Source organism: Pedobacter sp. UYP1 (genome assembly GCF_040547305.1).
In the GTDB taxonomy this organism is placed as follows: Bacteria; Bacteroidota; Bacteroidia; order Sphingobacteriales; family Sphingobacteriaceae; genus Pedobacter.
In genome coordinates this window covers 1-57,671 of sequence record NZ_JBEPPL010000012.1, presented here as the reverse complement: position 1 = coordinate 57,671, position 57,671 = coordinate 1, and the positions used below count along the sequence as shown (strand labels likewise).

59 protein-coding genes (1 of these 59 running past the window's edge) are annotated in these 57,671 nt (G+C 38.1%); 20 read left to right on the top strand and 39 right to left on the bottom strand.

Annotated features, from left to right (window positions below):
* The 10 genes in view from ppk2 to ABIB30_RS20065 are tightly spaced (at most 15 nt apart) and all read left to right on the top strand, a layout consistent with a single transcriptional unit that may run on beyond the window.
* Positions 1 to 13 carry the final stretch of a polyphosphate kinase 2 gene (ppk2, locus tag ABIB30_RS20110; protein WP_354304831.1) on the top strand. The gene continues 731 nt to the left of window position 1, outside the view, so 13 of the gene's 744 nt are visible here — the last part of the coding sequence; its start codon lies off the left edge, out of view; it ends in the stop codon at positions 11 to 13.
* Positions 14 to 28: 15 nt separating this feature from the next.
* Positions 29 to 1,459, top strand: coding sequence for a F0F1 ATP synthase subunit beta (gene atpD, locus ABIB30_RS20105; RefSeq protein WP_354304830.1), 1,431 nt, complete (start codon positions 29 to 31; stop codon positions 1,457 to 1,459).
* Positions 1,449 to 1,832, top strand: coding sequence for a F0F1 ATP synthase subunit epsilon (locus tag ABIB30_RS20100; RefSeq protein ID WP_354304829.1), 384 nt, complete (start codon positions 1,449 to 1,451; stop codon positions 1,830 to 1,832). Before atpD ends, ABIB30_RS20100 begins: the two co-directional genes overlap by 11 nt.
* A 1-nt stretch (position 1,833) precedes the next feature.
* Positions 1,834 to 2,124: an AtpZ/AtpI family protein gene (locus tag ABIB30_RS20095; RefSeq protein ID WP_354304828.1), complete on the top strand. Its 291-nt coding sequence runs from the start codon at positions 1,834 to 1,836 to the stop codon at positions 2,122 to 2,124.
* 9 nt (positions 2,125 to 2,133) lie between these two features.
* Positions 2,134 to 2,418 (top strand): N-ATPase subunit AtpR, encoded by a 285-nt coding sequence (locus ABIB30_RS20090; RefSeq protein ID WP_354304827.1) that lies wholly within the window; start codon positions 2,134 to 2,136, stop codon positions 2,416 to 2,418.
* Between the two features lie 2 nt (positions 2,419 to 2,420).
* On the top strand, positions 2,421 to 3,122 hold the full coding sequence (locus ABIB30_RS20085) for a F0F1 ATP synthase subunit A (RefSeq protein WP_354304826.1): 702 nt from the start codon (positions 2,421 to 2,423) through the stop codon (positions 3,120 to 3,122).
* A gap of 13 nt (positions 3,123 to 3,135) precedes the next feature.
* Positions 3,136 to 3,405 (top strand): F0F1 ATP synthase subunit C, encoded by a 270-nt coding sequence (locus ABIB30_RS20080; RefSeq protein ID WP_354304825.1) that lies wholly within the window; start codon positions 3,136 to 3,138, stop codon positions 3,403 to 3,405.
* Between the two features lie 7 nt (positions 3,406 to 3,412).
* Complete coding sequence (locus ABIB30_RS20075; protein WP_354304824.1) at positions 3,413 to 4,189, top strand: F0F1 ATP synthase subunit B family protein; 777 nt, start codon at positions 3,413 to 3,415, stop codon at positions 4,187 to 4,189.
* Between the two features lie 4 nt (positions 4,190 to 4,193).
* Entirely contained in the window at positions 4,194 to 5,729 is a 1,536-nt protein-coding gene (locus ABIB30_RS20070; RefSeq protein ID WP_354304823.1) for an alternate F1F0 ATPase, F1 subunit alpha, read from the top strand.
* 11 nt (positions 5,730 to 5,740) lie between these two features.
* Positions 5,741 to 6,634 (top strand): F0F1 ATP synthase subunit gamma, encoded by an 894-nt coding sequence (locus ABIB30_RS20065; RefSeq protein WP_354304822.1) that lies wholly within the window; start codon positions 5,741 to 5,743, stop codon positions 6,632 to 6,634.
* Between the two features lie 87 nt (positions 6,635 to 6,721).
* Here ABIB30_RS20065 and ABIB30_RS20060 read toward each other — a convergent pair whose 3' ends face one another.
* From ABIB30_RS20060 to ABIB30_RS19935, 26 genes are all read right to left on the bottom strand, one after another.
* Complete coding sequence (locus ABIB30_RS20060; RefSeq protein WP_354304821.1) at positions 6,722 to 7,156, bottom strand: hypothetical protein; 435 nt, start codon at positions 7,154 to 7,156, stop codon at positions 6,722 to 6,724.
* 251 nt (positions 7,157 to 7,407) lie between these two features.
* Positions 7,408 to 8,499 carry a glycoside hydrolase family 130 protein gene (locus ABIB30_RS20055; RefSeq protein ID WP_354304820.1) on the bottom strand — a complete coding sequence of 364 codons (1,092 nt, stop codon included), beginning with the start codon at positions 8,497 to 8,499 and terminating at the stop codon, positions 7,408 to 7,410.
* Positions 8,487 to 9,248 carry an HAD-IIB family hydrolase gene (locus ABIB30_RS20050; RefSeq protein ID WP_354304819.1) on the bottom strand — a complete coding sequence of 254 codons (762 nt, stop codon included), beginning with the start codon at positions 9,246 to 9,248 and terminating at the stop codon, positions 8,487 to 8,489. The genes ABIB30_RS20055 and ABIB30_RS20050 overlap by 13 nt, the downstream gene beginning before the upstream one ends.
* A complete protein-coding gene (locus tag ABIB30_RS20045) occupies positions 9,245 to 9,802 on the bottom strand; it encodes a hypothetical protein (RefSeq protein ID WP_354304818.1) in 558 nt (185 codons plus the stop codon). Before ABIB30_RS20045 ends, ABIB30_RS20050 begins: the two co-directional genes overlap by 4 nt.
* A 61-nt stretch (positions 9,803 to 9,863) precedes the next feature.
* Positions 9,864 to 10,256 (bottom strand): type I phosphomannose isomerase catalytic subunit, encoded by a 393-nt coding sequence (locus tag ABIB30_RS20040; protein ID WP_354304817.1) that lies wholly within the window; start codon positions 10,254 to 10,256, stop codon positions 9,864 to 9,866.
* A 206-nt stretch (positions 10,257 to 10,462) separates the two neighbouring features.
* On the bottom strand, positions 10,463 to 10,585 hold the full coding sequence (locus ABIB30_RS20035) for a hypothetical protein (RefSeq protein WP_354304816.1): 123 nt from the start codon (positions 10,583 to 10,585) through the stop codon (positions 10,463 to 10,465).
* Positions 10,586 to 10,605: 20 nt separating this feature from the next.
* Positions 10,606 to 11,085 (bottom strand): hypothetical protein, encoded by a 480-nt coding sequence (locus tag ABIB30_RS20030; protein WP_354304815.1) that lies wholly within the window; start codon positions 11,083 to 11,085, stop codon positions 10,606 to 10,608.
* 33 nt (positions 11,086 to 11,118) lie between these two features.
* Positions 11,119 to 11,598: a J domain-containing protein gene (locus ABIB30_RS20025; protein WP_354304814.1), complete on the bottom strand. Its 480-nt coding sequence runs from the start codon at positions 11,596 to 11,598 to the stop codon at positions 11,119 to 11,121.
* Between the two features lie 4 nt (positions 11,599 to 11,602).
* On the bottom strand, positions 11,603 to 11,776 hold the full coding sequence (locus ABIB30_RS20020) for a hypothetical protein (protein WP_157262347.1): 174 nt from the start codon (positions 11,774 to 11,776) through the stop codon (positions 11,603 to 11,605).
* A gap of 59 nt (positions 11,777 to 11,835) precedes the next feature.
* Positions 11,836 to 12,408 carry a hypothetical protein gene (locus ABIB30_RS20015; RefSeq protein ID WP_354304813.1) on the bottom strand — a complete coding sequence of 191 codons (573 nt, stop codon included), beginning with the start codon at positions 12,406 to 12,408 and terminating at the stop codon, positions 11,836 to 11,838.
* A gap of 555 nt (positions 12,409 to 12,963) precedes the next feature.
* Positions 12,964 to 13,140, bottom strand: coding sequence for a BF3379 family histone-like protein (locus tag ABIB30_RS20010; protein WP_354304812.1), 177 nt, complete (start codon positions 13,138 to 13,140; stop codon positions 12,964 to 12,966).
* 62 nt (positions 13,141 to 13,202) lie between these two features.
* On the bottom strand, positions 13,203 to 14,192 hold the full coding sequence (locus tag ABIB30_RS20005; protein ID WP_354304811.1) for a hypothetical protein: 990 nt from the start codon (positions 14,190 to 14,192) through the stop codon (positions 13,203 to 13,205).
* Positions 14,193 to 14,214: 22 nt separating this feature from the next.
* Positions 14,215 to 15,270 carry a hypothetical protein gene (locus ABIB30_RS20000; protein ID WP_354304810.1) on the bottom strand — a complete coding sequence of 352 codons (1,056 nt, stop codon included), beginning with the start codon at positions 15,268 to 15,270 and terminating at the stop codon, positions 14,215 to 14,217.
* Positions 15,271 to 16,326, bottom strand: coding sequence for a conjugative transposon protein TraM (traM, locus tag ABIB30_RS19995; protein ID WP_354304809.1), 1,056 nt, complete (start codon positions 16,324 to 16,326; stop codon positions 15,271 to 15,273).
* A gap of 26 nt (positions 16,327 to 16,352) precedes the next feature.
* On the bottom strand, positions 16,353 to 16,568 hold the full coding sequence (locus ABIB30_RS19990) for a hypothetical protein (RefSeq protein ID WP_354304808.1): 216 nt from the start codon (positions 16,566 to 16,568) through the stop codon (positions 16,353 to 16,355).
* Positions 16,569 to 16,571: 3 nt separating this feature from the next.
* Positions 16,572 to 17,189, bottom strand: coding sequence for a conjugative transposon protein TraK (traK, locus tag ABIB30_RS19985; RefSeq protein WP_354304807.1), 618 nt, complete (start codon positions 17,187 to 17,189; stop codon positions 16,572 to 16,574).
* Positions 17,190 to 17,202: 13 nt separating this feature from the next.
* Positions 17,203 to 18,393, bottom strand: coding sequence for a conjugative transposon protein TraJ (traJ, locus tag ABIB30_RS19980; protein WP_354304806.1), 1,191 nt, complete (start codon positions 18,391 to 18,393; stop codon positions 17,203 to 17,205).
* A gap of 10 nt (positions 18,394 to 18,403) precedes the next feature.
* Entirely contained in the window at positions 18,404 to 19,039 is a 636-nt protein-coding gene (locus tag ABIB30_RS19975; protein ID WP_354304805.1) for a TerB family tellurite resistance protein, read from the bottom strand.
* A complete protein-coding gene (locus ABIB30_RS19970; RefSeq protein WP_354304804.1) occupies positions 19,026 to 19,679 on the bottom strand; it encodes a hypothetical protein in 654 nt (217 codons plus the stop codon). Before ABIB30_RS19970 ends, ABIB30_RS19975 begins: the two co-directional genes overlap by 14 nt.
* On the bottom strand, positions 19,663 to 20,346 hold the full coding sequence (locus ABIB30_RS19965) for a conjugal transfer protein TraI (protein WP_354304803.1): 684 nt from the start codon (positions 20,344 to 20,346) through the stop codon (positions 19,663 to 19,665). The genes ABIB30_RS19970 and ABIB30_RS19965 overlap by 17 nt, the downstream gene beginning before the upstream one ends.
* 101 nt (positions 20,347 to 20,447) lie before the next feature.
* The gene (locus ABIB30_RS19960) at positions 20,448 to 22,916 is read right to left on the bottom strand and encodes a TraG family conjugative transposon ATPase (protein WP_354304802.1); all 2,469 of its coding nucleotides are present in this window, start codon (positions 22,914 to 22,916) and stop codon (positions 20,448 to 20,450) included.
* Position 22,917: 1 nt separating this feature from the next.
* Entirely contained in the window at positions 22,918 to 23,238 is a 321-nt protein-coding gene (locus tag ABIB30_RS19955; RefSeq protein ID WP_354304801.1) for a DUF4133 domain-containing protein, read from the bottom strand.
* A 2-nt stretch (positions 23,239 to 23,240) separates the two neighbouring features.
* The gene (locus ABIB30_RS19950; RefSeq protein ID WP_354304800.1) at positions 23,241 to 23,573 is read right to left on the bottom strand and encodes a DUF4134 domain-containing protein; all 333 of its coding nucleotides are present in this window, start codon (positions 23,571 to 23,573) and stop codon (positions 23,241 to 23,243) included.
* 52 nt (positions 23,574 to 23,625) lie between these two features.
* On the bottom strand, positions 23,626 to 24,144 hold the full coding sequence (locus ABIB30_RS19945; RefSeq protein WP_354304799.1) for a hypothetical protein: 519 nt from the start codon (positions 24,142 to 24,144) through the stop codon (positions 23,626 to 23,628).
* A 131-nt stretch (positions 24,145 to 24,275) separates the two neighbouring features.
* Positions 24,276 to 25,130, bottom strand: coding sequence for an RteC domain-containing protein (locus tag ABIB30_RS19940; RefSeq protein ID WP_354304798.1), 855 nt, complete (start codon positions 25,128 to 25,130; stop codon positions 24,276 to 24,278).
* A gap of 268 nt (positions 25,131 to 25,398) precedes the next feature.
* Complete coding sequence (locus ABIB30_RS19935; protein ID WP_354304797.1) at positions 25,399 to 26,649, bottom strand: hypothetical protein; 1,251 nt, start codon at positions 26,647 to 26,649, stop codon at positions 25,399 to 25,401.
* A gap of 395 nt (positions 26,650 to 27,044) precedes the next feature.
* Between ABIB30_RS19935 and ABIB30_RS19930 the strand changes: the two genes are divergently transcribed.
* The 3 genes from ABIB30_RS19930 to ABIB30_RS19920 all read left to right on the top strand — a co-directional run bounded on the left by ABIB30_RS19930 (position 27,045) and on the right by ABIB30_RS19920 (position 28,669).
* A complete protein-coding gene (locus tag ABIB30_RS19930) occupies positions 27,045 to 27,647 on the top strand; it encodes a Crp/Fnr family transcriptional regulator (RefSeq protein ID WP_354304796.1) in 603 nt (200 codons plus the stop codon).
* A gap of 242 nt (positions 27,648 to 27,889) precedes the next feature.
* The gene (locus ABIB30_RS19925; RefSeq protein WP_354304795.1) at positions 27,890 to 28,351 is read left to right on the top strand and encodes a MauE/DoxX family redox-associated membrane protein; all 462 of its coding nucleotides are present in this window, start codon (positions 27,890 to 27,892) and stop codon (positions 28,349 to 28,351) included.
* 12 nt (positions 28,352 to 28,363) lie between these two features.
* Entirely contained in the window at positions 28,364 to 28,669 is a 306-nt protein-coding gene (locus ABIB30_RS19920; RefSeq protein ID WP_354304794.1) for a hypothetical protein, read from the top strand.
* A 33-nt stretch (positions 28,670 to 28,702) separates the two neighbouring features.
* On the opposite strand, the gene ABIB30_RS19915 is transcribed toward ABIB30_RS19920, so the two are convergent.
* From ABIB30_RS19915 to ABIB30_RS19900, 4 genes are all read right to left on the bottom strand, one after another.
* The gene (locus ABIB30_RS19915) at positions 28,703 to 30,064 is read right to left on the bottom strand and encodes a TlpA family protein disulfide reductase (protein WP_354304793.1); all 1,362 of its coding nucleotides are present in this window, start codon (positions 30,062 to 30,064) and stop codon (positions 28,703 to 28,705) included.
* A gap of 1 nt (position 30,065) precedes the next feature.
* A complete protein-coding gene (locus ABIB30_RS19910; protein WP_354304792.1) occupies positions 30,066 to 31,445 on the bottom strand; it encodes a RagB/SusD family nutrient uptake outer membrane protein in 1,380 nt (459 codons plus the stop codon).
* A gap of 18 nt (positions 31,446 to 31,463) precedes the next feature.
* The gene (locus ABIB30_RS19905; protein ID WP_354304791.1) at positions 31,464 to 34,670 is read right to left on the bottom strand and encodes a SusC/RagA family TonB-linked outer membrane protein; all 3,207 of its coding nucleotides are present in this window, start codon (positions 34,668 to 34,670) and stop codon (positions 31,464 to 31,466) included.
* Between the two features lie 569 nt (positions 34,671 to 35,239).
* Entirely contained in the window at positions 35,240 to 35,533 is a 294-nt protein-coding gene (locus ABIB30_RS19900) for a hypothetical protein (RefSeq protein ID WP_354304790.1), read from the bottom strand.
* A 646-nt stretch (positions 35,534 to 36,179) separates the two neighbouring features.
* Between ABIB30_RS19900 and ABIB30_RS19895 the strand changes: the two genes are divergently transcribed.
* Entirely contained in the window at positions 36,180 to 36,710 is a 531-nt protein-coding gene (locus tag ABIB30_RS19895; RefSeq protein WP_354304789.1) for a hypothetical protein, read from the top strand.
* Positions 36,711 to 36,915: 205 nt separating this feature from the next.
* On the opposite strand, the gene ABIB30_RS19890 is transcribed toward ABIB30_RS19895, so the two are convergent.
* Together ABIB30_RS19890 and ABIB30_RS19885 are read right to left on the bottom strand one after the other, a co-directional pair.
* A complete protein-coding gene (locus ABIB30_RS19890) occupies positions 36,916 to 37,365 on the bottom strand; it encodes a hypothetical protein (protein WP_354304788.1) in 450 nt (149 codons plus the stop codon).
* Positions 37,331 to 38,113, bottom strand: coding sequence for a hypothetical protein (locus ABIB30_RS19885; RefSeq protein ID WP_354304787.1), 783 nt, complete (start codon positions 38,111 to 38,113; stop codon positions 37,331 to 37,333). The genes ABIB30_RS19890 and ABIB30_RS19885 overlap by 35 nt, the downstream gene beginning before the upstream one ends.
* 254 nt (positions 38,114 to 38,367) lie before the next feature.
* Between ABIB30_RS19885 and ABIB30_RS19880 the strand changes: the two genes are divergently transcribed.
* Positions 38,368 to 38,904, top strand: a complete 537-nt coding sequence (locus ABIB30_RS19880) for a hypothetical protein (RefSeq protein WP_354304786.1) — start codon at positions 38,368 to 38,370, stop codon at positions 38,902 to 38,904.
* 12 nt (positions 38,905 to 38,916) lie between these two features.
* Here the strand turns inward: ABIB30_RS19880 and ABIB30_RS19875 are convergent, their stop codons facing one another.
* From ABIB30_RS19875 to ABIB30_RS19855, 5 genes are all read right to left on the bottom strand, one after another.
* Positions 38,917 to 39,573: a TetR/AcrR family transcriptional regulator gene (locus tag ABIB30_RS19875; protein WP_354304785.1), complete on the bottom strand. Its 657-nt coding sequence runs from the start codon at positions 39,571 to 39,573 to the stop codon at positions 38,917 to 38,919.
* Positions 39,574 to 39,659: 86 nt separating this feature from the next.
* A complete protein-coding gene (gene mobC, locus ABIB30_RS19870; protein WP_354304784.1) occupies positions 39,660 to 41,702 on the bottom strand; it encodes a conjugal transfer protein MobC in 2,043 nt (680 codons plus the stop codon).
* A gap of 10 nt (positions 41,703 to 41,712) precedes the next feature.
* Positions 41,713 to 42,969, bottom strand: a complete 1,257-nt coding sequence (locus ABIB30_RS19865; protein ID WP_354304783.1) for a relaxase/mobilization nuclease domain-containing protein — start codon at positions 42,967 to 42,969, stop codon at positions 41,713 to 41,715.
* Complete coding sequence (locus tag ABIB30_RS19860; RefSeq protein WP_354304782.1) at positions 42,954 to 43,361, bottom strand: plasmid mobilization protein; 408 nt, start codon at positions 43,359 to 43,361, stop codon at positions 42,954 to 42,956. Before ABIB30_RS19860 ends, ABIB30_RS19865 begins: the two co-directional genes overlap by 16 nt.
* 210 nt (positions 43,362 to 43,571) lie before the next feature.
* Positions 43,572 to 43,856: a helix-turn-helix domain-containing protein gene (locus ABIB30_RS19855; RefSeq protein WP_354304781.1), complete on the bottom strand. Its 285-nt coding sequence runs from the start codon at positions 43,854 to 43,856 to the stop codon at positions 43,572 to 43,574.
* Positions 43,857 to 44,554: 698 nt separating this feature from the next.
* Between ABIB30_RS19855 and ABIB30_RS19850 the strand changes: the two genes are divergently transcribed.
* The 4 genes from ABIB30_RS19850 to ABIB30_RS19835 all read left to right on the top strand — a co-directional run bounded on the left by ABIB30_RS19850 (position 44,555) and on the right by ABIB30_RS19835 (position 51,578).
* Positions 44,555 to 45,655, top strand: a complete 1,101-nt coding sequence (locus ABIB30_RS19850) for a hypothetical protein (RefSeq protein WP_354304780.1) — start codon at positions 44,555 to 44,557, stop codon at positions 45,653 to 45,655.
* Positions 45,656 to 45,849: 194 nt separating this feature from the next.
* Entirely contained in the window at positions 45,850 to 46,755 is a 906-nt protein-coding gene (locus ABIB30_RS19845) for a hypothetical protein (RefSeq protein WP_354304779.1), read from the top strand.
* Positions 46,756 to 46,917: 162 nt separating this feature from the next.
* Complete coding sequence (locus ABIB30_RS19840) at positions 46,918 to 47,418, top strand: hypothetical protein (protein ID WP_354304778.1); 501 nt, start codon at positions 46,918 to 46,920, stop codon at positions 47,416 to 47,418.
* Between the two features lie 38 nt (positions 47,419 to 47,456).
* On the top strand, positions 47,457 to 51,578 hold the full coding sequence (locus ABIB30_RS19835) for an NACHT domain-containing protein (RefSeq protein ID WP_354304777.1): 4,122 nt from the start codon (positions 47,457 to 47,459) through the stop codon (positions 51,576 to 51,578).
* Between the two features lie 324 nt (positions 51,579 to 51,902).
* Here ABIB30_RS19835 and ABIB30_RS19830 read toward each other — a convergent pair whose 3' ends face one another.
* Positions 51,903 to 53,660 carry a UvrD-helicase domain-containing protein gene (locus ABIB30_RS19830; protein ID WP_354304776.1) on the bottom strand — a complete coding sequence of 586 codons (1,758 nt, stop codon included), beginning with the start codon at positions 53,658 to 53,660 and terminating at the stop codon, positions 51,903 to 51,905.
* Positions 53,651 to 55,822 (bottom strand): ATP-dependent nuclease, encoded by a 2,172-nt coding sequence (locus tag ABIB30_RS19825; protein WP_354304775.1) that lies wholly within the window; start codon positions 55,820 to 55,822, stop codon positions 53,651 to 53,653. Before ABIB30_RS19825 ends, ABIB30_RS19830 begins: the two co-directional genes overlap by 10 nt.
* A gap of 643 nt (positions 55,823 to 56,465) precedes the next feature.
* Between ABIB30_RS19825 and ABIB30_RS19820 the strand changes: the two genes are divergently transcribed.
* A complete protein-coding gene (locus ABIB30_RS19820; RefSeq protein ID WP_354304774.1) occupies positions 56,466 to 57,038 on the top strand; it encodes a hypothetical protein in 573 nt (190 codons plus the stop codon).
* Positions 57,039 to 57,671 lie beyond the last annotated feature (633 nt).

The window sequence follows — 57,671 nt, the reverse complement described above, 5'->3', positions numbered from 1 at the left end:
AAGGCTCTTTTAAAATGATCAAAAGAAAATGAAGGTAGTCTCAGAACACGATGATAAGGCATTAAACTGTGGCAAAATTGTCTCGGTACGGGGTAGCGTCATAGACGCCTGGTTCGACCATCCCCTACCCCCCGTTTATAGTTTGCTGCATGCCGGAGACCATCAGGAAATTGCCATTGAGGTATTGGCGCAACTGGATGATCATCGTGTCAGAGGTATTGCATTAACACCCACACAGGGCCTGGCGCGTGGTATGCAAATAACAACTAACGGACAAGAGCTAAAAGTACCTGTTGGTAAACGTACGTTAGGGAGAATGTTTGATGTATTTGGCAATACCATTGACCATCTGAAACCATTAGCTGAAGGCGAAAAACGAAATATACATAGGGCGCCACCACCATTGGATAAACGCTCTACCCTATCCCAGGTTTTTGAGACAGGGATCAAAGCCATAGATGTACTAATTCCATTGGAACGTGGAGGAAAAGCAGGATTATTCGGTGGTGCAGGGGTAGGTAAAACAGTTTTACTCACTGAAATGATCCATAATATGGTTGGACAGAATAAAGGTATCAGTATGTTTTGCGGTATTGGTGAGCGTTGTCGCGAGGGCAATGAGCTATATGGTGCCATGAAGGATGCCGGATTACTGGAAAATATGATCATGATGTTCGGACAAATGAATGAACCACCTGGTGCCCGGTTTCGTGTAGGTCATGCAGCTCTAACCATGGCAGAATATTTTCGTGACGATGAGCACAAGGATGTTTTACTGTTAATCGATAATATATTCAGGTTTATACAAGCAGGAATGGAAGTCTCCGGTTTGATGGGTCAAATGCCATCCCGCATGGGTTATCAGCCTACATTGGAAACAGAATTATCTGAATTGGAAGAACGTATCGCTAATACCGATGCAGGGGCCATCACCTCTATACAGGCGGTATATGTCCCTGCAGATGATCTAACAGACCCTGCCGCCGTTCATGCTTTTTCGCATCTTTCTGCAACAATCGTGCTTTCAAGGGAAAGGGCAAGTGAAGGACTTTATCCATCTATAGATTTCCTGCAATCCAATTCCAAAATGGCAACACCGGGAATTATCGGAGACAGGCATTATAAACTCGCCCAACAGGTCAGACAAACCCTGGCGCAGTATGAGGATCTTAAAGATATTATTTCCATGTTGGGCATGGAGCAATTATCTACTGGCGACAGGCTCATAGTTAACCGGGCCAGACGACTGGAACGTTTTCTAACCCAACCCTTTTTTGCTACAGAACAATTCAGCGGCGTAAAAGGTAAAGTGGTTAGCTTAAAAGATGCACTCAACGGTTGTGAACGCATTCTGGCAGATGAATTTAAAGACCAACCCGAGAATGCTTTTTATATGATAGGAAATATTGACGAGGCTTTGAAGAATAAGGAAACAATAGAACAACATCATGGAGCTTAAAATCTTACTGCCATACAAAGTTTTTGCCGACATAAAAAATGTCGATAGCATCGTTGCAGAAACAAGTGAAGGATCTTTCGGGTTCCTCCCGCAAAGGCTGGATTGCATTGTAGTCCTAATGCCTGGTATTTTCTCTTACAAAACGGATAATGTGCATTATTTAGCTGTGGACGATGGAATACTGGTGAAAACCGGAGATCTGGTAATGGTGTCTGTAAGAAATGCGGTTGGCGGCGTTGAGTTGGGCAAGCTTGCCGATACGATACAAAACGAGTTTAAGAACATTAGTGCGGATGAGGAAAAAGTCAGGTATATGGCATCAAAGTTAGAAACCGGATTTCTTTCCAGACTGAGGAAATTTCAACAGGAGTAAAATGGATAAATCGAAAAAGAACGATGGTGATTTTTTTTACCGGCTCATCTCAGAAAAGGAAAACCAAAAGCTAAAATCGCTTGGTGAAAAGAAGAGGACAGAATGGTTTGGCCTGGGTATGTTCGGAATGGTCGGCTGGTCGGTTACGGTACCTACTTTTTTAGGCACCATTGGTGGGATTTGGCTTGATAAAAACTATCCCCAATCCTTTTCCTGGACAATAACCTGTTTGATTTTGGGTTTGGGGGCCGGCTGTTTTATCGCGTGGAATTGGATAAATAAACAAGATTAATTATAAGTTATGATCATAGCATCGATAAGTGGAATAATATTAGGGATGATATTCTTTGGCGGCCTTTGGTTCACTATAAAAAAAACACTGAGAACAAGCTCGGCTGCATTATGGATATTGGGTAGTTCCCTTATCCGTACGGTTATTGTTTTAACCGGGTTCTATTTTGTCGCTCAAGGAAGCTGGCAAAGATTATTACTTGCTATGGCTGGGTTTATTGTAGGCCGATTTTTGGTTATGCGGTTCACCAGCAGGCTTGATCAAAAACAAAACACATCAACAGAAACAAGCTAACCATGAATTTAACACCGGATCAAACTGTCTTCTGGAGCCATGGCTTTATCACCATTAACCTCACCATAGTCACTACCTGGGGCATCATGTTATTTATGATTATCGGGGCAAGGCTGGTTACACGTAAACTGAAAACTACGTATAAAATTTCCCGCTGGCAATGTATGCTGGAAATGATCGTGACTGGGATAAAAGATCAGATACAGGAAGTAGGCCTGGGAAACCCGGACCAATATATTGGCTTTATAGGCACTTTATTTCTATTTATAGCAATGTGCAACCTTTGGATCATCCTGCCCTGGTATGAACCGCCCACCGGATCGCTGTCAACCACAGCTGCATTAGCGATTACTGTATTTCTGGCAGTTCCATTTTTTGGAATTCAAAAAGGGGGTTTCGTTGCCTACCTGAAGACCTATATCAAGCCGACCTTTATTATGCTGCCTTTTAATATCATCAGTGAACTATCGCGAACCTTGGCATTAGCCATCAGACTGTTTGGCAATATCATGAGTGGTGGGATGATTATTGCCATTTTGTTGAGCATATCACCATTATTTATACCGATCGTAATGAAAGCGCTCGGGCTACTTACGGGAATGGTACATGCCTATATATTCAGCATCCTGGCCACGGTTTATATTGCAGCGGCTGTACAGGAAAGCGTCAGGAAGAAAAAATTAATACATCAAAACACCAATTAAAGGAGGATAAAAAATGGATAATGTATCATCAATAGCAATAGCTTCAATTATTACTGCAGGATTTACAACGGGTATCGGCTGTATGTTTCCCGCTTTGAGCGAGGGCAAAGCGGTTGCTACCGCATTGGGTTCAATCGCCCAGCAGCCTGATGCTGCACCAACAATAACAAGAACCTTATTCGTCGGACTGGCGATGATCGAATCAACGGCTATTTATTGTTTCGTGGTATCTATGATATTGATATTCGCAAATCCGTTCTGGACACACATCATCGCTAAATAATCACATCATGCAAATTAACTGGTTCACAGTAATAGCGCAGATCATCAATTTTCTGATTTTAGTCTGGCTGATGAAGAAATATCTTTACAAGCCAATTCTGCAAGCTATTGATGAACGCGAAACGAAAATAGCGGTTGAGCTTGCGGACGCAAAAAGTAAAATGGCGGAAGCAAAAAGTGAGCAGGATGAATTTCAGAAGAAAAATAACGCATTTGACCATCACAAAAAGAAACTAATGGACGAGGCAACTACCGAAGCTGAAAATGAGCGCCAAAAGTTAATCGATGCCGCGAAGACCGAGGCGGCAGAAGTAAGAAGTAAGCTGGATGATGCATCCAGGGAAATGCAGGAGAGTTTAACTAATCAACTGTTAAAAAAGACACAGGAAGAAGTTTTGTCGATCACGAAAAAAGCCCTTTCCGAACTTGCAACCACTAACCTGGAGGAGCAATCCGTTCATGTTTTTATCAGGAAAATTAAAGCAATAACAGAAAAGGACAAAATCAAATTTGTTGATGCTTTTCATTCAGATTCTGCACCATTATCTGTAAAAAGTGCATTCGAGCTTCCTGAAAAAGAACAAAAAAGCATCAAAATGGCTATCACTGGATTACTTGGCCATGATGTTAAGTATGCCTTTGAAATTGACCCGAAAATAATCAGTGGAATCGAATTAGTTGCAAAGGGTTATAAACTCTCCTGGAACTTCGCGGCTTATATAAATTCACTCGAAAAAAGCATTACTTCCAGTTCAAAAAAATCTATCAAAGCGATTAAAAAATAACGATATGCCACCAACTTCCTTAAAAAATAATATAACCCATACATTCGAACAACTTGGCAAAAGGATCGAAGAACATGTATTCGCTTTTACACCCCGAGAGGTCGGTTCTGTTACAAGTGTAGCTACGGGAATTGTAAAAGTTTCCGGGCTTGATGGAGCTGGCTTTGAAGAACTGCTAAAATTTTCAGAGAACCTTTACGGCATAGCCTATAACCTGGATGAAGAAGAGATCGGTGTGATACTACTTGGAGAAGATACGCTGTTGAATGCAGGTGACGAAGTGGAACGTACTGGGAGAGTAATGGATATCCCGGTAGGTGATCACCTGATCGGCCGGGTGATAGACCCAATGGGCATACCTATTGATGGTAAAGGTACTATACCAACCAGCAAAAGACTACCTATTGAAAGGCCTGCACCTGCAATTATGGACCGTATGGCTGTAAATGCTCCATTACAAACGGGTATAAAAGTTATTGACGCATTGATCCCAATTGGCCGGGGTCAACGCGAACTGATAGTTGGCGACCGGCAAACCGGTAAAACACAAATTGCCATTGATACCATACTTAATCAACAGGGGAAAGATGTACTGTGCGTGTATTGTGCTATCGGGCAGCGAGCTGCGGCCGTTGCCAAGGTAATTGCTAACCTCGAAGAAAAGGGAGCCATGGCTTATACCGTTGTTATGGTTGCTGAAGGCAATAGCACAGCTGGATTAAAATACATCGCACCTTATGCAGCGACCAGCATTGCCGAGCATTTTATGGAAGAGGGTCACAATGTACTCATTGTCTATGATGATCTGACACATCATGCACGCGCCTACCGGGAGCTTTCATTGTTGTTGCGCAGGCCCCCTGGCAGGGAAGCTTTTCCGGGAGATATTTTTTACATTCATTCCAGGTTATTGGAAAGATCCACCCATCTAAGTGATAAATTAAAAGGGGGATCGTTAACAGCTCTGCCAATCATTGAAACGGAAGCACAAAATATTTCTGCTTATATTCCAACCAACCTGATCTCTATTACAGATGGTCAGATCTATCTTTCCCCTAAATTATTCGAAGCCGGTATTTTACCGGCAGTTGATGTAGGCAGATCTGTTTCACGTGTAGGTTCTAATGCACAATTACCTGCTTATAAATCCATTGTAAATCTTAAACTACAATATGCTCAATTTGAAGAATTGGAAAACTTTTCGAGGTTTGGCACCCATTTAGACGAAAATACAAAAAAAACAATTGATCACGGAGAACGTATCCGAGCTTGCCTTAAGCAAAACGAGCTTCATCCATTAACGGTCTCGCAACAAATAGTTGTATTGCTTGCATTAACAAACGGTCTTTTTGATGATGTAACTGTTGATCAGGTAAAGGATGCAGAAGCTAATATTCTAAAAAGTATGGATCAGTTTCCCACTGAGTTACTCAAACGACTATTTGCCGACGAACATTTAAACGATACAGATCATGATCTGATCTTGAAGATAGCAGGCGATTTATTAGCTCCTTTTGTGAAAAAGGCCGAATCTGATTAAACCCCAAAGTAATGGATACTTTAGAAGATTTAAACCAAAAACTGGAAGGTGCAAAAGACATAAAATCGGTGGTAAAGGCTATGAAAGCAATGGCAGCTTCCAGGATAACGCAATACGAATTGGCAGTAAAGTCGCTCGGAGATTACTATCATACTGTAACATTGGGGATCAAGGCGTACCTCATAGCAGAAAAGATTCAAACGGTAATTGAAAGACCAGTATTCCAAAAATCCAATGGTCAGGTTGTTTGCGCTATTGTTTTTGGATCTGACCTGGGCTTGGTTGGACAATTTAACGACCTGATCTCTAGATATGTATCACAATCGTTGCAGGCGATTACCGGCGAAAAAGAAATTTGGGTGATCGGAGAACGTGTGCAGGCAATTTTGGCTGATACAGGCCTCCATATTACAAAATCTTATGCCGTTCCAGGTTCGATAGATGCGGTTACACCACTTATCCAGAATATACTAATTGACATTGAAACAACACGTGAAACCGGCAGAATAAAGCAATTTTACGTGTTTCATAACCAGCCTAAAACTGGCGCTGGATACGAGGTTATAATGCAACGTTTGTTACCGCTTGACGAGCACTGGGTACAGGAGGTCATGAAGACAAAATGGCCAACAAATAATATACCTGAAATTACCGGAAATTCGGTAGACACCCTAACAGCACTCATCAGCGCCTATTTATTTGTTTCGGTTTTTAGGGCTTGTGCAGAGTCTTTGGCCGCTGAAAACACAAGCCGCCTGGAAGCCATGCAACGGGCGGAAAAAAGCATCGGTGATATGTTGGACAGCCTTGGTAAGAAATTCCAGAGCTTGCGCCAGAGTATGATTGACGAAGAACTTTTTGATGTGGTTTCAGGATTTGAAGCCTTGAAGAAATCAGACTATTAAGTAGTAGCTATTCCCTCAGGTTCTATACACCAACTTAAATAACTCAAAAATAGTCTGCCACTGTGTGACTAACACCAGAGACTATTTCTAGTAAGTAAGACCTTTTATAGGTATAGGAAATATTAAATTTTCCAATGCATCAAAATGAGCTGCTGAAACATGCTCAGTGAATGATCTCATGCTTTGGTGCATCGTTGCACGATATGTTTCATCAAATTTCAACAATAGTTTTTCAAGTTTTGTAAGTGCAGCTTTTATTGCTGTTTCTCGCTCCTGTTCCCCTTGTGGCAATTCATTGTCAAGTTCTATGATGCTTTTCTCGAAGGCTTTATCCGCCTTACTATAAAAATCAGCAAGTGTTGGGTTACAGCTGTAAGTTTTCATGTGATCGAATGCTATCGCCACTTGTTTTTCCTTTTCATCAGTTTCACCGTCCTTGTTTGCCGCAAGTAAGGAAATATATACAGGAAACTTTAAAAATTCTTGTTGTTCTTTCTGTGAGAGGCTATCAAATGTATTCATAATCTTATTTTTTGTAAATAATATTTTATAACAGAAGAAAGAAATCCTCATCAAATCTTGCAGCACTTTATACTCGAACAATAGAGATAAACAATCCGAGTAACTCTAATATCCAATGACCAATTAATCAAGAGAATGCCTAAAGCGAAAACTCATATGTGACTGTTATCCATAAAGATAATCAATAATTTATAATGAACCGTTAATAAACCCAATGTTATTTCAATATGCCAAAGCTAGCACTTCTTCTATTAATCAGGTTCGGTGAACAAACTTTTGGGAAGATCCAGTCGCGCGACCCCTATCCTGTTATCGGCCATGCCATAATATACATCATAGCGGTCTGGCATATCAATATCATTTCGCTGATCTATTCCAGTTGGAAAAACAACATCAGCAATGGTCCCGACTTTTTCTTCCGGAAGGGTCGGCACCAATATTGGTTCAAATGATCTGAACACAATATCGTAAGGATCATCTGCCGATAAAAACATTACTCCGGCCGAATAGATCAATTGTTGTTTCTCAGGCGTTGACTGAGGACTTGCCTGTACGCCATGATAGATAAACATCCAGCCGAACCTTGTCATCACTGGCGGTGTACCAGAACCTATTTTTATTTTTTCCCAGTCAAATACAGGAACAGCGATAGGCCGGTGAGAAGTAAATTCAGCTGGGTGCCATTTTTCAGTCCCCTGTTTTTCCGGATGTATGTGGCAATAAGATAACCAAATACTTTCGTGGTGTTGATCCACGACTTTATCCCAGGGATGCGCCGCTTTTTCTTCCGGCGACGTACCTGGAAAAAGTGGTCGGTGCAGCATACCCAAAGCACGGTGTCCATGTGGACTTGGTATTTGCATAGGGAAAACACTGGCATCTTTATTATTAATGTTATCGAATCTAATATTTTCGTAAGGTTTATAAGTAGCAAGTCCAAGCCGCTCCCAGGTTAACAAGTCTTGCGATTGCGCCATAGCAATCCTGGGACCATCAGGTGAAAACGCTGTATATGTCATAATGTAGCGCTGTAAATGTTCCACATAGGTCACACGAGGATCTTCGCAACCGCCTCCACCATTTGGCCGTTTTTCATAATCCGCTTCCGGCTCCATTGCAATTCCCAGGCGTTCCACTCCTATTGGGTCCCCATCCTCATTGAATAAAACTTTAACAATGCCAATCCTCGAGTAATTCTCTTTGGTAGCAATTCGGGGAAACAAGTATAAATTCCCATCCTTTCCCCTCGCTGCAGCCGGATTCAAAACGCCGCCCGCCTCCATAGGATTATTCATATCGGGTTCCATGATAGTACCCAGTCGTTTCAATTTTAGTGTTTCCATGAGTTAATTTGGCTGGCGATGATTTTCCGAATAATAATTTTAGTATCTTCAGGGCCACCTACCTGAATACAGTCCGCACCAGTAGTTTTGACCGGATGATCGTTTCCACCTTCAAATAATGCATCGCCGATAAATAGCATATCCGCAATATCGATCTTAAGCACTTCTTCCAGTTTATGTATCCCATAAGCTTTATCTATACCCGGCTGGGTAACATCTATAGAAGTAGCACCACCCAGGTTGATCGCAAACTCCGGTATTAACTTTTCAAGTAGGGTCTTTATTTTTTTTCTTTTTTTGAAATCAGGGTCCCAGGCTTTTTTAGGAACAAGAGGTGCCTGTTGTCCCAAGGCAGAAAAAGTAATCTGGCTGTCCCGGTCTTCTATTTGATCACCCCATGTTTTTTCTGATTTAAAACCAGAACGTTCAACAGCATTTTTTAATGAAGTTTCTATTTTCTGTTTTTGGGCATCACTAAAATTTTCAGCATAAAGTATTTTCCATTTACTTTTTTCATAACTGTAAAACTTAGTACCACAGGTTGGTAAGATTGACAATTTAGAAAGGTCACTTTCTGCTGGCAGATGAGCAATCACCTGTTTTTCAAATTGAGTCCAGGTACCACCGGATATGATAGCGACCCGGGTTACTGTCAATAAATCATGAAATAGCTTCGCCATTTCATGATCGATAGCTGCTTTACTTTCAGCTAGTGTTCCGTCCAGATCAAATACAATTAATTTTTTCATTGAGATTCATTTAGTGGCAAATCTTTAGCAGGTATTGCTATTTCCAGCAACGTGATTTCATTGTCAGGCTGCAAATTACATTGCCCTAATAGTGCTGGCAACAACATCACATCGCCTTTATTTATACTAAAATCATTTTCCTTATAATGCAGTTTCCCAGCGCCTTCGATGCAAACTAAAATTCTTGGTTCATTTTCACATCCTACGGTAAAGGAAGAATCATTTTTTTTACGCCACAAGATAAAGTGCTCATCATCGAATATTTTTTCAGTTTTGGAGTTATTTTCTATTTCCACAGGAATTACAGGGCCGATATTGACCTGGTTAAAGTCAATACAGGCAAGGGCTTCATTTATCTGAAGATCCCGATGCTTACCAGTTTTAGCATCAGTACGATCCCAGTCATACAGACGGAAAGTAACATCACTATTTTCCTGCACCTCAAAAACAACAGCCCCCCGAAGGGTATGTACGGTACCTGAATGGATAAATATACTATCGCCCGGCTTAGGTATGAAACTATGCAGTCGCTCGTCTACAGAATTGGCTTGCACCGCCTTCCGCAAATTCTGCTCGTTAGTCCCGGATTTTAACCCAGCATAAATAAGGCTGTCTTTAGCAGTTTCTAAAACTACCCAGGCTTCTGTTTTCCCCTGTATCTCCGTGGGGAATATATTTTTTCTGATCGTCTGAAGGGTGTACCTGTACTGACAATACTTCTTTACAATCTAAAAATTTCAGCACCAAAGGAAATCGGTCAAATTGATCCTTTAAGTTCCCCATTATCTCATCAGGATACTCCTTCATTAGCTGAGTAATCGTATAATCACGTAATGGCCCTTCAGAAACTTTACTGGCATGATCCTTTCGATCACTTAGTATCCAAGCCTCACCGATAGGTTCGTCATTTGGCAATGGTTTAGAAAGCAGACTTTCTAATTTTCTACCACCCCATAAACGATACTGATAAATAGGATCGAACTTTAAAGGATATAATAAACTTTTCATGCAATGTAATAAGCTTATTTATTCGAAATAGTTTCAATTATTATAGGTTTCTAGCGGCACTCCCTTCCTGGATCTTAAATGTGCCTTTTATTCTTTAGAAACCTTCAATTCTTAAAACCTTAATTATCCCGTTGACAATTTTTTTTTTAGATATATTTCGGTTTGCACGTTTAACAATTTTTGAGGTATGTTCATTTGAATAATCTTCAAAACCTGAAGTCAGCATAAAACGTTTCGATGGCGTTTAGTAGTTTAGGAATTTCCTGTGGAAAAAATCCATGCAATAATTTGGCTTTATCTGTATTGGTATATTCATTTAATGCTTTCATGATAATAGGATTTTAAAAGATTAAAAGTGAATGATCAAGATGCGCTGGTCACGATCTTTATGACTCACCCAAACATGATCCCCACCTCTACCTGTTATAAATAGCTCGGAATAAGGCTCAACAAATACCTGGCAATCTGACAGTATACACTTTAGTATAAATTCAGAGTAAGTTTGACCATCCTTACCATTCATCTGAAAACAGTCCTCCCCTTCTTGATTCCAAAATGTTAGACAATGAACAATCTCATTTAATTGAATTGGCAAGGTTTCAGCTTCCAAGATTCCAACTAAAACTTTATCATAATCAACCTGTTTTGTTGTGCCTCGCAAAAAATAAACAGCGTTTGCCCTTGTCTTAGCATAACTATGGAGCGCGCAAAAGTCATGAGCTTTTTGAATTGATTCATTAAAAAAATCATTCGTATTTAAGAATATATTTAGTCCGTTATAGCTTATAATGCTATATCTAGATTCAGGGCTTTCGGATATAAATCTCATAATAATAGATTTTATGGGGGATTGCTCCCCCGGTTAAACATTAGCTATTTTTCGACGTTTATCAGCTTTTAAGACCTCAGAGCCATATTTTGAGCGGATTTCATCAAGAGATTTCTCGCCACGGCTAGAAACCTGATATTCTCCAGTACGGAAGTACCACGCTAATTTTTTGGAAGCAAAGAAAAAACCCGCATCTTTTAGGATAGCTTTCACTGGATACGTATTTCCAGTGACCCAAATCCAAAAGCCCACCAATTCAATATTGACATCCTCCAAATGAATGACCTTTTCAAGGGCCACACGGTATTCCTCAGAAAATTTAATTTCCTGTTCCGTTTTTTCATCCGAAAAATTAGCACCCTTAATTACCTTCGCACACGCAAAAGCATATTCTTTGTTGATCTCCTGCATAGTTACTGTATCGCCACCTAAATCCGGGTGGTGCTGTTTAGCTAACTTTTTATAAGTTGCTTTGACCTCGTCAAGTGTCTTACATTCATTAAACCATTTCATAACTTTAAGAATTAGGGATTACCGTTTCAAGAATCTGAGTTTCCAAAACCTTTACATTTTCAGTACTTCCAATTTTATAGCTCGTTTGGCTTTCCAGTTCTGTAATAGCTTTAAACAGGTTATCTGCCGTGGTTTCGACTTCAACGCGAACAACTAAAAACAAAGTGTACTTTTTCATAATCAGGAAATTTAAATGAATGAAGTAACGCCCCTGCACCCTGCAAGGGCGGTAAATAACTAAGCGGGAATAAAGATTTCGCTCTCAATTTCGCCCAATTTTTCAGTGCACAAATCGTAAACAGTTGTTGCTACAGCACGAATTATAAAGGAGTTTTTTGTTGTAAATTTCCGGCCATCATCGTCTTTTATTGTCAATTCACAACCCTGAAAATGATTGGTTCCGGTTTCTTCTGCATCATCCTGTTGTATGATTTCAAAGGCTTTCAGGTTATCAATGGTTTCTATCAATTTGCCCCGTTGACTGATCCGGCGGTTTAGATTTAAAACCAGTTCTACAGTAGAATCTAAATTACGTACGGGTTTACTCTCCTGCATATCCTCTTTGAGCTCTACTTTAGATGTTTCTTTAGGAACTTCGGTATTATTCGCTACCTGGTCATCTTGTTTTTTTTGCTGTTCTTCAACTATAACCATCAGTGGATTTTGAGGGTTCTCTACATTGTCAAAATCTTTGTTAGGTACAATTGCACTTTCTTTCGATGACAAGGAAGGGCGAATGGCTGTTTTTTCGGTAACGGCATCATTGTTTACTTTTCCTGTTGTTGCGGTGTTTTTTGCTGTAGTTTTCATGATAATATTTTTAAAAATGATTGATAAAAAAATGATTGATTTGCCTGGTTAAGGAGGTAAAATTTGCGGGAGCTGTATCAGCTCGGTGTTTTTCTGTGGGGGGCTTCTGCCTTTTTTTGTATTCATGGTACTACGGGTTAGAAAAATCAGTCGGCGGTAGCCTCCTGGCCTTTTGTTATCACCCGCGCCTTAATCAATACCCCATTTCTACAAGAATTTGTCAGAAAAAAATACGCTCTCCGAAGGAGAGGAAGATTTTTTTTTGCAAACCCGAAGGGTTCAATCTTTTAGAAATGAGGTATTGTTCAGACCTTTGTATCTCAAAAGGTTGGGGGAAATTTTCCCTGGACTTAAAGCGCTTAAGACGAGCTTAATTAACCGGGAAAAGAAAACAGCGCAATGGAAACACGCTATGTTGCAAGATCAATTTCATTGCAAACAGTGAAGAGAACTAAGGATGATCGAATTTGTGAAATGAAAAAAGGGGAAGGAGAATGAGCGGTAAATAAAAAAGCCTGACTGTTTCCAGTCAGGCCATAAATGATAAGTGTTTGGTTATTTGGAGTTTTTTTTGGCAGAAACTTCATTTCTAATGTCCTGTGCTAAAGTTTTACTCTTTTGTAAAGCAATACGTAACCTAGTGCCTGCTGTCTTGTTGCCTTTTGTAAAGAAAGCGTTAGCATCCTTTTCTAAGGATAATACCAATTCTTTTAATGCTCTGAAATTTTCCATGCTTGTAAATTTAAATGGGTCAATAATTATAACAATTTCGTTTAATCAGATCGGCTCCAACTTTAACGGCCGATACTCATCGCTTTATCGTGTTCTTTATTCTTAGATAGGTTTTTAGCTGTTAAATCAGCTTTAAGGTCTACAGGTTCTTTAAGGAATTTCTCACGCTTTTCATATGTACCTGATTCTGAGAAAAAGTTTAGATTATAAAACCTGGGTACAGGCTCAATAAAGACTTTGATGGCTTTACCTTCTTTTTCCACGGTCACCAAAGCCCGGTTTCCTTGTTTCAAAGAATCTTCCAGCTCTTTCCGGTTTTCTGGTTTTTCAAGTTCTTTAATATTAAATTCATCAAGTTTTTTACTAAGATCAAAACCATAATTTGGATCTCGCCATGCAGAAAATTGATAGTGCCCATTTTTTTTCCCGGATTCCATATCAAATTTGATCCATGCTTTATACGTTTCACCCCTACTGGCATCAAGCATATCATCCCGATAAATGGCCCTTCCCTGAATTAAATTAGCAGATTGTTCTTTTGTGAAACCTTTGCCCCTGTCTACACGGATAGTCTCGGTAATTGGCGGAGTACGAAAAGCGGTAGCGAATGTCTTATCAATAAAATTAATTTTACCTTTTTCCATACTGGCAAGTAACGAGCTTTTTTGAAAAGTTTCGCCCATGGATAATTTACTATTCCCTTCTTGTTCTTTAAAAAGGGCTATAGCATCTGCCCGATCGCCTACCTTTTTAAATTGTTGCTTTCCGTCCTTTTCCGGCAATGTTACAAAGAAGCTCTTACCCTCCTCCAGCGGTTGACCTTTGTGAAAGGAAATATCATATTTATTCAAAAAATAATAATCGGACTGGCTAGATTGTTTAAAGGGAAGGTCAAAGGTCACATACCCTTTTTCGGTAATATGGATGCCTTCTTTTAACTTAAATTCCGGTAAACCAGTTTTCATTTTTTCTTCCATGTCAGAAACTAGCATTTCACTGAAACCTAACTTTCTTAACTCCTCTTTGAGGTTTTCCAAATTGTTTAAATTCATATCTTTTTATGTTAAAATTGATTTAACGGATCATCGCAAGGCTTTGCCTTGGTGAGATGTCCTGTAATTTGATGAGTAGCTTAAATTTATTTTGAGCTTGTTTTTCTGGCTCTTTAATTTTCTCGACTATTGAAGTAAAGCTGATTGGTTTTTTATCCTGGTCGAAGAAATTCAAAGTTTTATGAGCAGGATCAGCATTCAGATAAAATTTACCTTTATCTGGAATTTCAAATGCTATTGTACTCCCCTGTTCTAAGCCCTTGCGGATGCTTTCCTTGGTTAACCCAAAACAATTGAGTTTGTCCGCATGCGCGATGATTTCTTTTTTCAGATCAAAATCATATAAAGGAGAATAGCTAATCAACTGGCTTTCCCCGTTAATTGTTTTCTCCTTAGTATCAACTTGAACCCAACGCTGACTTATAGTACCATCCGAGTTTTCATAGTCCTTATAAACAGGTCTGCCCTGCAATAAATTAACTGCTTCAATGACACTGATGTTATTTTCAATAGGTATCTTGCAGGTGATGGATTCCCCATTTTCAGGTATCAAAGTTGCCGTAAAGCCATTGTAGTGATAACTACCAAATCTGTCTTTTTCTAAATGGATGTTAACCTTTAACTTACTGTTGTCATTTAATTTGTTTAAGGATTCGACATCAATTTTAGGGCTCTCAAAATCTAGTTTGTTATCCAGTTTACCCGTGAATGAACTGAGTCCGGCCTTTTTCAATTCCGCCTGTAAGTACTCCAGATTTTCAGCACTATTTTTCTCGAACAGCCTTAGATGACCTGGTTTGTCAATTAATAAAGATTTGGCACGAACAAGAAGTCTAACGATCAAGTTGGGGTATAGCTTCCTCTGAAGATTAGACGTCACAGTTTTAATGACCTTCAAAAACAACTTCTCTTTATCGGAAGGATTTATGCTTATACGGTAGGCTCCTTTTGTGAGGAAATCGTATTTAAACATTAGCGTGTCTTTATTGTCAGTTATTCCAGTGAGTTCAGCAATTGCTTTTTGGTATTCTTCCCAATTTTTCCAGAGCTGCTCAGCCCGGTTGATTTGGCTGGCCATTTATCGTACTTTCAAATCGTTATTACGTAAAAGGATGGCTCTGCCTGCTTGAAGTTTAACCTTTACATTTCGTAACTTCTTACTCACCAAACCTTTTGCCGCTTCTATTCCAGCACCAGCGACTTGGGTAACGAGTGTTTGATCAAAACCAAAGCCCATCCCACGAATAGCATTATCAGTACCACTATTAAGTGCATCGCCAAACATCGCTTCAGGGGCATCAATACCAATCATCCCGTCTAAGCTATATACAGAAAGGTTTACTGGGATAATAGAAGTACCTAACCTGATCAGCTTGATATCCAATAATAAACGCTGGTTAACAATTTGGCAAGCCCCAAAAAGTGCATGACCTTTTGGGATCAACATACCGTTTATACGCATCGTGTCTTGTAGAATTACTTTAACGGTAGCGCCTTGTACTACTTTTTTATTGTCGGCAATTGTCGCTGGAATTGCTTTAAAGACACTGTCAATTACTACAGGCTGATTTTTGTATTTCTGCTGAATACGCTCAGGATGCTGAATATCCAGTATATTTTGCATCAGTCCATTAAGCTGAGTCATTTCAGGATCTTCGGTTTTATTATCCTGCATAGTCTTCATTAGGTTTTCCAACCGATCAACATCATTTTTAATCGATGATCCCTGTACACCTTGCTGAAATGAACTCGATTTGTAACCAGTTTCTACAGGCTTATTAATTTCTTTGTTCAATGCTTCGAGTTTTGCATTAATTTCTTTAGTCTGCGGCTGGGTTGATTCAGCGGTAAATCCCAAGCGTCCTCCAACGTCCTGAATACTACCAGATTTATTATAACCAGAAGAATCGTTATCTGCTAAGTCGTAGAAGTCCATTTTATCTTTTGGCTGATCCTTGTTGATATTTGCATCTGGTAAATTAGTATTCAGACCAGCTTTAGATGTCTGCTGGTTGAAGCCAAAAGCACTTTTACCACCGCCGAGGTAGGAAAATGTAAAAGCAAGTAAAGGGATAATCAAAACCGGGAGAAATAGTAATATTTTTCCTGTGGTCATTCGTTTTTTAGTTTCCATATAGCTTTTTTATGGTTAAAAATTTATTAATGAAAAGCACTGACAATAAGATAGAGGCAATAAGAACCGAATGCTGCTATGAATATGATCAAAGCGAATAAAAGGGTCTTGCTGCTTAACATGCTGGTCTTACTGTTTAAAAAATCAGCCCATTGCCGCTGCTTACCAAGCACCTTGTTAGAAATTTGTTCACTAAGCAAGTTCTGTTGTACAGCCCGTTTAGTTCTTTTAAAAAATTTCATAAATTAAAGTTTAGGGGGTAAGTCCATGTTTTCCAGAATCTCCCAATTTCGGATTAGAAATCCGTGTGGATTGTCATCCGTCTGATTTTTGATATCGTCAATAAAACCTTGGGTTACTAGCTTACGAAGCGTTGTACTGCTAGATCTGATTAACTTTTGAGTGGCATAACAAGTAAATTGATAGGGATATACGTTTACATCCAGTTTGATGCTATCCGGTGTAATTTCCTGGCTAATGTTAGCAGAAACGAGATTATTATAATAACCAGATTCCCGCAAATTGTCATACTGCTTTTTAGCTGATTCATCGGCTAAGTAAAGGGATTTATTGATCGATGCCCGGATTGCTTTATCGTCGGGACTTAGATCAAAAAAATAATGATGAAATGTCTTGACGTGATCCCGCAGCTCGACTGGTAGGTTGCTCTTTCTATCTGAAGCTACTGCTTCGAGTACTTTACCATTATACAATACAAATATCCTTTGATATGCTTTATCAATTATTCGGTTATTGTTATAAATGGTAAAGCAGATAGTAATTGCATTTGCAATTATTAAAAAGATACTGAATCTTTTAATGTGCTTGAAAGCAGTGTCGATATTCTTGAATTGGCTGAACATAATTTGGATTTAGTTATTTGCCTGAAAGTTTGTCTTTAAAGTAATCCTGGCCTGATGCTTCGGCCATTCCATTAGCTAGATTTCTCCTTGCATCGTCAAAACGGTCAACGATCATCCCTGCTCCAGCACTGGCGCCCGCTAAACTTATTGCACTGACACCCTGCCCCATATTTAAAGATGTACCTGCCATTGAATTGACCTTGGTTAGAATGGAGTTTCCACCCCCTGCATGTATAATGAAATTGGCTACAGTTGGGACACATAGATATCCGGCAATTCCAATGATCAGAAACACCAGGTAAGCTGTATCTGCACTACTGAAAGACGTATCGCCAGATTTTTGTACTTCAGCGATATCCAGCCGGATCATATTTTGCTGTATTTTGCCTAAGATGGCTCCAAAGATGTTAGCTATAGGCAGCCATAAGAAAATATTGATGTATCTGGCAATCCACACAGAAAGTGAATGGTTGAGGCCATCAAAGACCGAAAACCCTAATACAAATGGGCCGAGAATGGCAAGGACAATGAGCATAAAAGTCCGGATCGTATTCAGGCAAAGCGAGGCTGCATAATAAACCACCTGTAAAACTTCACTTAAAAAAGTCTTAAATCCTTGCCGCATTTTGTAATCTTGCTTATCAAGCCAAAACCGCATATTATTCCCAATAGAAGCTAACCAACCCTCTTTGTCCCCCTTCTTGTCATCGGGATGGGTATATTTGTACCATTCTTTCCGATCTCCAAATCCATCTTCGCCAACAAGAAACTTCCATTTATCGGTTTTTTTCAATTCGAGTTCTTTTCGCTTTAAGAGAGCTTTTATAGTAACATCGCTCTTTTCTACCATAGAAGCTGTAGCTGAGATTGTAGGATTAAGTATCCCATTCATTACACCAAGAACTGACGGATAAAGAAGAATAGCAAGACCAAGAGCGAAAGGACGCATTAAAGGATAAAAGTCTATTGCCTCGGCATTTGCAATGTTGCGCCAAACACGGTTACCAATAAAAAAGATGGCACCAAATCCAGCTATTCCTCTAGCCATAGAGGTAAGATCGGAACAAAGTGGGATCATTTCATAATAAACCCCATCTAAGACTTTTTGTAAACCGCCTACATATTCACCTACTCCCTGAGCCATTGAGCTGAAAGGCAATAAAAGTGATATGATCACAACTGTAAAGACTATTTTGTTTTTCATAATGTTAGATTTAAGGGTATAAATCCAGAGTCCCGGCAATGTCTTTTCTTTGAGATTCGCGCTGAAGCGAAAGTGAAAGTGCCTGGCTATTGAAATTTCGCAAGAAAATGAGCTTGTCTTCGGTATCTAAAAATATTTTATCGATTGCTCGCAGACGTTCATCATCACTCATTCTTAATTTTGAAGAGGTGATGATCATTGTCAGTTGATCAAGATTTTCCATGCTCTGATCAAATAGTTGCTTATAAACCCTACCCAAATACTCAATTTCCAAGGGGTTGAAATTATTAGTGCTTTTAAACTGCCTGAAAGCATTCTTATATTCTGAAAGAATACGCTTTTGATAGGTTATAATATCGACTACCCTACGGTATTTTTTCACTTCGGGGCTTACCAGCATTAACCCGTCAAGAAAAACTTCGTGTAAAGAGAAGTTACCCTGAGAAATATTTCTAATGGCGTTATAACCACCTGAAACAATAGAATATCCCTTTTTCATATCACTGAGGATATTTTTTAGCTGGCTTAATTTTTCTACGTTCAAAAGAAGTTGTTGTACCTCTGTAGATTGTGCACGGCCTTGTGATCCGATCACACAAAAGATCATAACAAGCACCATTTTGAGATTGGATTTAATTGATTTCATAATTCCTCCTGAGCTGATTGATCCATAATTGTTGTTGTTCTGATTGCCGGATAAGTGTACCTATCTGTCCTACAAAATCCATTGTAAAGGCATATTTGTCTATCATAGAATCATATAATTTATCCAGCCGCTTTAATCTTTCTTCATCCCTCATTTTTATCTTACCGGAAGTAATGATCAAAAGCAGTTCTTCCAGATCATTTCCACAATCTAGTATTACCTGAGCCTGAACATCGCTAACGTAGGATTGATTAGGAATAGAGAGTAGCTCATTATATTTTACCGATGCAAAGGCTTTACTGATACGGATCTGATAGTCGATTATTTCAACGACTTTGTAATTTTTACGAACGGCAGGGCTGACCAATTTTAGAGAGTTAATGAAAGCAGAATGCAGGTTAAACTCACCGCCGGTAATGTCCCTGACCGTTTGAAGCCCCGAACTGGCAATATCATACCCCTTTTTAGCGTAGCCTATATAAACTTGTAATGCGGCTATCTGTTCCAAGAGATATCTCTTTTGTGTCTTTTTCTGGTTAAAAAACTCGCCAAAGGTCTGGCCTTGGACTAATTGAACAGTAATCAGTATGATAAGGGCAACTGAAACTGAGATTTTCCAGAGGTTATTTTTCAATTCCATATATTTCTTTTAATTGAGCGGTTTCGTCCAACGAGGTAGCTCGCTGAATGCTTAAGGTTATATTTCCAGTATTAAACTGTTTAAGGTCGTTGTAATTATCGTCCATCTGATCGGCTGCCCTATTGATGACTTCGAGTCTTTCAGCATCAGACATCTGAGTTTTGAATGAGCTGATTACCATCAATATCTGATCTAGGTTTTTGATACTTTCGTCCAGTATACCGGAATACACCTTTTCCATATGATTCAATTCCTCGGCATTAAAATGCTTATCCTGCCGGAAGAGGTTCCATGCCCACTTATACTCGTCCACAATCGCAATCTGTTTCTGAGTGAGGTCTTTGATCCTTTTATAATAAGCGATAGAAGATTTAATCTTCCAAAGCTCGTCGTAGTACTCACTGTAAAGGTTTTTCTGTTTTGTCGTCCAGTCTGCGATCTCAGTTAGTTTTAATTTGGAAAGTTGGTTTTCTAACACCTTTTGGGCATTTTGAAGCCAAATAGTTTGATTCTGCAAGCGCTGAATTTTAAGATCAACTGCTTTAATTACTTTTTTTACTCCGGCCTTAATCACTTCAACAACCGCTATTTGGGCATCTGCATTTTGCGGCAAAGCAACAAATAATGTCATTGTACTGATAGGTAGGATGACCATATACTTCTTCATAAGTTTTATAATTTTCATGGTTATCAATTTTGTTTTTATATGTATGCTGACAGACGAGTCAGCATCTGTTCATTAAGATCTGATAAATCTGATTTTAGTAATTAAATACGTTTTCCATCCCTAATCTCCTGGGCTAGAATCCCTATTCCTTTTAGGATGCCCCCATACTTTGCAGCATATTCATGTACCAGTAGTTTTTCTCTTTCTTCGGTACTGTAGGCTAGATATTCTTCAATAGAAACTTCAGTGCGGTAGACTTTTGAATGGCCGTTACCCAACGAGATAAAAACCTCCTTATACTTCCGGGCAGGATCATTGGCTTTATTGAGGGATAATACCTGTGCTTTTTCCTTGTCGGTTAAGCCAAGTAACTCTTGGATAATCTCAAATTTGTTCTCGTATTTACTTTGATCCAGTAAGATTTTACAATCACTATTATTAATGATTGTATTTTTCACAATTGGCGAACTGATGATATCTTCAATCTCCTGAGTTACCACAATTGGTTCTCCATAGAACTTCCGCATGGTTTTGAATAAATAGCGGATATACTCAGCAGTTCCGGGTTTTATGATTGCTTTCCAACATTCCTCGATGAGCATTATTTTGCGAATACCTTTAAGCTTACGCATCTTGGAGATCACAAGCTCCATAATGACCATAACGGTCACGCCAAATAAAATGGGATGATCCTTCAAATTGTCCAGTTCAAAGACTATGAATCTTTCATGGAGCATATCCAAGTTCTCGGTTGCATTCAGTAAATAATCAAATTCACCACCTTTATAGTAAGGATTGAGAACATACAAGAAATTACCAATGTCAAAATCTTTCTCTTTAACTTTTCCGTTCTCCAACACCTTCATATATTCGAACATTAAGTACTCATAGAAGCTATTGAAGCAGGGGAATACATCTGGGTTCTTTTCTAAATGGGCTAAATAAAGAGTTAAGGCATTGGATATGGCGACATATTCAGAACGGCGATAAGGTTCATCATCTTTTTTCCACAGTGCCAAGAGAAGTGTTTTAATGCTCTCCCGTTTCTCTGTATCCATCATGTCCCCGTCTGCCAGATAGAAAGGGTTAAATTTTATCGGATCTTCCTCTGTATAAGTAAAATAGCACCCTCCTACTAGTTCACATAGCCCCCTGTAGCTGTGTCCAATGTCCATCACCACTACGTGAGAACCTTGTTCATAATAACTTCTAAGCATATGATTGAGCAGAAAACTCTTTCCAGAACCGCTTGCGCCAAGGCAGAATTTTGATCTATTATTTATCCAACCAAGATCGAACGGCTCATTACTGATATCAACGTTTATAGGATTCCCGGTTAGGCGATCACCAAACCGAATACCATATTGACTAACTGATGATCTGTAGTTGGTTTCCAGATTAAAGAAGCAGGTAGATTGTTCTAAAAACGTGTCGAATGTATCATTCATGGGAAAATCCGCTTCATTTCCTGGTAATCCTGCAAACCATATTTGTGGCTGTCCGTCCGTTTCCTGTTTTGCAACTGCATCCATTTGAGCCATTGCTGAAGAGACAAGATTTTTTAAGTCCTTTGCCTTTGCCGGATTGTCAGACCAAGCCATCACATTAAAATGAGCTTTTACAGGCAATCTACCCGAAGCAATAGCTTCATTTAAAAAGTCATTCGTAGCGTCACGGTTGATCGAATTTTCCCGCGAATAGGCTGATAAGGATTGAAGTCTTAGTTTTTTTGACTCCAATCGTTTAATAGTTTTCTGCGCATCTTCGATAAACACATATTGGTTAAGGATATGATTACAGTTTAGTAGCGCCCCCAATGGACTGGCAAAACCGATACTAAATTTAGTACGATCAGTAGAATACTTATCATAATTGATACGGCTTCCACATAAGGCAGGCAGGTCTTCGGTGTCTGAAAGAGAATAGACTTCTACTTTTTTATCACCCACATGAATGCCATCTTTGATATGAACATCACGAATAACTGGCATTTGTTCCTTGCCCAATAAAAAACAGTAACGTTCGATTATGCCCGCTTTATTAGCTGTACCAGCAAGCTCATCGTCATAAAGCCTTTGTAGGGACACAAACCCACTATCTTTTAAAACACTTTCAAATTGGCCTGTGGCATCCAAAAAATCCCCAATCAAAACAGGATCAATGGTTTGAACAGGCACAATGGTCTTACGCAAGATATTACTGTAAACAGAGCTGGAAAGTTTTCTTCCTGCTGGTTTCTTAGTTAAATAGATAAAGCATTCATGCTCCAGGAATGGTCTTTCATTAAAGAATTTCTCGCTGGACTTGGTTAAAAAGCTTTGATCGTCTTTTTGAAAATCTGCCTTATAATTTGTTTCAGTAAACCAATCTTGTTTATGAAAAATGCTATGCTGCGGCAGGAGTTTAATAGCCCTGGTTAATGCCTGGTGATAGGTTTCGTAATCCCGTTCAGAAATGGTAAAAATCTCAGGCAAAGATGCTTTATAAACAATAGTGATGTCGCCGTGCGTGGAAAGAATACAGTTATTTTCCACTTTCCAAATCGGAAATATGTTTGATGCTTCTACCATATTATTGGTGTTTAAGTTGGGTAAAAAGTCTGCGTGATCGGAATTGGATGTGGGTAGGTAAGTTTCTTTTGGCAAGAAACTTCATTAAGCCATGTTCCCCGAAACGGTGGCTGAGACGGAAGACAGAGAAAAAAAGTGCTGATCCGAATATGCCAACTATGGGCATAAGGATAAGCAACCCAACCTTTAGAATATAACCGATTGCAAAACCAAGAAGTAATAAAACCAGGCCAATGGCTAAATATGCAATGTACTGCGCCTTTAGTCCTTTAAACATTATCGGCTTGGAAACGCCTTTATTAATTTGATATACGCTTGCCATGATCAGACTCCGAAAAAGGATTTCAAGACTGTGATGACAATGACAAGGAAAATACATGAACCAAACCATGCGGCTGCCACCTTGCTGGTATCCGGTTCTCCAGCGTTCCATTTGTTAAAAACCTTAACTGCACCAATGATGCCCATCACTGCTCCGATTGCGTACATTAATGTACCTCCAGTATCAAAATATCCTTTTACTTCTTCTGCGGCCTTTTGTATGCCTGCTTTCCCACTCTGAGCTGATACGGTAAAAGCATACATTAAGTTATATATACAAATAGTAAAGCCCAATAACAGAGTTTTTGCGAAATATTGTTTTTTTGAATTGATCATATGATTTTACATTAGCGATTGTGAGGATTGATTAAATGAATACCCGAAGGCATTAATACCAGATATCTTCGAGCTCCTTTGTGGTAATATGAAAGGATGCATGATCAATGATAAACTCGTTAATGCGGTGTAAATTGGGATCGGAAGTTATGCCCGGATAGTTCTCCCTGACAGCAGCTACCAGGTTAAGAAAATCATGTTTGTTACCGTCTTCTTTGGCAAGGATGCCGAATATTACCTTGATCTCTTCCAGGACATCACTGACAAGACCGAGCCTGTCCTGCTTTTCATCATCACTGACAAAAGAAACCTCATCAATGCTCACTTTGGACATTCCATCAGGAAGTTTGGATTTACCCATAAGCTCAGGTTCATCATCATTACTGAGCACATCTACGTTTTTGTCCCATTTGTGATCAAGTGGATGATCTTCTTCATCAGGTGAAGACTTTCCATTCAGGAGGTCTTTTAATTGTTTTGGGTAATAGATCAGGACTACACCGATATACCAGACGATTGTCAGTACCAGGGTTGCAACAAGAAATTGTTGCCATGTAAATTGTTGTAACATAATTTTCGCTTTAAATCCGAAGTACCATTACCCGGATTTAAAGCAAATTTTGTCATGTGGCAGATTCTTAATTGACAACCTGTTAGGTAGTCCCCATAAATAAATCTGTTCAATGGACGGTACAAGGGGACTTAATCTTTCGAATTTGGGCGAAAGGCATCCTCGTCATCTATCTTTTTATTAATGGACTTGGCCATTTCATCCAGATACTTTGTTCTACTAAGCCTTTTACGTTGTTTGATTTCCGAAAATCGCCGATACGGTCTGCCAATATTTACATTAAAGACTTTCTCAAATTTGCGTACCAAGTCAGCAAGACCTATTTTTCCATTATTGATCTGAGCGGTCTGGTAAATCCCATAAGCCATTTCCAAGAGGTTAATACTTTCACCAGTCCATGTCGTATCAATATCATCACCCTGAAAAGGATGGAAATCAACACCTGTAATCGCTGTTTCCAAATAACGGGCAATTTGTTCTGTTGCCATTATTCGGGCATATATATAGTCCCCGGCAGTAGAAAACCGTTCATCCTGATCCACACGAATTTTGCATAACCATCTTGGCGCAGCAACCCCACGAATAAATAATTGGCGATCGAGGTAATCGTCCTCAGACCGGTAATAGGCGTAAATTTGCCTGTTACTTTCGAAAAACCTCTTGATGGTTTTAAGTTCACTTTCATAATATCCCTTTAAATGTAGCGCACCACCTTCAGGTTTATCAATCTCCAAACGTTCAACAAGGCTGTAGAAGATTACCAGGCTGCTGAATTTAGGCTTAACCACCTTAAAAAAGTTAATCTCTTCTTCCTGAGAAGTAAATAAATAATCAAGTACTTTTTCCTTTAGTAAAGAGAGAAAAGTAGATGCTGTTTGCACACGCAATTTCCTTTGGCCTGTGATCGATTGATCTGACGAATTATCAATTTCTTCCAGTGCAATACGTTCCATTTTGTCGAGTTCTTCTGCAATTTCTTTGATCATAATAATAAGTTTAAGGTTTAAAAAAGAAGATCAAAGTGGAATAAATTAACTCACTAAAAAAGTGACATAGATGACATCCCAAAAATGTAACATTGGGGCTTATTCCTATGGGAACATAGCAACATCAACGTTTATACCTGACACTTTTAGTCCGTCATTTTTATTTTTATAACAAAAAAAGTGTGACTTTCTCCTTAAAAAAGGCAAAAATCACACTTTCGATTAAGATACTTTATCCCCAAATACAACAATTCCGACAAACCAAAAATTATAGATCGAAAAATTCTAATAGGTAAGGCACGGTTAACATTCCAAAAAACCAAAATTTCAAACAATTTGTAAAATGAGTGTCGATGTAGGTGATCATCGCAACGAGCCAAAACCGTACTTTTTTTACGATCCTGGCAGGTACTACTTTATTCATGCTAAATACATTTCTCATATATTGAGCAGAAGGATTGTTAGAGCGATCTGTTTTAATGTGGTTGGCGACGAAACTATACAGATTTGCTTTGTACCTGACTTTAATGAAACGAACTGCGAGCATTACTCTAATCAGAAAAAACAACTCTTCAATTGTTATGCTGACTGAAAAATAAAAATTTGATCCTCGTTTCTCTAAAGGGAAAGGTATCATAACAGCTTTCATTTTGGAAATTATCTCAAGTTCCCTATGGATAAAACCTGAAATTGATTCCAGAATGGTCGGCACTTCAGAATTGAAACCAGTTTTATTCTCAGGTCTAATGTTATCCGTCATTTTCAATAATACCAACCATTCCATTTCCTGGTCTTCATAGGGCATATCTGGACTTACAATAGTAACAGCATATTCTAAGAAAAATTCATAAAAAGGTAGTGGATTAAAGTTTTGCCCAATCAAAAACTTAATCAGCTTTATTGTTTCCCAATCTTTTAATTGCTCAATAAAGACAACCAGCTCTTCAACTAAGTGTTGCATGTAGTGGAATTGACTCCAGCATTTGACTTTATTGTTTTCAGGATTGTGAAGACCAAACAGGTAACTATCCAAAGTCAATATGAGTTCAGGTTCAAGATGTTTGACCTGTAATTTGTGAATTATTGTTTTATGAACGGCGATAGCCTCTTTATTATTATAGACCAACCAAAGCGGAAGAATGCCATTTAAGTTAAAATGGATTGCGTAGTTATTAAATAAATCCTCCAAAGTCTTTACGACCAGTAGTCCTATTTCTTTGAGGCAATCCCGTAACTCTAATCGACAATGATTACCACATGGTTCTAATTGCTGATGGAGATGATAGATATCATTTGAAAAGTCAGTTAGGGAATTTTGTGCCATTTTAACCACAATGGCTAGTTTGCCAAAACTACTCTTTTCTTTTAATCTGGATTCCAGGTCACAGCTGATTTCAGACCAAATGCTAAATAACACAGCTTTTCCCTTTCGCCCTTCGGAATCATTCAGGCAACAATTTTCTTTCAGCTCAGAGATAACCTTCATAAAGGCATCTGCTTGAATAAATCCAGCAATCACTTGTGTTTTCCTTTCTTGTTCCTAACCTACTGCACATTGCCGATAACTAAATAAAGGCTATCAAGTACCTGAATTTCAACAGCATGCAATAACTATAGTAAATATCACAATAAAGTGAGAAAATAAATAATTTATTTTTGTCACCCTAAAACGGGGTTTGAGGACTGTTAGAGCGCCATTTTAAGCCAATGTTACACATTTCGCAAAGTAAAGTGTCATGCAAATTGATGATTAAAATTTTGTTTATTGCCGTTGTTAAGGAAATTTCTTGAACAAATTGAACAAAATGAACTTTATTAAACAGTGAAACCGATGAAAGTTTTTTCAAGAAAATAATGACTACTATGAATTTATAGGAAGGTCAAATTACCAAAGGGCATTTTTACTTTAGGTAAATGATAGAAGAAGAAATGACTAACCAAGCATATAAAATATTATTGGAGGAATTTGAAAAGTACTATCCCCAAATCTCCCCCGGCTTTATAATAAAAGTCCAGGAAAAGTTATATGAGGTCGACTATAAAAAGGGAACACGAGTTTTAAGTTACAATCAGAAACAGGATTCCGGCTTGTTTATATATAAAGGTGCTGCAATAGAATTGTTTGTTGATCCAGTTACGCTCGAAGAGACTACGACAAATTTTTGGTTTGAAAGGGATTTTCCTTATACAACTCCGGGGCTGTTCAGCAGGGAGCCATCCCAAAGCTATATTATGCTCATGGAGGATACGCACTTCGTTGGAATACGTTTTGCAGATTTTACCGAGCTCAAAAATGAATTTCCAGATGTTGAATTTTTAACTGAAAACATTAGAGGTCATTATGACCGACTTCGACTACAGTACTTAGCGGACTTCAGATATCCAGCATATGACCGGGTAAAAAAACTAGAGAAATCATACCCAGGCATTTATAATAGACTAGAAATTCAACATATAGCCCAATATCTTAAAATCAGCGTCAAAACTTTAAGCAGGATACGTAATATCAAAAGTTAAGAATCAAAACGCCGATCGGACATTTGCTCCCATTTTCCGCCTCAAATGTCCGATCAATTTACCTTAAATGTCCGATGCATTCCTTCATTTACTAACGAACTTTAATTCATGATTAAGATTTGAAATTTGTTAAAAAAGAAAGGAGGTTCAGTGACAAAGACAAAATTAAGAGGTAAAACAGATTACGCATCTGTTATTGAGAAATCCCAATAATATAATTCAACTTTTAAATTTAAGCAACTATGGAAAGCTCGGTAACCAGGATCAAGTCATTCAGACTTTCAAATTCAGCAAGAGAACTAGCAGTTCTTGGCATTTGTTTGATCAGTATGTTTTTATTTTTGTTTTCAGCCTATGAAAAGCTCTTAGATCACCAACGGTTCTATCATGGTTTATCACGGGTGTCACTAATTGGATCAAAAGCAGAAATAATATCGTATGCAGTTCCATTACTGGAAGTTTCAATATCAATACTTCTAATCATCCCAAAGACACAAAGGAAGGGATTGTATGGTTTTGTCGCCTTAATGGGAATATTTACGCTTTACATATTTGGCATGTTGCTTTGGGCACCTGATCTTCCCTGTCATTGTAATTTAATAGTTGAGAAATTGAGTTGGGGACAACACATCTGGTTTAACCTTGTTTTTTTAGGTTTAGCCATACTTGGTCTCCTACTTAACAAACCGAATATAAAATCTTAAAAACTTACGAACATGAAAAATTTTCAAAAATTAGCTTTGGGCTTGGTGGTAGCTGTAATGGCCATTGGGTTTAGTGCATTTACTAGTGCAAAAAATGCAACAATTGTAACATATTATAAAACCAATTTGTCTACTCCTGCAAATAATCCAGCGGGATATCAGTTTTATAGTAGTGACAGATGTCAAGATGGTGGCTCTCTTTGTTCTTCAAGATGGGATATAGGTTCAAATCCGGCTCCAACAGTTGATGGTGCTGCACTTCCTAGCTCTGGAGTAACTTATCAGTCGGGGTCAACTGAGCCCGGACATTTTCAATAAAATAAAAGCGTCCAGCAAATGCCGGACGCTTTTTTACCTATCTTTAAATACTAATATATCCGCTATGGCTGGTTTGATTTTCAATTTAAGGCCATACTTTTCAAGTGCCTTATTTACTTCCTTAAGATTAGTCATATCACATTTCAACTCCAAATCAACATTACCAGTGATTCCACTTTCATCTATAATTGGCATTTCTGACATCTGAAAATAGTATCCACCTAAACGGTTAAAAAATCTACTGAAATTACCATTTGACAATTTATAATTATATCTATCGTAACTTTCTTCTGTCTTAGATCGTGTATTTCGTAACAACTTGATGCTTCCGATCTTTTCAAGAACTAAGCATTCATCTAACAAACGTTTTTCAAGCACTACATTGATTCCAATCGGTATACCGAAATATTTATCAAGGTCTGCCTTTATCCATTGAAATTTAACTTGTAGACTATCATGATTGAACATTTTTGGCCAGACGAACTCATAACACTTCCCGTTTTTTATAAGGAAATCCCGATATTCCTCTCCCCAAGAATTATTCCTGATCTTATCTAGTTTCGCTGTATCTTTTATTTCATACCTTATTCGCTTATCTGCTCCGATCCCCAAATTTATTTTTCCGTAATAAAGTAGTACATATAGGTTTGAATATAGATTGGATATTGAAACGTTTGCAGAGTAATAATGGGTGGTATCGAACTTGTTTATACTCTTTAATCCATGGATATATTGTGTTGCAATGGATTGCCCCTCTAAAATTCCTCGGTTCAACACAACCTGCGAGGTCGTTTGGTCATCTAATATTTGATTATAATGAAGGTTGAATATCGGTCTATTTGATTCCAGGCTTATATGCTTTTCATCAGTTCTCATTTTTAAGCCTGAAATATTGTCCTCCAATGCTTTAGTAATATTGGCGGCTGTTATTTCGGCTTGAGAGGTTTTTGCTATAATTTTTCCATTTGCATTAATCCAAATGTAATAAGGAAGCGCACCGTAATCAAATAGCTTCCTTACAGTTCGATCATTGTATGCCGTCATAATTTTGATATGCTGAGACTTAAAAAAATGTGCAGCAAAACTGCTGACCCTTTCGAATGTTTCATCAGTGATCGGCAAAAATTGAACCTTATCCCTAAATTCACTTTGGAGGCTATCCATCTTGGGAATATTAGCCACGCAAGGACTACACCATGTGCCCCAAAAATCAAGGATCAATAATTTCCCTTTAAAGTCCGAAATGTTAGTGGTAGATACTTTGAAGTTCAGCATGTGTGGGATTGAAACATTCGGCATGTCGTCCCCGATATTCAATTTTTTTTGTTGAGCAGCTAATCGATTAGCAAAGCAAAACATCAGTGAAAAAATGCAAGTTAAAATGTTTACTTTCATATTACCGTTGATTTTGTTGTATTCCACTTAACCTGATTTCAATATTATCAATAGGAAACACATATTTTGGATCATCTGGTGTCAGCGTATAGGCCTGGCCGTTTAATAATCGAGTAAGCGTCACTTTATACCTGTTATCTTTATTTAAGCGACGAAGGTCTGACCAACGAATACCTCTATAAACCAGTTCTTTTCTTCTTTCCAAAAGTATTTTCGTTAGAACTATTGTAGGATCAGCCTCAGTAAATTCTGAATAAACACCGAAGGTTCTATTTTTCAATACCAGATTTAAGTCATCTAGAGCTTTATTAATAGCACTTTGGCGGACATTCGCTTCCGCCCGGATAAAATATATTTCATCTGTTGCAAGACCACCAAACAGATTTTTATCTCCATTGTAACTGCCCTTATAGGTAATACCCCCACTAGCCTTATTTGTAAAGTAAACGGACCTTCGAATGTCATTCATAGCATATGAGGAATAAAGTGCACTGTCAACTATCAATGTTGAGCTACTAAAAATCCCATATGAAAAAATACTTTGAAATATTACTTCGGAGTTAAACCTCGAGATAGGAAAGCTATTGGCAGAGTTTAAAGAAGCGTAGTTTAACAAATCAGGTTGTATCTGCAAAGCGGAATCCGCATAAAGCCCCGCTTCTTTATATATCGACATGGAGAGATAAGTTCTTGCAAGCAAAGCATAAACTGCCTGCTTGGAAGGTCGTGTTTTATATAAAGGTGTGGTAGTAAGTAGATGTACAGCCTTTTTCAGATCGCCAATGATCTGGTCGTATGTCTGCTGAAGCGTACTGCGCGTTGCAGGAATATTGATGTCGTACTCCAGTCTTAAAGGAATTCCAAGCTCTTTTCCGGCGGTGGCTTGATCATAACTTTTACAAAACTCCTGAGATAAATTAAAAAAGTCAAATGCGCGAAAAAACAACGCACTCCCCTTTACATTGTTCCAAGCCGCTTGTTCTTGAACTGAGGGTTTAACTTTACCAATACCATCAAGTACCACATTTGAATTAAGAATCCTTGTATAAGAATTTGTCCAATCTGGACTAGCTTCACCTTTATAGAAGTCCACAGTATTCTCCCATATATAGGATGATTTCTCAGCGGTATTATAAAGGGTTTGCCAAGAAGAATATAAAATATTAAAATCACCAGCGGCAATTTCTCCCATACCTACGCCCTGCGATTTGTTGAATGTTTGAAAAGTATTATCAAGTAGTGCTTGATAATCTTTAATATTCGTTGGGATGACAAGCGATTTATCTGGTTTTACATCCAACCAGTCTTTTTTACACGATGAGCAAACACCAATTAATAAGAGTATTATCGTTATTTTTTGAAAAAATGTCCTTGTTTCCATGATGTTAATATTAAATATTTAAAAATTAGTTTTAAGTCCGAATGAGATAGTTCGGATTGATGGAAATAATTGGCTATCACCATTATAAGGAATAGCATCAGGATCTAATCCGACATGATTCGCCTTCCAGATGATCCATAAATTGTTAGCATATATGTAAAGCCTGAGTTGCTTAACAGGAAGCTTATTCCAAACTGTGCGATCGAGATCGAAGCTCAAACTGATATCCTGCAGTCTGATATGATCGCCTCTTTGCACTGTTGCAGATGATCCGTTATAAAATTGATCTCTATAACCAGAATCTGTATATGCCGCCATTGAAGGAACATTGGTAATAGATTCATCACCAGCTTTTTGCCAACGTCGATCGAAATCATTATTCATATTTTGATTGATACCTAGTTGGTACATACCATAGTAGTTTACCGAAGGCTTTCTAAAATAGTAACCCAACTTGTAACTAATATTAAATGATAGTGTCAGCTTTTTAAACGAAACCAAATTATTCAATCCTCCAAACACAGTTGGACGAGCAGGACCACTATATTCCAATTCATCAGGAGTCGTATTGTTTATAATAGCTCCGTAGTCTTTGCTTACCTGCATATTCAGATAACCACGTGGATCGCCATTGATAGGGTCAAGACCCGCCCATTTATAGCTATAAATACCATACACAGGATTACCAACTACAGGATTAAAATTATAACTCCCCGTATAATTTACGCTGTTAGGATCAATAACGTCGTAGCGAGTTACCTTGTCCTTTGTAGCGGAAAATAAAAAAGTGGTTGTCCACCCGACCACACCTTCTAAGTTTCTTGATGTGAGGGAAAAATCGAGTCCTTCAGCCTTCATATCTGAATAATTACCTCTGAGTGTTGAAATACCAGTATTGGCCGCAAAAGGCTTGTCGCCTAGTAGATCAGTACCTCTTTTTCGGTAATATTCAAGAGTTCCTGTAATGTTACGGTCTTTCAGGCCAAAGTCAATTCCAAGATTTGTGATTTCTATTTTTTCCCATTTCAGATCTGGGTTACCAATATTAATAATATTCGCATAAGTTTGATTAGTATAGGTAGCACCTACTGGGCTATATTTGAAGGTGGTGATCCCAGTATTATTCTTATCTAGATTACCATTATAACCGTGTGAAAGTCTTATTTTTAAATCTTGCAGCCAACCCATTTGGTAAAAAGATTCTCTGCTGATATTCCACAAAATACCAACAGACCAAAGCGGGACGTTTTTCTGGTTAGTTTTCACACCAAAGTAATTTGATCCATCGATCCTTGCACTACCAGACAAAGTATATTTACTATCGTAAGTATAAGCAGCATTGACAAAGGAGGAACGGATTCTGTCAAGCCTACTTGTTATACCAGAATAGGTATTTATTGAACCTTCACCAGAAGGATTAAGGTTAAACGATCCAGTACCATCTACCTGAATCGAGGTTCCAAGATCATCATTGTAGCCATAATAATTCGCGCTATTAGTCTGAGTTGTAAATTGTGAAATCTCATATCCGGCAATCGCAGAAAGTGAACTTTTTGCCCATTCTCTTTCATATCCAAATTGCCCACGCATATTATTACTTTCAGATCCTGTATTGGAATGGCGAAGAATGCCACCAAGCGGAATATTATAGCCTGTTACTTTGTTAGCATTAACTATCGAATATCGATTTATCAGATCCCTAGTTTGGTAACTTTCAGGACTTTGATAAAATCTTCCAACATTGTCTGCTTGTTGATATTGATATTTGACTTCCGCACTTAACCCGGTAATGATCTTGTATTTTAAACCAATATTGATCCGCGTATCTGTAATCTTTGAAGTAGCAGGCGACGCTCCAAGTTCATTTAAAGGAATGTATGACCAATCCAGAAAGCCATTTTTGAGTGCCTGCTCTTTATAAACATCATTCACTGTTCTACCCAGTATTAACGGAATTCCGTCAGCATCTGTAAATCTCTGGTAAGGCAAATAATTATAGGAGTTTAGACTAGTAAGTGTATTGTCATTATTAATATTTGACTTCACATAATATAACCCAGCACTCAATTCCAAGTTTTTAAAGGGTTTGAAAGTATTCTGAGTATTTAAAGTAATTCTATCGTTTTCATTATTGACGAAGCTAGTAAGGGTTTTGTCGAAGCCGGATGAGAAGTAATAACTTATCTTATCTGTACTGCCACTGAAAGAAAGTGAATACTGCTGCGCTACAGATTTTTGATAAAAATATTTAAGCTCTTCAGCTCTTATGTCGTTTGCTCGAAGTGAATTCAACTGTTGTTCAGCAATACTAGAGTTTAATAATCCATTTTTTTGCTTATTCAGGATCTGAATGACAGGCGAAACAACCGGATAGTTAGTCATATCGCCCAGGAGTACATCATATCTACCATTTTTGAATAAAAAAGCTTCTATATCTATATAATCTGAGGATGATATAAAATTAGGATTGTAAAATAAATTGGGTCTTTCAGATATAGTAATATTTGAGTTTAATGAGATATTTATGGGTTGTCCCATTTTCCCTCTTTTGGTCGTAATGACGATAACTCCATTTCCCGCTTTAACTCCCCAAATGGATGCGGCAGCTGCATCCTTTAAGATGGTAATACTGGCTACATCATTTGGGTTAAGCGTATTTAAATCTCCATTAAACGGAAAGTTATCGACAACAATTAAGGGCTGGTCATTTGCAAAAATAGTACTCCTTCCTCTTATCGAAAGATCAGCAGACCCAGTGGCGGAAGATGTCGCATTCTTATTAAATATTAGACCACTGGTGATCCCATCTAATTTACTAATAATATTTGGCGCGACTCTGGCTTCGAACATTTGGGAATTGGGCTGAGCAAAACTTCCTGTAGCTCTTTCTTTCGCTATACTTTGATAGCCAGTGCTTAATATCGCTACTTCATTTAGTTCTCTATTACTTTTGTCTAAGACAACTTTAAAGAGTGCTAGGTATTTATTTTTATCTATACTGATTTCTACTGGTACATAGCCAACGTAAGTGACTTTTAAGACATCATTAAGAATGTGAGTTTTAAAAGTAAATGTTCCCTCTTTATCAGACGTAGTTTTTAGTCCAGCTGTCTTTAAGCTAACTGTAGCACCATTTACTGGTTTCCCATTGATGTCAAGAACCATCCCAGTAATTTCAGTGGTGAGTAGCTTTTGTCCATTGACGCCGAAATTTAGGCATAACACGGCCAAGACGATTAAAATCGTTAGTTTTTTCATGATTATAGTTTAGTTGATTAAGAAAATTTTAAAAAAGCATTTGAGCTGTTTTCCCACTAAACTGGTGGTTTAACGATGTTGTCAAACAATTGATGTTGAAACTTGTATTTTTTCCTGTTGAAGAATCTAATCTTTTGCATTGCCGTTAATAATTAATTTCCAAAATTATTAAGTAACGGAATTGGGAATACCCTGAATTGGGAATGGGCTCCAATCTCGCCACCCGCCCCTGCCGGAATGAATCAGCGAGGAAGCACCATGCCCAGATCAGGGCACGATCTTCACTCTTTCCAGGCATTCACATTCTTGGCAGGGACGGTGCATGGTTAAAATTTGACCTTAATTTTTAAAGGTTGGTTACACTTTAGGATAGTTTAGGGTGGTTGATTTTTAATCTTCATAATTTCCGTTTAGTTGGTTGTATAGTATGTTGTGGTTATTGAAGTCTGTGATTTGATTGATCGAAACAAAGCAGGGCGACGCTACCAGAACCTTCTGTCGAAGAGGTCGCCCGCTTTGCAGTAACTTATATTAATCTATGGCTCATTTGTTGGCTTCGGTAAATAGCCCTCCTTTACTCCTTTTATATAGGAAACTTCTAGGAACTCAATAAGCTGCTCATGGAATAGTAACATCCCTAAAATATCAGATGGTTCAGCATATACATTAATATGCTTTATCCATGTACGAAATAATGAACAAATATTTTGTCTAGCCTGTGGTATGGAATGCACACTAAAGAATATCTTAATAGCGTAATCAGGATCAGCGATATAGTTTTCAGGCAGTTTATGAGGTTGAAAATTCAAAACCTTAATATAATCTTCCATCTTTTTATTTTTAATCGTGCGTGAATAAAAGGAGATTTCTAAATAGAAAAGACAAAGCAAGGCGGGCTCTCGTTGCTAAAAAAACGAAGCCGCCTGCTTTGCTATACTGAAAATTAAATTGGATTTTTAGGTTTAAGAGGAAACATTTTACTGGATGGGGTGATACCAATGACTGTTGTCAAAATCATATCATTACCATTCACGATTATCAGATGAATATCAGAACACTTAGATTGTAATAATTTATGTTTTCTCATAGCTCGTAAGTCTACGAGCCTCGATGGTGATAAAATAGGCAGGGCCTTACATACCACCGCATCTTAGTTGACAGCCAAGAACGTGGATTTATAGCAAGGCCCATACCTATCTTAAAGGCAAATATATGCACTTTAAGGTGATATGGGCATTTTATCTTACTACCTCGCGTTCTTGGCTGTCAAACTTTTTGCGACGAGACTCTTAAAAAAAATGCCTTCCTTTTATAGAAAGATGCTTTATATATAAAATGGTTTAGTTTAAATTACTCATAACCAAAGATATAAAAATTAATGACTTATTCAAAATATTTTTGAATAAATGCAAGTAACACGCAGATAATTGCTGTTTCAACCATGCATGCCTACTTTTAAAGAAAGTTGGAAGGAAATTGAAAGAGAAAGCACCAGAAAATTCGTTAGGCATTTATTTAACTAATAGAAAGATTGGTAATATAGAAATTTATGCTAAAACGAATATTCCAACTTCAGACCTTAGTCGCTTAAGAAGCGGTAAAATAAGTTCGATTCCCGCCAACAAGTTATATTTAATTTCTTTAGTTTCTGAAGAGCCAATTGGTAAGATAGTTGAAATCATTTACCCTAATTTAAATCTAGTTAGTAACCGCACCAGTCAACAAAAATCAAAAGAAAAATTCACTAAGCTAGGAACTTTGTTAATATCCGTACATAATGAGATAAACAGTTTAACTTCTATCTCCCTTAAAACTGGAATTAAATTACCGAGATTAAAAGACCTTATTAAAAAAGAATCAGCCGTTATCTTAGCACATGAACTATACTTGATTGAGCTAGCGACTGAAGCCAAGGTTGGATCTTATTTTGAAAGGCTCTTCTCTGGACTTCAGCTTAATAGTAGTAAAATGCAAGAGAAGCTGAAAGTTGAAGAAAGAAATAGATGATCTAAAATAACATAATTAACCCTGCATGGTAAAAAATGCTTTACATTGGATCACTAATTTATTGAATGATTTCCTGGAAATTTCAAAATCTGAAGAAAGTGCCTAATAACACACTTAACAATAAAGATTAGGTCAATTTTGAATATCAGTCTAAATTGTCCATATACTTAATATTGTAATTTAAAAGAGTTGCATTTCTCAGCAATTACCCATCTTCCCCATTTTTCGGCACTTTCAAAACCTGTGGTATATGTCTGTTATTACTCTTTATAAAGTATATCAAATTCCTCTTCTCACACTCGTCTAATGTATCCAGCACCTTATTATTGTGGTTTAGTAAAATTGTGTCTTTCAAAAAATAACCATTATGTCTCGTTTTAAAAATGAAGTTACTCAGTTTTAAACTGTCAATATTAGAAATTTCATTAAATGTGGGCACTTGGGCAAATTGCCTCTTCTCGTCATAAGTGTGGCAATTAATACATCCAACATGCAATTCTATACTTTGTGCTTTTCCAAGATCCAATTGACAGGTATCCTGAGCTACTTTAGATATGTTGTTTGCAACTGTTTGCTCATGTCCTCCATTTGTACATGAAAAGAATACTAACACAAGGAAACTACCTAAACTTACTTTTATTATATTTAATACCATTTTTAATCTTGTTTAAGAAAATGCGGAGATTCGCTACCGTATTTAAATTAGGGTTTGAATATGGTGATGAATACATTTCATCTAAATTTCTGATTATGTATCTATTCATAATCAGCCTTTGGTCATTTGTCACCTCCATATGGCCTGTTCCAGCATACTCATACATTAGGTTTTTTGTTGCGGTTTTACCTTTAAGGTCACTTAACTTCAACGCATGAAAAAACTCATGTGCTCCAAGATAAGGATACCTTCTCCAGGTATCGTAAGAAATGGATGATGGGCCACCTCCAAAAACTGTTAGTCCACCACTCACGGCACCATCCGTTTTATATGATATAGCATCTACAACAGCCAACACAAAATCATTTCCAGATAATTGACTTAGCATAGTTATCTGTTCTAACTTTATGATGTAGTTAAGATTGTATGCCACTGTATATATATCGCTATCATTAGTAAACTTCTTCTTAATAGAATCAAATTTATGCAGAAATACACTTCCGGTAAGTCCACTACCACCGTTTAGTTTTTCAGAAATGATTGATCTAGTCGAATTCATTAAACGGTGTAACTGATTGGCACCTTTGGTAGTTAAATCAAAGACTTTCAGGGTTACAGTTACATCACCTGACACAGTTAGCATCCGGCTCCCATTATCTTGGATTTTAAGGTGATTACAAGTAATCCCACCAGATAGTTTTTTTTGTTGGGCAACAGAAATAATGTTTGAAAGCTCTGCTAATCTCATGTTTTATTTAGTTACAATAATTATATGCTAATTATTTCCTTTACACGGTTGATTATATTCAAGATACTAAAATTTACATTTATAAAAAATTCATTTTCAATTAGATGGAATTATATATAAATATTGAATGAATATTACTAAATTTAAGATAGAGGCGTTTTTTAGGTAAATAAATTCATTATCTCATTCCACACTTACAAAAACTATGCGGATTGGCCACTCAATTAGAGATTATTAATTTTAATTCTCCATTTATGAAAAATCTTCTGTTAATCGTTGTCTGTATTGTATTTGTCGGTTGCTCATCAAAAGAGCTAAGTAGAGAGAAGGCTTTGGAATTAATCGTTCAAAGCAAGAAATATCCTCAAGTATATGATAAAGATATTTTTGCAGGAGATCCTGAACATGCTGAAAAAGCTAGTAAGACAAATTTAGAAAAACTGGGTTATATAACTTTTAACCGTCAACGAAAATTTCTCGACGATAGACCATACATTGAATTTACTCCAAAAGCGAAACCCTTTTTCCTTGAAACTCCAAAAAGTGACCAGGAAAATCAAGTTCAGAAAATTAAAATTTCCGATGTAGTTTTAGGAGAAGTAACAGGGGTAAAAATGTTAAATGAAAACAAAAGTGCTGTTGTAGAATATACTATAAAATATATTAACATCACTCCTTTTGTTGAACTATATCCAGGAAAATTTACACAAACTGACACCATTAAAGCTTATTTTTCCCTATTTGATGACGGATGGAGAATTGAAAATAAACCAGGCTCAGAATTTATGTAAAGTCTTCTAGATTCATTTTATTGGCTTCTTTTGTTTTCCAGCATGGTTATAAGTATCATCAATAACCCTGAAAATAACATTCTTAATGCGTGTAATTCCTTCCTGTGAACTAACATCTATTTCGCAAAAGAGGCTGTTAGCCTTTTTCGCATGTAATACAAGAAAGTAAATTCCTCCAATTAATAACGCTACAGTTGCCCGTAAATCGACATCAGTGTCTTTGAAGTTGTAGTCCGCTAATTTGAATAGAATACTGCCAATTTCTTCACGCTCCTCACAAACCTCCGAAATTACAGGACTGTTTTCACTAACCTGCCAAAGGACGAATTGTTGCATATCAACATTCGCATTAAAGTAATCGAAATAATCTAACAATTGGTTTTGAGAGTCTTTTTTTCCGAAATCACCACTTTTTTCACGTACTAATCTTTCTGCTTCTGCGGCAAAGATCACCCAATAGTCTTTTGTCTTTACATATGTCTCAATCAAATTATTAACTGTTCCAAAGTAATCATAGATCAATTTTCTATTTACTCCGGCTATTTTTTCAATTTTTACAAGTTTAAGTCCTGAATAACCATCACTCCTGATGATTTGACCTACTGCATCTAATAATTTAAGTTTGGTTATTTCTTTGTTTTTGAGTGCGCCATCATATTTTCTGGCCATAACGCTATTTCTGATTAAATGAAAATAGTTATTCTCCATGGACATATCAAATCTAATTTTAAGAGACTTTCAATAATTTGTTTAGACTATCGTGAAACACTAATTGGCGGGGGTATTTCTCCTTTTTGGTCATCAGGCTCTTTAGCAGGAACGGGAGATTCAGTGGGAACAGGATTTCGGGCTAATATCTTTTGAAGTTCACTTTCAAATAATTGATCAATATCTCTTTTAATCCGGGTATAATTCTCAATAATATCTCCATAGCTTACCTTCTCAATGATCGGAATTGGCTTAAAATTATCTTCTTCTTGCTTTATTGCCACATGATCATTTTGAATCTCACAGTGAAACATTTTCAATTTTATTTTGGATTCAGGGTTATCTGTTACTATGCCAACAAACTCACCAGACGATAAAGATGCTATCTTAGAAGCAGGAATAGCATAATCAAGTTGAGTTGACTTGGTAATAGAAGTATCTGAACTATTGATGCTCATACTATCCCTATCTTGCATTATTTTACCAAATGTTTCTGACAAAACTTTTGCTGTATCGCCAGTTCCCTGGCCACTGATGATATTACCAACGATACCAGTAATTACATTAGCGTGTTCAGCACCATAATCCTTTTTAAGTTGTTCTAGACTTTGAACCGCTAAAGTAGTACTGACAAAATTCGCCCTGGCTGTGGCCAAAACACCATCAATACCGGAACCACCTATATAAATAGTAGGAAATTCGTCAAAAATCAAACTACTTTTTAACTGCTTTTTACGATTTACTAATTTTAGCATCCGGGAGATATAAAGAGAAAGTACCGCTCCATATATCTGAATTTTAAGTGGATTATTACCCATACAGATGATTTTTGGCTCTTTTGGGTTATTGACATCCAATGTGAAGTCATTACCACTTAACACATAATATAGTTGCGGAGAAGAAAGTCGAGCAAGGCCAATTTTTGCAGATGCAATTTGCCCCTCCAATTGTTCCTTTGCTTTGTTGTGTAAAGCAGAAATAAAGGGGTTAATGAGAGCTTTAATTTCTTCTTCCTCTTGTAAAACAGCAAACAAGGGACCATATTCTGCCTGCATTAGTTCTATCACATGGGGTAAAGTACAGTATTTACCATTTTGGTATTTTCTCAAATACCAGATAATAGCTGTCAGGAAATTAATTGGACTTTCCACGAAAAAATCACCAGACCGCTTCAACCAGTCCTTGTTCAACCCCATCATAATTGTACGGCTTGCCTCTGCTGCATCTGTTATATCATCCATACTTTGTGGATCTAACGGGTTACATCTGTGGGTACGATCAAGATCATCGAAGTTTATTACATAGAATTTTGGCTTGATTTTATAATTACCCTGGTATCTTAAAAGACCGTTGTAGGCTATTTTTGAAAGGTCATCAAATTTAAAATCGTATATAAACATAGAAAAACCCTTTTTAAGATGTTGGTTAATAATGTGGCGTATTACAAAATATGTTTTACCAGCACCGGGCGTACCAGTAATTAATATTCCGCGAAAAGGATTTATAATATTAATCCAGCTATCACGGATTTTGTTCCTCAATTTATACTTAGCAGGGAGATTAATTGAAAATTCATTTTCTAAAATTCTTTCTTCTTGTGGAAAGGTTTCATTCTCCTCATTGAATATGTCTTTATTGAGTTTATCTTTTATAACTCTTGATAAAAGTCCCCCACCCATGAGAATTAAGATGTATCCTAATGAGGTTGTTCCGATATAAGCAATAGCAATTATTGAGGGCTTAGCATTTAAATAAAACCAGAGTATACTGATGAAGTAAAATAGTAGTCCAGCAATTAAATAGGCTAGAATTTTTTTTATGTGAATTTTCTCCTCCTTTTTTCCATTCACTCCAAAAAGAGCAATCGACAGAAAAAGTAAACTAGCAAGTTTTGGCCTTAACAAACCATTAAACAATCCGGTTTTTGAGATATTTTGAATAATCTTATCTGTAATTTCTGCTGTCCATCCCCATTGTTTAAAGGCCAAATAACAACATAGATAAAAATGCATGCTAATTATAAAAATACTGATAAGCCTGGTAAATTCTGTAATTTTCCTAAGGCTTTGAATGTCTTCTCCCGTATTCATAAATTATTATTTATCTGGTTAATCCTTTTTTTCTTTTTTTCCTTTTCTTTGGTATTGGGTCATAATCAATCTCCGGTTTACCAAAAATGTCACCAAGCGATAATGAGTTTGTTTGTATTGAAGTTAGATTCGGCCTTAATGAATAATCTTTATTGCTTTTTAAATAGCTTTCCCGTCCATTTACAGGCTTCAGATATGATTTAAAGGTATTAGAAGTGCCAACCATCAGTGAAACGGCATTAGCACTGTAAAGCTTACCTAAATCACTTCCATTAAAAACGGTCTTATTGTTATGATCGACAAAAGTTGTCCCATAAATACGGCCTTGCTCATTGATTCTTAGTATAAGGCTAATACCTTGTTTTTTCAGTTCTGAAACAAGGTTCTCCTTTGTTATACTTTGGTAAACACTAAGTACTTTGTTAATTCTTTTTAATAGATCATGCTTTGAGGGCTTTCGTAATTCAGAATTTTTATCATACCTCTTCTCCAGATTTAGTAATGTCGGTTTACTATAAAAAGAACTGGCTTTGATCGGAACACCTATTTTTTTGCCGTTCCTATCGATAATAGAATAAATCAGGCCCTTTTTCTTGTAAATTTCAGTTTCTTCAGCCCCTCTTTCTGCGATAACATTAAAGATCTTTAATACTGCATTTAATTCCGCAAGTGAGGTGTATTTGTATGAACCCACTACCGCACTGAGCACATTGCTTATAGACTTTTTTGTTGGTAAACGACCATAGGTAATAATAGTCTGATCGATAGGGTTAATACCTTGCTCAGCACTATACCTTTTGCTTTCTGCAATAACAAGATTAAAATCCTTTTCTATTTTCTTTCTTGCTGGCTCTGAAGCCAGCCTCCCTATATTGTGGGTTTTAATCGGTTCACCATTTCGTTGAATGCTTGTTGTTGCTATATGGATGTGTTCATGAGCTGCATCATTATGCCTATAAACTAGGAAAGGCTGATCACCGAAACCGATCGAGTCCATGTAAGCAATTGCAATATCTTGCATTTTGGTATCATCAAAATTTTCGCTCGAATGGAAATTAAGTGAGATATGCAGTGCATTTGTCTTAACACTCGGTTTAAGTGAAGTTAAATGTTCAAATCTTTTTAATTTATGCTCAAAATCCATGTTTTCAACTTCTCCTGCAAAACCGCTTGCTAAAATTACCCTGGCATCACCGGTCATAACTTTGTTTTCGTTATAATGAAGAATCCCCCTAATGCTTTTCCCGATTTTTATTCTTGCAACCATTTTTCAGCTAGTTTAGAAATCAGGGTAATTAGTCTTTCGATTTTAGGTTCAATTTCTCTATAGATTTGTGCGGTCTTACTTGAATGAAAAGATCGTTCAATCGGGTTTTGGCTGATGTGGAAACTATGGGTTTGTTGATTAATATTGACCCCAATGCTCTTAATCTCTTTCCGGATAAGCGCCATTTCTTCCATCGGCGCATTCATGGAAATATCTTTATGCAAGAGTTTTATAGGACGATTAGCGATAATCTTCCTGACCACATCACCGATGGATTTGCAATCGCTCTCAAGCCATAAATCAGCAACCTTTTTATACTGCTTTTCAGTTAATCGGATAATAATTGGATGGCTTAAAATCTTATCCTGATCTTTTGCTTTGTTTCTTGCCATAAATACACTTATTATTGACTTCAGGATCACGAGTTCCGAGTGAGCCTCTGTCCTTTATAGGACAGCAAAGAGATTTTCGTATACGAAAATACATCTTTGCTAAACACTCGGGTGTTTGCAGGTAGCCCATAGATCAGTGGTGCTGAACTTGGATTTTTACTTGATTAATGGTTGTTGGGATTGTAGTATTTCGATCTGTTTTTGTAAAAATCAGTGGCGACCACTTTTGTTTTTTCCCTCGATCAATGCCGCCACATCATCGTACTTGTAAAACATCAAGCCACCGACTTTGCTAAATTTTAGTGTTCCCGAATCACGGAGACTTTGTAACGTTCCGGATGAGATGCTTAATAGTTTACGTACTTCGTAGCTTTTTAGCCACTCTTTTTGCTCACTGTTTTTATGCAGCTTTTGCCCTGGTCTTCTTAGTTCCGAAAACAGTTCCTGTTTGAATTGTTCCCAATCTTCTTTGGTTATAAATTCGATATTTGCCATAACATGCGTTTTAAAATGATAACTCAAAATTGGGGATGACAAATGAGAGTTTTTGGGTACCACTTAGGTAGTACCCAAAAATAAATAGGATTCTAATCTAATAATTGAACTATTTATAATGAAGAATGCGACAAAGTATGCAAGACAAATGAACATATAAATAATGACCGCTCACGGTATTCGGCATTATTTCATATTAAGTTTCGCTCATGGGTTCTTGCATTGGTTAATTTTTACAACTCTCATTAAAAGATGATTTTTAAGCTGAGATAATTCCGAAGCTTGTGTAACTTCTCAATTCAATAATGAAAATTTAGTTGGAGTCCTCTCTTGGTTCCAATAGAGATTACTAACTTACTATATTAAAGTAAAACTTAGAATCGTGGTTAAATTGATACAAACGATAGAGTTTTATTGCTTAAATTGATAATTTGTTATACCTACTAATAACGATTAACTATAACCACTCAATGAACATTGTCATTTACGGCTACTAAAAGCCTTACAACCTATGTCTATAAAAGCAATAATTATATTAATTTAGATGACGCATCCATCAACCATTATATTAAAAGCAATTTTTGTGCGGTTATCTGGGTTTAACACAAGCAACTTCTATCTTTAGATTGTGAAAACAGGATTTACTGCACTAATGCTACAAAATACACCCAACGCCTTCAATAACTTAACCAACACATATGACTTTCTTAGATATTATCAGACATCCTTTGACAAACCTACCTGTTTCATATTCAGGTTCATTCCGCGAGATGCTGAAAGAAAGAATCAGCGTTTTCGGTAGGATGATTGACGGCTCAACAGATCTAAGCGGAGAGCTAAATGGCAGGCCATTTGATTCACTAACCTTTAAAAAGCGCAGCAAAATGCTTCGGGAAGGAATTCTGAAAGCAATTGATATCTATTACGACGGGAAACCGAGTGACGCGTACGAAACGCTAAGCAATACCTTAAAGCAAACCAATATATCGGAATTTCTTGATAAAAACCATGAGCTCCAGGCAGGGAAAAACCTATATAGGATTCGTACTTCTTCGAAAAATTATGCACTTTCCAGACAGGAGCTCTTCCACATCCCCTTCCAGCTTCGAAGCAAGGTAAGTACCCAGAGATATTCTATACCCGGTCTTCCTTCCCTTTATGTGGCCAATTCAATCTATGTGGCCTGGGAGGAACTCAAAAGACCTGCAATGTCAGAAATCCATGCCAACAGGCTAACGAATAAGAACCCAATGTTACTGTTAGATCTTACCAGCGATATCTTTTCCAAAAACGATCACCTAATCGATAATGATTCCCATGGTCTTGATTTATTGTATAAAGTCACCATATGGCCATTAGTAGCCGCATGCTCAGTAAAAGTAAAAGAACCAAATGATCCTTTTAAACCCGAATACATTATCCCACAACTGCTCCTTCAATGGGTCAACAAAAACAAAGTGATGGGCATAAAATATTCATCTACCCATATTGATATGTCAAGTTCGGGGCACAAAGGCAGTTTTTATAATATCGTATTCCCGGTCCACACTTTCAACTTGGAAAATGGCTACTGCCCCGTACTGTCAACCTGGTTTCAATCAACAGAAGTCCTCCCATTGCAACTTCGTGGTTTTATTACACAGTCTGACCGGCTCAGCCACCAGTCTTCTATTTCCAGCTTTGTCAACTACGACATTCAGGAAATCTGCTTGATAAAAGGAACTTTACAGCCTTACTCTTCCACTATTTTTGGAATATTGGAGCATAACCTTAATGGCCTTGAACCGGAAAATTTTTAAAAGTTATACCGAAAAGCATACCAATGAAAAGAAATATCGATATTAACACCTACAAAAATTTCATTCCCATATATCTAGAAAAGCGAAGAGATTTTTGGCCTCAATAAAAAGTCAAAGTAACCACGAGATATTAAAAGAAGTTTCTACTTGAAAGTAACGTCAAAATCTGTAAATTAGCTATTTAGTCGCTCAATATGTCAATCAATTTAAAAGACACCCAAGCCATAACTACCCTTTCCGGACTGCTTTATGATTTTCTGCCAGCCAATCCCCACCCTCATGGAGACCCCACAATTTCTTTTGGAGGATGTGTCAAAAAATGCGGTATAGGGAATTTATATCAGGGTGGTAGCAAAAAGATTGCAATATCTACGCTGCTACAAAACACCCTGGAACACGCCAAAGGGAAATTCTGCGTATTGATGTCAACTATTCTTCAGACAGCGATGGTCTACCGCAACAACAAGGGAAATCCGATATCAAGGGAGGAAATATTAGCCATCAATAAAAGCATACAGGATATTGGCTTTAAAATCCCGGAATTATGGGATCCTGAATTCTTGAGAAGCCTGATGAGTGCTAAGCCTGAAAAGGTTGAGATAAAAAAAGAGACTAACCCAGAGACGATAGCCAGGCTTAAGTCCGAATTCATATCATTGACATCCCTTGACCCTCATAAAAGAGGTTATGCTTTTCAGGATTTCCTAATCAGGTTGTTTGATGCATTTGTGCTTCAGCCCAAAAAGTCTTTCAGGATTGTTGGTGAGGAAATCGACGGTAGTTTTGACCTCAACCAGGACACCTACCTGATGGAGGCCAAGTGGCATGCAGAGCAGACAGCGGAAGCTGACCTTTTAATTTTTAGCGGAAAGGCTATCTGGTCCAGGGGACTTTTTGTGAGTTATTCCGGATTTACCCAACAGGCACTCAAAGCATTTGCGGCTGGAAAGCCGACGAACCTGATCGGTATGGATGGACAAGATATCTTTTTTATTCTAGAGGGGTGCATGACATTGCAGGAGGCGATCTTTGCAAAGGCGAGAAGGGCGGCTGAGACCAATTCATTCTTCACTTCGGTATTTGAATTAGCGAACCACTAACCTGAAGGGCTTTGCGCTTTCCTGGAGTCCTGCTTGCTATGCAGCTTAATGCGTAACAAACCCACGCTGCATTTTCAGCATAATTGAGGCCATTTTTGCTGTTGCAAGCCTTAGCAAAAACCATTATTAATCCTGATTTATCCATACGCAAGAAAAGAATTTATGATGCTTTCCCTAACCCCTGATTTAAAGCCTACAGATATCGCCATCATCGTATCGATTGCTGCCTTTATCATCAGTTTGCTCAATTATCGGCTTAGCAAAACTTTAAATATCAGAAATCAGCTCTACACCGAGAAATTCAAAATATATGAAAAAATCACAGGAAATATTTATGAGTTTATGGAGATCATTGACCGGGTATCCAGGGCAAAAAAAAGGGATGGGCTGACCGAGGAACGCCTTCTGGATTTTGCAGATCAAATCGATGCCAAAGCGCTGGAACTAGATGCGCTATACGCGAAAGCTCATCTGATAGTACCCGATTCGATACTTAAGCGACTTGATGATTTAATGGAATATCTTATTCATGAACATGAGGATAGTAAATTTTCCGAGGTATTTGAAATTCATGAGGAAAAAATAAGGGCCCTTGCCAAACAGCTAATATTTTCTTTCCGTAAGGATCTGGGAATACAAAAACTCAATACCAGGATTAATTAAGATTTCTCATTACTAATTTTTACACGAGGCTCAAAAAAATGATCAGCAGACTTAATTTCGATAAGCTTACCTGGGAGGAGTTTCAACAACTAACTGTTTATCTCGCTCAGGAAGAGTATTCCCTCCCCGCTTTTGAAGAATTCTTAAAGAAAGGTAGCAAACAGGATGGAATAGATATTATAAGCTTTGACAAAAGGATTGGAAAATTTTTCACCATACAGTGCAAACATGTAAAGGCTATTAATACAACGAAGGTACAAGCGATTATTACCGAGTTTGAACAAGGTTCTTTTTTGAACACCTCCGATCGTTTTTTGATCTGCACCTCCGCAGATCTGCAGCAGACCAGCATTCAAAGCTATCTTAATGAGCAAAAGCTGGGAATGCGAAATGACTATGGCATTGAGCTCATCGTCTGGGACGGGAATTACTTAAATTCCATACTGGCCAAATATTACAGGATTGTAAGCCGCTTTTTTGGAATAGAAGATGCTGAAAAACATTGCCATGGAAAACTCTTCCAAAAAACCAAGGTATTTCCTCAGGAAAATTTCATCAGCCGTAGCATCTCTGCATTGGGACAGGATAATGAAGAATCAATTTGGGGCCGCCGGAAAGAGCGGAAGCCGATTTTTCTTTCAGAACTGATGAGGGAGAATCCACTGGTTTCAAGAAAAATCTGTCTTTTGGCTGATGCTTATGAGGGTAAGAGTGTATTGTTGAAGCAAACGGCTTATGAACTGTCTGTTGGGTTTCCGGGTTTTGAGACGATTTTGATCGAGCTCAAGTCCGTAAACATAAGGGCGATAGATGAAATTCTTAAAGCCAACGCGGACACCTGGAGGGAAATCCCATCAAAGGACCTGATTGTCATCATTGATGGCCTCGATGAGGTGCCAACAGACCTGTTTATCGAAACGACTGATCACATTGGCGAGTTTATTCATCAATATCCGAACGTCAATATTATATTCTCCTGTAGAAAATCTTTCTTTCAGCGGTACAATCTTCATAGTAAGTTAAAGGAAGTAAATTTTTTCACCATTGACCCTTTGGGTTACTACCTGATCCAACAATACCTGTCATCAAAACTGCCCGAGCAGCAGGTTGACGCATTCAACAAAAAAATCAAAAATTTAGGGATTGACGATCTCCTACATCACCCCTTTTACCTGGTTATGTTGGCCAGTTGGTTTGCCGAGAACCCCAGAAACCTTCCCTCCAGTAAGATTGATATTGTATCAAAATTTATTGATGAATCCCTATTGATTTCAGCGAACAGAAAACTATCGGGGGGAAATCTGTTCTTACAAAGAAAGATGGACTATCGCCGGGCGCTTAAAAAGCTGGCGCTAGCTTTCCAACTAGCCGGACTGAATGCTGCAGATGAGGACTTTATACAACAATTATTTAACGCTAAGCAGATAGAACTTTTTCAGCACAGTGCCTTGTTATCTTTAGAAAATGGCAAGTGGTTCTTTCAAAATGCATTACTTCAGGAACAACTTGCTGCCTTGGCGCTGATTGAAGAGGAAGTCAAGATTTTTGATTTTATCTGCTTAGGCAAAGAAATCAAGAAGATTCGTCCGAAGTGGATCCAGACTATTGCTTCGGTAATATCAATGCTTGGCGAGCAGGATCCATTGCGTGAAACACTGGTCACCATTATCAAAAATGACAACATTGAGCTACTTACCTATAGTGATAGCAGTAAGTTTACCTCCGCATTCAGGCTTGAAATCCTAACAACCATACTGAATAACTGTATTCATCGCAGCTCCCGTCCGATACGGATTGACGAGGATGATATTGCGCAGTTTATAGGTAATGAGCCGACAACGCTCCGATACCTCCTCTCGCTTCTTCGTCCGGATATCCATGAGGTGGTCAAGGTCACCGTATGCCGGATCATAAGGGAGTTGTCTCTGAATAATGAACTGGCTAGCGATTACCAGAAAAAAGCATTTGAAGAACTTAAAAGTTTATCGGATCCATATTATGGAAAGCTTTTGATGAACGTCTTTTCATTTTACGGGGAAACCGGGCTAGCGGTTACGAAGACTGCGATGGAAAGGGTGGACCTGTTAGCGAAACATGAATTCCGTGAGGGAATTTATAAATATCTTATTGCAAAAAATCTTGTAGATGAACATTATCAGTTTGGCCTCGATGGTTTTGGTTCGCTGATCAGTTATAATAAATCCATAAGGCATAATGGATCTGAGCAAAAGATCGGAGAGTTTTTATTGGCGACCAGAACGCCTGAAAATCTGAGAAAGCTCTTTAATCTTGTCGGTACATCTGCGTGGTTGTCTTTTTACGCCCACCGTACTGATGCGCTAGGTACTTTTATTTCAGGTCTGGAATCCACTGCAACTTTAGTGTACGCACAGGATCGGAACATCATTTTCCCCTTGGTTGATCTTATGTCAGTATTGGGAAGGAAGGCGATCAGGGATGAATTCTCTCAAATGGGTGAATTTTTCAAAAACAATGGCACCAAAATGATTGCCCTGAAGATATTGCTGCTGGATCCGGAGGGACATTATCACTACGAATTTTCCAATATCATTGACCGCGACTGCATGTCCTATCTGCTTTATGCACATGAGGAGGGCTTAATTTCCAGAGGTACATTAAATTCTTTCAGAAGCGGCCTTTATTTAGCGAAAAATTTCGAGGAGTCCAGCTATTTTAGGGAACAGATAGAGGATGCTTTTGGAAAACCGGAAATCAAGGGGGACCCTGCTGACAACTATTATCAGCAATCACAGGAAGTAAAATTTCAGAACGACCTGAAATATGTTCAATCGCTAGAACACTTCCGGGAGGGCGTAATATCGTTTTTTGGTGCTTATGGTAGAAAGTCCCTACCCTACGAGGACTTGTACATTGACTATGATAGTAAACCTAAGCGGTTCAAGACAGATTCAGAATTGATGTACAGGTTTCTTAGCAACCAGATGACTGATAAGAAAATAGTCTTTCTTAAGGATTGTTTAAAGGTGCTGGAGGATCCTCAACAATTCGAGTTTATCAGGGCGGCGTTAATCCTTGGTTTTAATTTCAATGCGAGACCCGAAGAAGAGCTATTTAAATCAATTGCTGCTGATTATTTCAATGAAGAGATATCGCGGGCCAACTTTAAGAATGCCTTTTTTATTGAAAATAACATGCTGCATTGGCGTCAAAAGGAATTATTGCTTGCGAGGCTTTGGAAGCGATTTCAGATGAGCAGTGAGGAAGGGTTTCTTTTGGATCTGCTCTGGATGGACAGAAATGGAATGCGGGGACTTGAGCATCACAAACTTAACAAAATTGAGTCTATTGCTTCGCTACTAATTAAATTCTTTGATCAAAAGAAGCAATTGTTACAAGCCAAGGTAATAGCCAATATGAGGGATGGAATCAATGATTCGATGGTATTGGGCACACATATTGGGTTGTGCCGGAACCTTAAGATATTTGAGTCGGTTGATTTGATCTATGAGGCCATTATAAGTGGGAGACTCAAAGACGAATTATATGTTGGGTTAGACATTTTCCTTGAACTCGGCGGTGATGCAGAAACGCTCCTGCAAGTTTTACGTTCCTTAACAGACTATAATAATCATAACTTTTTGCATGCGGTCAAATTACTTTATGCCAGGTTTCCAGAAGAGGTAAGCGCTGTTATTCTTTCACAATTCGAGACTGATAAACTTACGGATGACACCAAAATGTCGCTGGCGAAGTATCTATCAGCAATGGGAGAAAAAAAAGGTTTTATGTTTATTATGGCAAAAATCAGGGAAACTAAGCTAGCGCCTTACCATATCCAAAGTGGATTTAAGATCTGCATGGTTGATACCGGCTGGGCTCTTGATGAAATGGATGATCTGATTTATCTGTTACTTACTAAAGAGAACGATCGGTGGCGGTTTTATGAAACGGCTAAGCATTTTCTACTGGAAGTGATCAACGATTTTGCGGCGAAAAGTGAGGGAGATCTGTTTTTGGTAGAGCATTTTCTTAGAAAAAAAATGGTTGAGCTTACTCCGGATTTTGAGTTGGCACACCATCTTTTGTGGTATATCGAAAGGGCCTATGAGGATTTTAGAAATGCTGAAGTAGAGCCTATGAAAATCTCAAAAATCAGGTTGCTGCTTGAAGAACTATAAAGGAACTTTGCCATCTTTTTAATCTGATCATTTTCAGTTTACGAAATGGCTTAGTAAATAAGTGTTCGTTCCCTTCAAGTATTTAAATCTGAGAATTATAATACCAATTAATGATCATTTGAATTCGCTTTTATTCTTGAAGGCAATGATTGCCTATGAGAATCGCTTTTCTTATCAACGTAAAAAGCCAGATAGGTAATATAGATAGTATGGAGTTCGAAAACTGTCTACAGAAGACTTATGGAATGTATTCCTTACTTGAGTCGTTCTCCAAAATCGGACTATACATACCCGCCAATATAGAAGCGGGTATGAATAAAAATCTTAAACCTGAACAATATCAAAACGGCCAGAAAGGCTCGCTTCTTTCACAGCATCGAGCGAAGGAATAGAAATGAACAGCCGCTCACGCGCTCTGCTTACTGCAACATAATTGACCCGTTGTTCTTCTAAACTTAAATCTGGATTGGTTACGAAAGTCAGATCGGCTTCTTTTTTGAGCACGACTAAAACGTTGTCGAATTCATCCCCTTTTGCCTTATGGATCGTTCTGCTCAGCGAATCATCTTCCGGTATATTAATGCAGTCAGCAATCTGGTCATAGCTATATCCATCATAAAACATTCTCGCAGCACCCCTACTCACCGCAGGCATAGCCGGCGCTACAACCGCTTTGACCAGCTCATAAAACCTGAACATCGGTTCGGCACGATAGCGGTCATAATCTGAAAGCAAGTCTACCAGTTGGTTCAGAGCAGCCTTTTTCCGCTCAGTTTTATCTTTGATATGAAAAAGGTTTTTGCCCATCAGAACAATTGCATCCTTAAATCTTTTCTGCCTGGCAAATTCAACTGCGCTGGCAGCGTTGAGAATAGTCCGCCTCCTGTCACTATTGGATTCCTTATTGGACCATTCGGCTATCAGATTGATGGGCGGATGCGAGGATGACTGCCTGCGCAGAATGTTGGAGGTTATATTGTTCCTGCTTAAAGCGGTAAACGTTCCAATCCCGCAGACCGTTTGCACATGTTCATAGCCTTTTCCCATCTCTCCGACCAAAAGGGTCACGGGCATCAAATCCACTGCCCTTACTGGGTGCTGGATCATTGCCGGACGAATTGCATTTAGAAAGGTAACGATCTGATTGGAACTGCGCCTATTGTCCCGGATGAGATATTCCGCAATCTCGGGTAGATCAAAATCGGTAAACAGAGAAGGCAGTGCACCCTGGAAGCTGTATATCGATTGGGCAACATCTCCGATAATCCCAATGAGGGTGTCTTTTGCACCGATCAGTTTTATGATGGCGCTTTGAATGGGACTGGTGTCCTGAAACTCATCAATAAAAAAGTAAGGAAATTTAGCCCTAAGCAGTGTCAGAATGAATGGGTATTTCTTTAGCAGCAAAAAAGAGAAATACAGTACATCATCATGATGAAGGGTTCCCTGTGCCCAGAACGTCTTTTTATAACCGAGCAGATCCGGAGAGAGCTTGTCTAGACAGGCCACTTTTGACAGGTTCCGCCGGCTTGTCCCATCCATATAAAATGCGGCGCTGTTGTCGGTTACCATTTCAATTTCCGCGCCCCTTAGTTCATAGTGCAGGGAGGTCAGCCAGTTGCCTATTCCAGAGAGGTTGTTGTCCAATAGGATCATTTGGTTCAGGGTATATGGATGCCGAAACGAGGCAATGTTTGGATGTGTTTTTATCCAGTCAACGATCCGTTTTCGGCTGATGATGTGATCATCGTGGCCATCCATCCGCTTCACATTAAAGCCATGCTCGGCGGCGATGAAAGACATATAGGGTTTAAGAATATGTTTGTATAGAAACCCGTGGATCGTCGACACCTCTACACGGTCAGCAACAAAATCAAGCCGCTTGAGGATGGTATCTACCGCAACATTCGTGTAGGTTATGCATGCCGCCTTTTTGTAATTCCCGAGTCTATCGGAATTTTGCAGCACATTTTCAATGTGCCCCACAAGCCAGTGTGTTTTTCCGGCTCCAGGCCCTGCGGAGATCCTGAAGTGCTGATCGATTGGGATAAGGGCGTCCGATGAAATTTCTGTTACTGACATATAAAATCTATTGCATCTTTAATGTACTGTGGAACATTGAAATTGACCTGTAATTTGGAAGGGTTCAGCGGATCGTCCCCCGCCGGAGCGGTTTCGGGAAGCAATAGGTTAGTTTCTAAAAGATTCGCCAGTTCAAGCGCATTTTCGCCCTTGCCAACGGAGGCTAAATACCTCGAAGCGCAGATGGCCTTCATTTTTTCGGTATCCGTCCAGCCGGGATCCAACTGGGCAACAAGGGAATTCTCTAGCCTGATATTTTCCTTACTGTCCCTGAGCTCATCATACATTTGGGAAAGCGGCCCCTTAGCTCGGTAAATATTGAACATTTTTTTCAACTCGCCCAGGTTTTGCAGAGAATCCGTTAAGAGAATATCAGTGTCGAGATTATCAAGACAGAGCTCGTATTCAAAAGTCTTGCCCCTATTATGGTTCTGCCCGAAAAATCTTATATTAGAATGGGCTGAGTAATGTGCACATTTGGCCGCTACGTGATCCTTATATTCGAATGCCGCATGATCATGGTCATACTCAAAAGGATAACAGCTCGTGAAAGTACCGCCTGCCTTCTTTTTTCTTTCCGGGTCACGGTCTTTGATACAAGCCACAGCTTTTGGTATCGTAAATGGCAGGGCACTATCAAAGAGGTAAAGAAAATAATCGAAGAACCTCCCGCCCACAGGAATAATTGCCGTGTGAAAGTCTTCGAGGCTTTTCCCGCAGTATTTAGCCAGTGTTGGCAGGGTCAGCTGTTCAGCAAGCCCCTCCACGAAGATAACTTTCTGCGCGAAGAGCATATCAGAGCGGGTAGCATCCAAAAACCGCTGAACATAAGCCTTTGCCTTTTTTCCGTGTTCTGTATCAGGGAAGGTTTTGCCAGGGTATCCAACAGATAGCGTTCCTTTCTCATTGTGCAGGCAGATGATTTCATCGAGCGAAACCGCAGAGGTAATCTGGGTAGAATGTGTAGTCACAAAGATCTGTCGAACCTTTCTTTTGTCCTTATTCTCCTTTAAAAATTTAAGGAATTTATATTGCATCGCGGGATGGAGATGTGCTTCGGGCTCCTCAATGGCCAAGACCGGAAATACTTTGGCGTTGCTGCCGAGATATTTCCCATCGGAGTTGACCTGCATTTTCGCAAGCAGCAGCGACATAAAGATCAGGTTGTTATAACCGAGTCCATTATGCGTAGCGGGGATTTTAATATCGAGCAGATCATATCCTATGATAAGCTTAAGGGCAGAATACATGTCCACATCAGATATTGTTCCGTCAAAATCCGGCTTGGCGTTGTTAAAAGTTGCCCCCGTCTGATGTGCATAAGCCAGAATGTGTTCCTTGCCTGCCTTCATCCTCCTCTGCAACTCGGTGATCAGCGTCCCGGCACTGGTGGTAAATTCCTTTTTGATCTGCTTGATCTCGCTTTGCTTCTGCGCAAGCGTTTTGGTCGCTTCGTCTGCGGACTTGATTTCATAATCCATAAAAAAATCAAGGACGTCACGCAACATGGTGTTGCGGCCGGTAAACATATCCCGCTCAACATCCCTTATGGCGTTTAGAAACTGAAAATCGAATTTCTGCAGCGACTCTCCGTCGGCTGCAACCTGAAGGGAAGGCTCTCCGCCGAAAATTTTATACGAATAAAACCTCAGAAACTCGTGTTTTATGGTAAGCCAGGCTTCATCCTTGCTCACTACATGGCTAAGGGCTTCGATATAATCTCCCGTTTTTTCAACGGGAAGATAATACCGATAGGTCAACTTTGCCTCATAGGGTTCCTCCAGCTTGGTTAGCCAGTTGGATACCGTTACCAAGTCATCGCCGGTCAAATCCTCTTTTAAACTTTGGATAATATCCAGTGAAATAGTTATCGAGGGAGGCGAGGCCTGTAGCTCTGCAAGTGAGGCGTTTTTGGAAAAATCATCTACTTCAAGACGTTTTGGAGACTCTTGACTGATGAGAAGTCCAATAGCCCTGAGCAAACTCGTCTTTCCAGCATTGTTGTGCCCGATAATTACATTGATGCCGTCGTTAAAAAGTATCTCGTTATTAGGAAAATTACGGAATCCCTTAAGGGAAATTTTTGAAATGTACATGGTTTGAGAGTGTTTTAACAATTTAAATATAGAACATTTTTCTGAACAATATTTCAGTTCCTTCATAGATTTCGATAAAGCCTGTAGATAAACAAAAATACAGACTGATGTAAGAAAATTCAGAATTAGTGATTCCTTAATGGATACATGACTAATTCTGCTTTTTGTGTGTGAGCTCAAGTAAATTCTAATCAAAAAATACACAAAGTGGTTTAGCTAGATATCCATAACGTTTTCTTCGAAGAATTTAAAAACGTCATGCCTGGACTGCTGAACCAACGTTTTTTGTGTAAAAAGTAATTTCGCATACATATGAAGAGCAGAAGAAATAATAAGTTATTAATTATCAATTCAATAACTTATATTTGTTTACACAACAAATTGTTCTTTAAAATTAGTCATATCGTATCGAAATAACTGGTGCCCAATTTGGTGCCCAATCAGAAATGACGATTAACTATTATTTATAACTTGCTCATTTAGTATCGCTTGGATTATTAAGTTATTATCCCAGCGGGATCACAAGATTCAGTATCAAAACGTACAACCCCCTGCAAACTATAGTTTGTAGGGGGTTGTATTTTTCCGGGGACATCGAAATGTAGAATAGAACTACCTTTTTTTATTTGGATAATGTAAATCTTATTATAACAGTTATTCTTCTCAAATTCTTTTTAATATATCGTTAATGATGCATATTTTACGGCATATGAACGAATTAAGAGAAATCATTAAGAACTATAGTGCATTTAAGGAAGAATCAATCCTGGAAAACTTCAAATTTATCCATAACGGTAAAACTGGTTATTATGAATCTCTTGATTTAAATTATGGAAAGAGAAAGAACCTGATTCTCGAATTATATGAGGATTACAGCCATGATGATAAAGCTTTAATAAAAGTGCTGTTAGCTGAAGAACTCAAAGCATCAAAAATAGATTCGCCTGTTTATACTGTAGACCTTTGTGCCTTTATGCTTTATAAACACATGGAAATTGAAGATATTTATCAATTGTATGAGGCTAAATTTGGAGCTAATACTGATCTTCAGGTTTATGTAGATATTGAGTTGATTTTTGGATTTGATAAAGAAGAAACAAAGCAATATCTCCTTAACAAGCAGAAAGACAAACGGAAAAACAAGAAAATCCTCGAAGCAATTTCTTACTATGAGCAAAATCCAAATGCACAGTTCAGATCAAGAGCTGAGTATATTGAACATTTTGAAACCAGGAAAATTAAGGGAATCAAAGCTGACCTTGATGAAATAAATGAAAACTAAAAAGCGGCCAGACTGTGGCGATATATCCCTGTTTATGGATAAAAATGAGATTATTTGTCTGGATTTTGATACTATTTGGTCGAATTCGGATAGTTTATTTATTTAATTTTAAAAATCCATTAACAGAAAGTTACCAATGAATAATAATAACCTTTCTGCGAAGCCGCATTACCCGATATTGGATGGATTACGTGGCGTCGCAGCTATTATCGTAGTAACTTTTCATCTGACAGAACCGCTAGGAACCGCGTTAAAGAATATTTCTATCTCCTGCTACTTTCAACTTCATTCCGGATCAAGTCATAAACTTGTGGACCAGGGATTAAATTTCAAATTTTGGGTTTGATAGTTTTTGAGTTCAAAGCAACTGGTTACGATTCTTTAACAAGCTAATTACTTCCTGATTTTTCCAGGCTTGCTACTTTTACGAAAGTTCTCTGATGCCTTTCGGTTTCCCATTGATTGTTTCATTGTGCCCCTTACAGAACTTTTGAAACAACCTGTACTCCAAATTGCTGCTTTAAAAATGAAATCGTCAAGGATTCCCTTTGAAAATTTACCCGTTAAACTTCCCATAATAAATAAATGCCTTTCCACCAATGTAGGCTATTAGCGTTAAAGATTATCCTGATG

What these genes read in the sequence shown, in the direction of transcription:
- ABIB30_RS19925 (WP_354304795.1), top strand. Translation starts at nt 27,890, where the DNA reads ATGGAAAGCTCGGTAACCAGGATCAAGTCATTCAGACTTTCAAATTCA.
- ABIB30_RS19830 (WP_354304776.1), bottom strand. Translation starts at nt 53,660, where the DNA reads ATGTCAGTAACAGAAATTTCATCGGACGCCCTTATCCCAATCGATCAG.
- ABIB30_RS20015 (WP_354304813.1), bottom strand. Translation starts at nt 12,408, where the DNA reads ATGAAAACTACAGCAAAAAACACCGCAACAACAGGAAAAGTAAACAAT.
- ABIB30_RS19915 (WP_354304793.1), bottom strand. Translation starts at nt 30,064, where the DNA reads ATGAAAGTAAACATTTTAACTTGCATTTTTTCACTGATGTTTTGCTTT.
- ABIB30_RS20040 (WP_354304817.1), bottom strand. Translation starts at nt 10,256, where the DNA reads ATGAAAAGTTTATTATATCCTTTAAAGTTCGATCCTATTTATCAGTAT.
- ABIB30_RS20010 (WP_354304812.1), bottom strand. Translation starts at nt 13,140, where the DNA reads ATGGAAAATTTCAGAGCATTAAAAGAATTGGTATTATCCTTAGAAAAG.
- ABIB30_RS20050 (WP_354304819.1), bottom strand. Translation starts at nt 9,248, where the DNA reads ATGAAAAAATTAATTGTATTTGATCTGGACGGAACACTAGCTGAAAGT.
- ABIB30_RS20000 (WP_354304810.1), bottom strand. Translation starts at nt 15,270, where the DNA reads ATGGCCAGCCAAATCAACCGGGCTGAGCAGCTCTGGAAAAATTGGGAA.
- ABIB30_RS19875 (WP_354304785.1), bottom strand. Translation starts at nt 39,573, where the DNA reads ATGGCCAGAAAATATGATGGCGCACTCAAAAACAAAGAAATAACCAAA.
- ABIB30_RS19950 (WP_354304800.1), bottom strand. Translation starts at nt 23,573, where the DNA reads ATGATCAATTCAAAAAAACAATATTTCGCAAAAACTCTGTTATTGGGC.
- ABIB30_RS20005 (WP_354304811.1), bottom strand. Translation starts at nt 14,192, where the DNA reads ATGAATTTAAACAATTTGGAAAACCTCAAAGAGGAGTTAAGAAAGTTA.
- atpD (WP_354304830.1), top strand. Translation starts at nt 29, where the DNA reads ATGAAGGTAGTCTCAGAACACGATGATAAGGCATTAAACTGTGGCAAA.
- ABIB30_RS19930 (WP_354304796.1), top strand. Translation starts at nt 27,045, where the DNA reads ATGATAGAAGAAGAAATGACTAACCAAGCATATAAAATATTATTGGAG.
- ABIB30_RS20065 (WP_354304822.1), top strand. Translation starts at nt 5,741, where the DNA reads ATGGATACTTTAGAAGATTTAAACCAAAAACTGGAAGGTGCAAAAGAC.
- ABIB30_RS20075 (WP_354304824.1), top strand. Translation starts at nt 3,413, where the DNA reads ATGCAAATTAACTGGTTCACAGTAATAGCGCAGATCATCAATTTTCTG.
- ABIB30_RS19840 (WP_354304778.1), top strand. Translation starts at nt 46,918, where the DNA reads ATGATGCTTTCCCTAACCCCTGATTTAAAGCCTACAGATATCGCCATC.
- ABIB30_RS20085 (WP_354304826.1), top strand. Translation starts at nt 2,421, where the DNA reads ATGAATTTAACACCGGATCAAACTGTCTTCTGGAGCCATGGCTTTATC.
- ABIB30_RS19910 (WP_354304792.1), bottom strand. Translation starts at nt 31,445, where the DNA reads ATGGAAACAAGGACATTTTTTCAAAAAATAACGATAATACTCTTATTA.
- ABIB30_RS20090 (WP_354304827.1), top strand. Translation starts at nt 2,134, where the DNA reads ATGATCATAGCATCGATAAGTGGAATAATATTAGGGATGATATTCTTT.
- ABIB30_RS19955 (WP_354304801.1), bottom strand. Translation starts at nt 23,238, where the DNA reads ATGGCAAGCGTATATCAAATTAATAAAGGCGTTTCCAAGCCGATAATG.
- ABIB30_RS20080 (WP_354304825.1), top strand. Translation starts at nt 3,136, where the DNA reads ATGGATAATGTATCATCAATAGCAATAGCTTCAATTATTACTGCAGGA.
- ABIB30_RS19920 (WP_354304794.1), top strand. Translation starts at nt 28,364, where the DNA reads ATGAAAAATTTTCAAAAATTAGCTTTGGGCTTGGTGGTAGCTGTAATG.
- ABIB30_RS20035 (WP_354304816.1), bottom strand. Translation starts at nt 10,585, where the DNA reads ATGAAAGCATTAAATGAATATACCAATACAGATAAAGCCAAATTATTG.
- ABIB30_RS19965 (WP_354304803.1), bottom strand. Translation starts at nt 20,346, where the DNA reads ATGAAGAAGTATATGGTCATCCTACCTATCAGTACAATGACATTATTT.
- ABIB30_RS19860 (WP_354304782.1), bottom strand. Translation starts at nt 43,361, where the DNA reads ATGGCAAGAAACAAAGCAAAAGATCAGGATAAGATTTTAAGCCATCCA.
- ABIB30_RS19940 (WP_354304798.1), bottom strand. Translation starts at nt 25,130, where the DNA reads ATGATCAAAGAAATTGCAGAAGAACTCGACAAAATGGAACGTATTGCA.
- ABIB30_RS20100 (WP_354304829.1), top strand. Translation starts at nt 1,449, where the DNA reads ATGGAGCTTAAAATCTTACTGCCATACAAAGTTTTTGCCGACATAAAA.
- traK (WP_354304807.1), bottom strand. Translation starts at nt 17,189, where the DNA reads ATGTTCAGCCAATTCAAGAATATCGACACTGCTTTCAAGCACATTAAA.
- ABIB30_RS19970 (WP_354304804.1), bottom strand. Translation starts at nt 19,679, where the DNA reads ATGGAATTGAAAAATAACCTCTGGAAAATCTCAGTTTCAGTTGCCCTT.
- ABIB30_RS19835 (WP_354304777.1), top strand. Translation starts at nt 47,457, where the DNA reads ATGATCAGCAGACTTAATTTCGATAAGCTTACCTGGGAGGAGTTTCAA.
- ABIB30_RS19885 (WP_354304787.1), bottom strand. Translation starts at nt 38,113, where the DNA reads ATGAGATTAGCAGAGCTTTCAAACATTATTTCTGTTGCCCAACAAAAA.
- ABIB30_RS19820 (WP_354304774.1), top strand. Translation starts at nt 56,466, where the DNA reads ATGAACGAATTAAGAGAAATCATTAAGAACTATAGTGCATTTAAGGAA.
- ABIB30_RS19990 (WP_354304808.1), bottom strand. Translation starts at nt 16,568, where the DNA reads ATGAAATTTTTTAAAAGAACTAAACGGGCTGTACAACAGAACTTGCTT.
- ABIB30_RS19880 (WP_354304786.1), top strand. Translation starts at nt 38,368, where the DNA reads ATGAAAAATCTTCTGTTAATCGTTGTCTGTATTGTATTTGTCGGTTGC.
- ABIB30_RS20025 (WP_354304814.1), bottom strand. Translation starts at nt 11,598, where the DNA reads ATGAAATGGTTTAATGAATGTAAGACACTTGACGAGGTCAAAGCAACT.
- ABIB30_RS20070 (WP_354304823.1), top strand. Translation starts at nt 4,194, where the DNA reads ATGCCACCAACTTCCTTAAAAAATAATATAACCCATACATTCGAACAA.
- ABIB30_RS19975 (WP_354304805.1), bottom strand. Translation starts at nt 19,039, where the DNA reads ATGAAATCAATTAAATCCAATCTCAAAATGGTGCTTGTTATGATCTTT.
- mobC (WP_354304784.1), bottom strand. Translation starts at nt 41,702, where the DNA reads ATGAATACGGGAGAAGACATTCAAAGCCTTAGGAAAATTACAGAATTT.
- traJ (WP_354304806.1), bottom strand. Translation starts at nt 18,393, where the DNA reads ATGAAAAACAAAATAGTCTTTACAGTTGTGATCATATCACTTTTATTG.
- ABIB30_RS19845 (WP_354304779.1), top strand. Translation starts at nt 45,850, where the DNA reads ATGTCAATCAATTTAAAAGACACCCAAGCCATAACTACCCTTTCCGGA.
- ABIB30_RS20030 (WP_354304815.1), bottom strand. Translation starts at nt 11,085, where the DNA reads ATGAGATTTATATCCGAAAGCCCTGAATCTAGATATAGCATTATAAGC.
- ABIB30_RS20060 (WP_354304821.1), bottom strand. Translation starts at nt 7,156, where the DNA reads ATGAATACATTTGATAGCCTCTCACAGAAAGAACAACAAGAATTTTTA.
- ABIB30_RS19945 (WP_354304799.1), bottom strand. Translation starts at nt 24,144, where the DNA reads ATGTTACAACAATTTACATGGCAACAATTTCTTGTTGCAACCCTGGTA.
- ABIB30_RS19900 (WP_354304790.1), bottom strand. Translation starts at nt 35,533, where the DNA reads ATGGAAGATTATATTAAGGTTTTGAATTTTCAACCTCATAAACTGCCT.
- ABIB30_RS19890 (WP_354304788.1), bottom strand. Translation starts at nt 37,365, where the DNA reads ATGGTATTAAATATAATAAAAGTAAGTTTAGGTAGTTTCCTTGTGTTA.
- ABIB30_RS19825 (WP_354304775.1), bottom strand. Translation starts at nt 55,822, where the DNA reads ATGAAGGAACTGAAATATTGTTCAGAAAAATGTTCTATATTTAAATTG.
- ABIB30_RS20095 (WP_354304828.1), top strand. Translation starts at nt 1,834, where the DNA reads ATGGATAAATCGAAAAAGAACGATGGTGATTTTTTTTACCGGCTCATC.
- ABIB30_RS19960 (WP_354304802.1), bottom strand. Translation starts at nt 22,916, where the DNA reads ATGGTAGAAGCATCAAACATATTTCCGATTTGGAAAGTGGAAAATAAC.
- ABIB30_RS19865 (WP_354304783.1), bottom strand. Translation starts at nt 42,969, where the DNA reads ATGGTTGCAAGAATAAAAATCGGGAAAAGCATTAGGGGGATTCTTCAT.
- ABIB30_RS20055 (WP_354304820.1), bottom strand. Translation starts at nt 8,499, where the DNA reads ATGGAAACACTAAAATTGAAACGACTGGGTACTATCATGGAACCCGAT.
- traM (WP_354304809.1), bottom strand. Translation starts at nt 16,326, where the DNA reads ATGGAAACTAAAAAACGAATGACCACAGGAAAAATATTACTATTTCTC.
- ABIB30_RS19855 (WP_354304781.1), bottom strand. Translation starts at nt 43,856, where the DNA reads ATGGCAAATATCGAATTTATAACCAAAGAAGATTGGGAACAATTCAAA.
- ABIB30_RS19850 (WP_354304780.1), top strand. Translation starts at nt 44,555, where the DNA reads ATGACTTTCTTAGATATTATCAGACATCCTTTGACAAACCTACCTGTT.
- ABIB30_RS20020 (WP_157262347.1), bottom strand. Translation starts at nt 11,776, where the DNA reads ATGAAAAAGTACACTTTGTTTTTAGTTGTTCGCGTTGAAGTCGAAACC.